Here is a 57,477-nt window from a genome sequence, read left to right as displayed (position 1 = left end):
CCGCCGTGGTACGGGTCGTTCACCGCGTAGGTGTCGCCCGGGCGCATGCTGTCGCCGCGGCGCCGGATCACCTCCTTCACGCTGGTGCCCATCGAGCCCAAGTGCACAGGGATGTGCGGGGCGTTGGCGACGAGGTTGCCGTCGGGGTCGAAGAGGGCGCAGGAGAAGTCCAGGCGCTCTTTGATGTTGACCGACTGGGCGGTGGACTCCAGACGGGCGCCCATCTGTTCTGCGATCGACATGAACAGGTTGTTGAAGACCTCGAGGAGAACGGGATCCGCTTCCGTGCCGAGATCGGAACTCTCCGTAACCGCCACGCGTTCCATGACCAGATGCCCGTCGTCGGTCGTCGCGGCCCGCCAGCCGTCATCGACGACGGTCGTCGCGCCGGCCTCGGTGATGATCGCGGGGCCGGTGACCGTTTCGCCGGGGGGCAGTTCCTCGCGGCGATGGAGGGGGACGTCCCGCCAGGCACCGCCCGTGTGCAGGCTGACGGTCTCCGAAGCGGCGGGGCGGCCTTCGGGGGCGGCTTCGTAGGGAGCGAGGGCGGAGAGATCGGGGGGTTCGGTGAGACCGGTGGCCTCTACGGAGAGGGCTTCCACGACGACCGGGCGGTCGAGGGTGAAGGAGTAGGTGGCGCGATGGCGTTCTTCGAAGGCGTGGGTCATGGTGTCGGGCTCGGTGAGCTCGACGGTGAGTGCTGTGTCAGTGCCGTCATAGCGGAGCTGGGCGCGGCGGGTGACCTGGATGTGGTCCTCGGGCACGTCCTCGTCGAGGAGTTCGGTGCGAGTGGCGCCCTCCAGGTCGTCGGCGGTCTTCAGGACGGCCGGCATCGAGGAGGCTTTCAGGGGCGCCTCCACGGACTGCTCGCGCATGGCCGTCGTATCGGCGAGTCCGATGCCGAGGGCGGACAGGACACCGGCCATGGGCGGGACGAGGACGGTGCGGATGCCCAGCGAGTCGGCGACCATGCACGCGTGCTGGCCGCCGGCGCCGCCGAAGGTGGTCAGCGTGTACCGAGTGACGTCGTGGCCCTTTTGGACCGAGATCCGCTTGACGGCGTTGGCGATGTTGGCCACGGCGATCTGGAGGTAGCCCTCGGCGACCTGTTCCGGGGTGCGGTCGTCGCCCGTCCGCTCGCGGATCTCGCGCGCGAGGGCAGCGAACCGGTCGCGGACCAGCGCGTCGTCGAGCGGCTGGTCTCCGTCGGGGCCGAACACCCCTGGGAAGTGGGCGGATTGGATGCGGCCGAGCGCGACGTTGGCGTCGGTGACGGTGAGCGGGCCGCCACCCCGGTAGCAGGCGGGACCGGGGTCGGCGCCTGCCGAGTCGGGGCCCACGCGGTAGCGGGAGCCGTCGAAGTGGAGCACCGAACCGCCGCCCGCGGCGACGGTGTGGATGTCCAGCATGGGCGCGCGCAGCCGGACCCCGGCGATCTGGGTGGTGAAGACCCGCTCGTACTCGCCCGCGAAGTGCGAGACATCCGTGGACGTGCCGCCCATGTCGAACCCGATGACGCGGTCGAAGCCGGCGAGCTGCGACATACGGGCCATGCCGACGATGCCGCCCGCGGGTCCGGACAGGATGGCGTCCTTGCCGCGGAACTGGCCCGCTTCGGCGAGACCTCCGTTGGACTGCATGAACATCAGCCGCACGCCCTCAAGTTCGTCGGCGACGTGCTGGACATAGCGGCGCAGTCCGGGCGACAGATAGGCGTCGACGACGGCCGTGTCGCCGCGCGGGACGAGCTTCATCAGCGGGCTGACCTCGCTGGAGAGCGAGATCTGCGGGAAGCCGATACGGGCCGCCAGCTCGCCGACGGCTTGTTCGTGGGCGGGGTGCAGGTGGCTGTGCATGCAAACGACGGCGACCGCGCGGATCCCGGAGTCGTACGCCTCCTGGAGAGGTCCTGCGAGGCCGTCCAGGTCGGGGGCGCGCAGGACCGTGCCGTCGGCGGCGATCCGCTCGTCGACCTCGACGACACGCTCGTACAGCAGCTCGGGCAGTTCGATCGCGCGGGCGAAGATACGGGGGCGGTTCTGGTAGGCGATGCGCAGGGCGTCTCGGAAGCCGCGGGTGACGACGAGGACTGTGCGCTCGCCCTTGCGTTCCAGGAGGGCGTTGGTGGCGACGGTGGTGCCCATGCGGACGGCGTCGATGCGCGCGCCCGCGACGTCCTGGCCGTCGCCACCGAGAAGTGCGCGCACGCCCGCGACCGCCGCGTCGGCATATCTGGCCGGGTTCTCGGACAGTAGCTTGTGGGTGAGCAGGCGGCCGTCCGGGCGCCGCGCGACGATGTCCGTGAAGGTGCCGCCTCGGTCGACCCAGAACTGCCAGCCTGTCACGTCTGTTTCCCCGCTTCCGCCCTGCTCAGAGCGCCCGGAGGCCGTTGATCACGTCGCGCAGAATACTCTCGTCCGGCAGTTCGGCAGGCGGTACGGGCCGTGTCACATGGACCATTTCCTCGTCCACGAGGTCCCCGATGAGGACCCGTACCACTCCGATGGGCAGGTCGAGTTCCGCGGCGAGTTCGGCGACCGACTGGGGGGCGTCGCGGCACAGTTCGACGATGTCCACGTGTTCCGGGGACAGCGTCTGGTCCGCTTCGGGGTCGTCGGCATGGTGTTCCGTGACGACCACCGCGATCAGATCGAGGCGGTGCTGGGCCGGACTGGTGGTGCGTCCACGTGTCATGGCGTACGGACGGACCACCGGTCCGGCCTCGTCGTCGAACCAGTGGCGTGTTCCCTGACCGTCTCCGCTCATGTCATCCCACTACCCGCCCGAAGGCAGATCGGTGCGCGGAGCGGCGGCCAGATGTACGCCGACCCGCTTGACCAGGAGCGTCATCTCGTACGCGACCTGCCCGACGTCCGAGTCGGCGTCCGAGAGGACGGCGAGGCAGCTGCCGTCACCGGCGGCCGTGACGAACAGGAAGGCCTCGTCCAGCTCCACGACGGTCTGCCGGACACTGCCCGCCTCGAAGTGGCGGCCGACGCCCTTGGCGAGGCTGTGGAAGCCGGAGGCGACGGCGGCCAGATGCTCGCTGTCTTCCCGGGTGAGGTCCTTGGAGGCCCCGGTGGGAAGGCCGTCGCCGGAGAGCACGATCGCCTTGCGGATGCTGGCGACGCGGTCCACCAGGTCGTCGAGAAGCCAGTTCAGCTCGCCTGACGCCTTACTGGTCGTGGTGGGCCCTGCGGCCTTCGGTGCGGTCATCGACCGTCCCCCTTTGTCGTTCCTGGTGCTGTGCCGTCCTGGGCATCGTCGCCCGCGGCGTTCTCCTCGCGGCCGCGCTGCCAGCCCCGCTGGAGCGAGGCCATCCGGCTGCGTACCTCGTCGGCGTCGCGCTCGGCGAGGTCCGCTCCCGTACCGGTGCGGGCCTGGTCGCGCTCGGTGCGCCGCTCGGGGCCGTCCTTCAACTGCGGGGCCAGATTGGCCTGCCGGACGCGGCGGGGCAGCGGGCCCGCGCCCGATTCCGTCGCTCCCGTCGCGGCGTCGGAGCGCGGGGTGGTCTTGTCCGTGCTCGTGCTCGTCGACGCGGTGGTGCGACGGGTGCGTTGGGGGAGGGCGGGGGCATGTCGAAGGCCGGGCGCCTCAGCGAGGCCGGACGCCTCCCGCCTGCCGGACGTCTCCCGCAGCCCGGCACCCTCGCGCGCACCGGAAGCCTCGCGAAGGCCAGGGGCCTCGGTCCGCTCTCCGCCCCGCCGTGCTGGGGTCTCGCCGCGCTCACCGCGCCGGGCCGGCAGCGGCTTCGCGCCGTCGAGTTCCACCGTGCCGCGTTCCACCGGCTCCAGGCTCTGCACCGGCTCGAGGTCCTTCAGTGACGCGAAGTCCTCGGTGAGCTTCTCGTCCGCCTCGTCGCGCCGCGACCTCGTCTGGGTCACCGGACGGCCGTGCGAGCTGACCAGCTTGGGGGCTCTGCGCCTCGGCAGTGGGACGGCGGCGGCACCCGGAAGGTCGTCGCCGCCGGAGCGGGCGGGCTCGCCGTGGCTGTCCTCGGCCGGCTGGTGCTGCTCGCCCGGGACGCCGGCGATGGAGCGACGCGGCCGGAACAGACCACCGCGCTCGCTGTCCTCGTCGCCGAGGGCGCCCGGGAAACCGGTGAGGGTGTCCAGGTCGACCGGCGCCTCCAGTTCGACCGGACCGTCCAGGATCGAGGCGGGCAGGCCGGGGAGCCGCACCGGCACCTGGGAGAGCGCCGCCTTGCGGCCGTCCTCGGTCACGCCCTCCTTCGTGGGCAGCGCGCGGTCGAGGCGGAAGCCAATACCGTTGGTGTCCGGGACGTCGTCGGTGAGCAGCGCGTCGGGGATGAACACGACCGCGGTGGTGCCGCCGTACGGGGAGGGCTGGAGCGAGACACGGACGTTCTGCCGCTGGGCGAGCCGGCTGACCACGAAGAGGCCGAGCCGGTCGGTGTCGGAGAGTTCGAACTCGGGGGTCTCGGCGAGCCGCAGGTTGGCGTCGAGGAGCGCCTCGGCGGCCATGCCCAGGCCGCGGTCGTGGATTTCCAGGGTGAAGCCGTTGGCGACCCGCTCGCCGAGGACCTGGACGGCCGTGTGCGGGGGTGAGAACACCGTGGCGTTCTCCAGGAGTTCGGCCACGAGGTGGGTGAGGTCGGCAACCGCCGGGCCCGTGACGGCGACGCGTGGCAGCCGCCGTACCTCGATGCGCTCGTAGTCCTCGACCTCGGCGACGGCGGCGCGGACGATGTCCATGAGCTGGACCGGCTTGCGCCACTGCCGGGACGGGGCGGCGCCGGAGAGGATCACCAGGCCCTCGGCGTGACGCCGCATGCGTGTGGTCAGGTGGTCGAGGCGGAACAGGTCGGCGAGTTCGTCGGTGTCCTCGGTCCTGCGTTCCATGGTGTCGAGCAGGGTGAGCTGCTTGTGGAGCAGGACCTGGCTGCGGCGCGCGAGGTTGACGAAGACCTCGGAGACGCCGTCGCGCAGTTCGGACTGCTTGACGGCGGCCTCGACGGCGGCGCGCTGGAGGGTGTTGAGTGCCTGGCCGACCTCGCCGATCTCGTTCTTGTCGTATTCCAGGCGGGGCACTTCGGTCTCGACGTCGACCTGTTCGCCGGCGGAGAGGCGGCGCATGACGCTGGGCAGTCGGACGCCGGACGCCTCGTGCGCCTCCAGGCGCAGTCGGCGCAGATCGCGGATGAGGCTCCGGCCGATGCGTACGGACATGACGAGCGAGACCAGCAGGGCGATGAGCCCGAGGACGCCCGCGATGACCGCCTTGACGATGACGCCCATGGCCACGGGCCGGACGCGGTCCTGATAGCGGTCGCTCGCCTTGTCGTCGAGGTCGCCGAGGTCGTCGAGGACATGCCCGGCCGCACTGTCCCAGCTCTTCGCTGTGACGCCGCGGGGCGAGCCGGCGGCGGAGGTGACGACGGACCGCTCGGCCACGCGCAGGGGCGCCGTGTCGGCGTTCTTCCAATAGCGCTGGAAGCGTTCGCGCTCCGAGGAGGGCAGCAGCGGCAGGCTGATGTCGTAGAGCAGGGTGCGCTGGGCGACGAGATCGGAGACGTCGCGTATCTCCTCGCGGGAGAGCCTTCCGACCACAAGGGCGGAACCGAGCAACGCGTCCTCGCGGGAGAGCAGTTCGCGGGCGCGGGTGACGTTGAGGAGGGCGCGGGCCTGCTTGTCCATCGTCACGCTGTCGACGCCGTCGAGGGAGGCCAGGAGGGCGTAGCAGGGGTCCACGAGAAGGTTGTACTGGTTGAGGGCCTCGGCGCGGGTCACCGTTCCGTCCTCGACGCTGCGGCGAAGCGAGTCGATGCCGCGGACGGCGTCCACGATGGAGGTGAGGCGCCCCGCGGTGCCCTCGCCCATCTCCTCGCGCAGGTCCTCGTCCTTGGCGTTCCTACGAATCTTCGCCACGGCCCGGTCGGTGGCGGTCCTGCTGCGCTTGAGCGCCGCAAGCCCGTCAGAGGCGCGGGGATCGGCCAAATAGACGAGGGTCTGGCGACGTTCCTGCTGGAGGACGCCGACGGTGTCCTCGGTGGGGTAGCCGATCTTCTCCACGATGTCCGACACGTTGAACAGCTGGTTGGCCGCGCGGCCCGTGAGCACGGTCGCGAAGGCCCAGATCGCGGTCAAGGACACCAGCGGCACGAGGAGCAGCGCCACGATCTTCCGGCGGATGGACTTCCCGCGAAAGCGCATGGCCTCCCCCAGCTCGCCCCCGTCAGCCCGGGGGTACACATGTGCGTCAACAAACGGCGTGAGCCTACTACCGACGCACAGGTAACTCGAAGAGCTGTCCGGGCGCAGCCCCCGCGCGATGGGAACGAGACATGGGCAGTTGTCCGTTCATTGGGGGAGATTGCCTCCCCGAATCCGGCACTTGGGGCCGGATCGGATCGGAGCGGTGAACTTGGTCAGTTGGCTGGATTTTTTCGCTCGTTGGGAATCTTCACGGCATGTCGTTCGTCCTTCTGTACGGGAGATGGGGGCGGAATCGGTCACAGGGGCCGCATGCCGCGCTCAGGCGGCGTAAAGCAGCGCAAGCCGGGCAGCCACTGGGGAGCCGGTGTCGCATGACACCAGTGCGAGGGGCCTGCTGGGCGGTGGGGAGTGACGAGTTGATGGGCACGGCGGAGCGGCGCGTGGCGCCTGAGGACGGCGATGCGGCGCACCAGACGGCGCGGTGGGGTCTCGAGGCACTGGATCGCGACATTCCGGCGCACGGGGGCGGGACCACTGAGAGCGCCGCGGCTCAGGAGCAGCCGCACTACCGGCCGTTGTGGATCGAGGAGCCCGCGCGGCGGCGCCGGATGCCCGATCCGGTGCGTACGGCCGCGGTGCGGGCGGTGCTGATCATCGCCGTGACGCTGATCCAGGCGATGGTGGCGTTCCTGTGCACGCTGGCCGGTTCATGGCTGGCGTTCCCGATGGTCCTCAGCAGCGTGGCGAGCACCGTTGTGGCGACGTGGGCCGCGCTCGACGTCTGGGTGACGCGCCAGGTGTGGAACCAGCGCAACGGCGTGGTGTCGGCACCGAGCAGCACCGCCCGGTCCCTGCGGCGCGAGCGACGCAGGACACGACGGCAGGCGCGTGCCGCGGAGCGGGCTCAGGAACGCATACGCCGACAGGGCGGGACGGGGCAGTTGTCGCACCCTTGAGGGAGCCGAGGTCGTCGAGGACCAGGCGGTGCAGCTCGGCCCACACCCCGGCCTTGCCCCACTCGGTGAACCGGCGCTGGGCCGCGGCCATCGGCGCAGGGCGAGCACTGACCTGCGAACTCGAAAGCGGCGGGCCCGAGGGCCCGCCCGTTCGCCGACTTGTGACGGTCAGGCCTTGGCGTACTCCCAGCCGCCGCAGCTGTACGGGGTGCCGTTGGACGTGTCCTGCAGGCAGGCGCGGATCTGCAGGGTGGTGCCCTCCGCGAAGGACAGGTTCCAGTCGTGGGCGACGGCGTAGCCGTAGCCGTTGTAGTACGAGTGGGTGGCGGAGCTCGAGTTGTAGCGCCACTGGGCGGCGGTGCCGTGGCCGTCCTTCTTCATGTCGAGGGCGGTGAGGATCTCGCCGTCCTCGGCGAACTCGGTCTTCGCGCTCGGCGAGGTGATGGCGTTGTAGGCCTCGTAGATGTTGCCGGCGGCCTGTGCCGGGGCGGTACCCAGGACGAGCGCCGACGCGGAGGCCGCGGCTATCCCAAGGACAGTCGTCAGACGACGGTAGGGCGTGCGCAAGGCAGAGTTCCTCTCCTCGGACAACTGGTCGAGCCTGAACTTACATGAGAGGAACGGGAGTTCATCGCCGCATTTCTCCGTGTCCGGCGGTGCGCCAGGAGACGGGAGGGGGCGTTGGAGTCCGTTACAGGTCATCTCAATCGGCCAGGTGGGCCCTCGGCTGTGGTGGGGATCGCTCAGCGGATGGTGTCGGACGAGTTGTGGGGGCTGTTCCGGCGAGAGGCGTCGGCGGCGATCGTGTTCGTCGCGATGTGGCTGCACGTGGCAGCAGCTTCGCCCTGCGTCGTTCGGTCCGTCCAGGACCACGGCCCAGCGCCGGTCCACCGAGTGGAGCAAGGCCGGGGTGTGGGCCGAGCTGCACCGCCTGGTCCTCGACGAACCCGACTCCCGCGGCGACCTGGAATGGTTCTCCGCTGTGCGATCGGCTCGCCCGACACGCGAGCCGACCACGCCCACCTGCGACGATGGTTGGCGGCACGGGGTAACCGGCTGCGACGCCGCTACGAACGCAAGACCGAGCACTTCCTCGCTGTCGCAAGCACCGCCTGCACCCACGCCGCGGAGCCGCATATCGACACAGTCCCGCGCCCCTAGGGGGTTGCGGGCGCCGGGCGTTTGAACATCCGCGTGGCCGTGATCTCGCTGTGCACCGCCTCGTCTCCCTGAGGCTGCTGCGGCAGCCCCGGGCGGAGGTGTTCCTCCACGCTGATGTACTTCAGGCCGGCCCGCAGGTCGGCGTCGTTGCGCAGGCGGATGACCAGCGGGAACTCGGCGAGCGCGGTCGTGTCGAACAGGCCGGTGGTGTAGAGGAGTTGGACGCCGAGCGCGTCCGACACGGCCCGCTGGAGTTCCAGCAGATACGTGGCGTTGGCGCGGCCGATGGGATTGTCCAGGAACAGCGTGCCGGCGTGCCGGTGCTTGTCGCGGCCTCGGTCGTTCGATCGCAGCGCCGCCATCGTGCAGTACAACGCGATGGCCGCCGTGAGCAGCTGACCGCCCGAGAAGACGTCGCCCATCTGCCCGACGGGCACGCGCTCGGCGCGCAGCACCGCGTCCGGCTTGAGGATCTCGACGGCGACGCCTTTGGGCTGAAGGGCGGCGGCAACGCCCCTCAGCAACAGGGACATTCCATCGCGTCGCAGGTCGGAGTTCTTCTTCACCGCCGCGCGCGTCGCCTCGTCGATGACCTCGCCGAGCCGCTCGGTGTGTATGGCCTGGTCGGGCTCCTCGAAGCGGATGCGCAGGAACTCCTGCCCGGACCACTCGCCGAGCCCCTCGGGCAGCCGGGAGAGCCGCTGAGCGGACCGAAGGGTCGCCAGGGCCGACTCGACCAGGCCTCGGAGCCGGTCCACGATCGAGTCCCGGTTCCGTTCCAGCTGTGCCAACTCGTCAGTGAGCACGCGAAGTCGGGGTGCGAAGGCGTCCGCCCACTTCTGGGCATGCTCGGGCAGCGCGGACGCGGGCAGCTCGCGGATCTGCTGCCGGGCCGGGGTGCGCACCTGCTCGTAGCGCGTGGAGTTGGCGTGCCGTACGAGAACGTCGCTCGCCTCGCGTACGGCGGCCTCGGCGGCGGACAGATCGGCGGCACAGCCCCGCAGCGACCGGCGGGCCTCGGCGGCGGACTGCCGGGCCTCCTCCAGGCTGCCGGGGTACGGCTCGGGCTCCTCCTGCTCCTCCTCGGAGGCGTGCTCGCGCAGCAGGTCCCGCAGCATGGCGGCGATCTCATCGAACCCGCTCGCCGCGTCCTCGGCCCCGCGGTGGGCCTCCAACAGCTCGGCGTGTGCCTCCCGGGCCTGCGTCAACGCCTCGGTGCGGGAGGCGAGTTCGGCGGTCGCCGTGCGCAGCAGCGCCTGGGCGTGCTCGGCGTCGCGCGGCTGGAGTTCCTCCGGGAGCTCGGTGTGGGCCTCGCCGTCCTCGGGCGCGTGCCGCTCGGCCTCGCCGCGCAGCCGTCCGAGCTGCTCGCTCGCCGTCGACATACGGGTCTCCAAGAGCTGCACGAGCTCCTCGGCACGCGCGGCGGCAGCCTGCCGGGAGGGCCCGTCGGAGCCGTCCGGCGACTCCAGGAGCTGCGCCGCGCGGGTGCGCACCTTGTTGCTCAGCCGGTCCAGCTCCGCGAGCGCGGCGCTCTCGTCGCTCTCGGCCCGCGCCTGCTCGGCCCGCAGGTCGGCGCCGACGCCGACCTTCTCGTACAGCTGGGACGCGGCCCGGTAGGCCTCACGCAGGGCGGGCAGCGACGACTTCGCCGCGCCTGCCTCGTCCTCCGGTACGTCGTCGGGGGCGCCCGCGATCTCCGCGCGCTCGGCACGCAGCGCACGGGCCGTACGGCGGGCGTCGTCGGCGGCGCGCTGGGCGGCGCGGCGGTCCTCGTCGGCGGCGCGGGCGCGCTCCAGGCAGACCTGGGCGCGGGCCTCCGACTCCGTGGCCTCGTCGGCGAGTTCGCGCAGCTTGACCTGCCAGCCGGCGCGCTCGCGCAGCCGGAAGGCGAGTCCGGCGAGCGCGTCGGCGGCGCGCCGGGCCCGCTGGGCGGCCTCCTGACGCTCATCCCGTACGTGGGCCGCCTCGGCCGCCGCCTCGTCGGCCTCCGCCCGGACGGTACGCGCCTCGGCGAGCTCGGCCTCGGCCTCCTCGGCGAACGCGCGCGCGTCCCTGGCGGCCGCGGCGAGCTCGACGAGCCGCCCCGCGGGGCAGCCGGTCCGCCAGGACGCCAGCCGCGCCGCCAGCTCGCGGTCCTTGCCGAGCCGGGCCGCGAGCGCCCGGATCTCCTCGTCCCGCTGGGTCGCGCGGGCGCGCAGCGCCTGCCGCTCCTCGTCGGCGGCGTGCTCGTCGTGCATGGCCGGGTTCGGCGGTACGAGGAAGACACCGCTGTCTCCCGCGTCGGGGGCCGGAGTCGGGGCGAGCAGCGCGGCGGCCGTACCGACCGCGACGGCGGACCGCGGCAGCAGTGCGGCCTCGCTGAGCGCTTCCCGGGCCCGTGCGTGCGTGTCCGGGTCGGTGATGATCACGCCGTCGACCAGTTCCGGCCTGGCGGCCAGCACGCGCGCGTGGTCGGCGGGGTCGACGGCCTGCGCCAGATAGCGCCAGCCAGGCAGTGCGGGGATCCCGTGCTCGCCGAGGTACTCGACCGTGGCCAGGACATCCGGCCCTGGCGGCAGCAGCCCGCCGTCGCCGAGGGCCCCGAGGATGCGCGCGTCGTCGGCCGCGGCGGTGCGCAGCTCGAAGAGCTGCCGCTCGGCGGAGGCCACACCGTCGTCGAGGAGCTCGCGCAGTTCGTCGGCGTACTGGTCCAACTCCTCTGCGGACAGGGGGGTTTCACGCGAGAGACCTTCGGCCTCGGCGGCACCTTCGTCACGACGGGGCTGCGGGACACCTCCAAGCGAGTGGTTACCCGGCAGGCTCAGCAGCTCCGCCAGCCGCTCCTCCCCCGCCAGCGCCTCCGCCGTGCTCCGCTCGGCGCCGTACGCCCGCTCGGCCGCCGTGGCGGCGTCCGCCGCGCGCGCCGCCGTCAGCTCGGCCCGGGACTCGGCGGACGCCGCCTCGCGGGCATGCTCCGAGGCACGCCGCGACGCTTCCCGGGCGGTGTCCCAGGCCGCGACGGCTGTCTTCTCGGCATCGCTGGCGGCGAGGGCGGCGCGCGCCGGGTCGGCGTCGGGGGCGCTGTCGTCGAGCCAGCCGGCGCGGACCGCCTCGGCGGTCTCCTGCTCGACCTCCGTCAGCCGCTGGCGCAGATGCCCGACCTCACTGCGGGCGCGCTGCGCGGCGGTAGCCGCGGCGGTCGAGTCCGCGTACGCCGCCTCGCCGACCTCCTGGAGCCCGGCGGACCGCTCCTCCTCCTCGTTCGCGAGCGCCTCGGCGCCTTCGGCGGCGCGGTGCAGGGCGCGTACGAGATCCACGGCTGCCTTGGCCCGCGCGGCGAGCGCGGGCGCGGCGTCCCGCTCGGCCTCGCGGATCGCGGCGGCCACGCGCGCGGAGCGGTCGGCGGCGGCGCGGTGCCGCAGCACGGCCTCGGCGGCCTGCCACGCGGAGTGCAGCGTGCGCGCGTCGGCCAGCCCGCGCTTCTGCGCGGCCGCGGACTTCTCCGCCCCGGCGAGCGCCAACGAAGCGTGCCGGTAGGCGAGTTCGGCCGCGATCAGCGCGCTGCGCTCGCGGGCGCCCTCGGCATGCGTGACGGCGTACGCGGCGGCGGTCACGCGCTGCGCGAGCTCACCGGCGCGTACGCGCTCCTGCACAGCCCGCGCGGACAGCCGCCGCGCCAGCGTCCGCGTACGCCGCTCGGCGCCCGCGTGGATGTCACGCGCGCGTGCCCGTGCCTCGGCGGCGTCGACGATCCGGCCGAGCAGGTCCACGGACCCGGCCGTGAAGTCGCGCTCGGCCATGAGTTCGGCGCGCCGTCCCAGCTTGTTGCCGAAGCCGCTGACCAGGTCGGCGAGCCCGTCCGTGTCGCGGGTGTCGGTGACCGCGCGCAGCAGCAGGTCGGTGAAGTCGGAGTCCTTCTTGACGGCGAAGAGACCGGCGGCCTCGCCCTCGTCGGCGTTCATCTCCCGCTGGTAGCGGAAGAGTTCGGGGTCGAGGCCCAGGTCACCGAGGTGCTCGTTCCACCGGTCGTGGATCTCCTCCCAGTGCACTTCGAGGTGTGGGTACGCCTTGCCCGCCTCGGTGAGGGCGTCCCGGAAGCCCTTCATGGTGCGCCGCCGCCCCTGCGCGCCGGAGGCCCCCTCGACGGGCGGGCGCACGGCGGTGGCCTCGGCGACGGGCAGGTTGTCCAGGCTCAGCCCCGGCCCGGGCCGGAACGAGTACCAGGCCTCGGCGAACTTCCTCGGGTCGTTGGAGACCTGCCGTCCCCGCCACTCGCTCACCTTGCCGACCACGACGCACTCACCGGTCAGCGTGTGCTGCCATTCCAGCGCGACATGCCCGCAGTCGTCGGCGAGCAGGAACTTGCGCAGCACACCGGAGCTGGCACCGCCCAGCGTGTTGCGGTGCCCGGGGAGCATCACCGAGAAGATCAGCTTGAGCAGCACCGACTTGCCGCCGCCGTTCTCCAGGAAGAGCACGCCCGCCGGCGCGGGCCGGCGCGGCGGCCCGACGGGCTCCTCCTCGAAGAACTCCGCCTGGGTGGGCGCGGGGTCGGGCACGGGCTCGCCGACACCCCGCAGGTCAAGCACGGTGTCGGCATAGCGCGCACCGGCAGGCCCGATGGAGTAGAGGCGGACCCGGGACAGCTCGTACATGGCGGCGGACTCTCGTCGTAAGTCTTGGGAAGGTCGGGCGGGGTTCAGGAGTGGAAGGGCAGTCCGGCGTCGGCGGCCAGCTCCAGGTCGTCGGTGTCCTCGGCGGGCAGCAGCGTCGCGTTGCCGTCGGTCACCGGGACGATGCCCAGCTCCAGCAGCTCGGCCATGGCCGCACTGCCCGCCATGTCACGGACCTGGAGCTGGTAGCGGGCCGTCGTCCGGTACGTCCCTCCCCCGTCGTCCCCGGTGCGCTGCAGGAACCCGGAGTCGGTGAGGAACGCGACGGCCTTGCCGACGATGCCGGTCGTCGAACCGGCCAGTCTTCGCGCGTCCTTGGTGGCGCCGGTGGAGCTGCGCCGCGCCCAGATCCGCCAGGCCGCCTCCAGGCCGGGCGCGTCCGTCGCCGGGTCGGTGTTCTCACCCTGCTCCTCGGCCCGCTCCTCCAGGCGCCGACAGGCCTGCCGTACGAACGCGTCGACGCCATTGACCGAGACGCGCCCTATGTACCCGTCGTCCGCGAGGTCCTCGGGGCGCGGGAACGCCATGGCGGCGACGGCGAGATGCGCGAGCCCGTGCAGGAACCGGTCGGCCGAATCGGCGGACGCCCGCCGCGCGTAGTCGCCCATGCGCACGGCGAACACCGAGTCCTCGGCGGCGGTCACCGCCATCCCCGCGCGCGGGGACACCTCCAGCACGACCAGCCCGAGCCCCGTGGCCACGGCATCCGCAAGCCGCGCGAAGGGCGGGTCCTCGCGGTACCGCCTCAGCAGCTCCGCGTACTCCTGATCGCGCGCGGGCTGGAGCTTGGGCTGCAGTCCAAACGCAACGAGCCGCGCCGCGTCGGCGGCGTCGGCGGGCGTGACGGCGGCGGTCACCGGCGCGGCGACGGCTTCCGGCTCACTCCACTCGACGTGCTCGGTCACGGTTGGGGCTCCTTGGTCAGAGATACGGAGGAAGGAGCGCCCCTGAACGGGGCGCGGGGCGTGACATCAAGCGGCTCCGCCGCGTGGGCGCGACCAGCCACAGACGGCCCGCAGTCAAACGACGAGCCAGGCATCACGCGGCCTCCGTCCGATCCGCTGCCATTCCCGCCGCATCCAGCAGGGCCATCCCCACAATGAGGTCCGCCCCACCGAACTCCGGATCATCCAGCTCGGTCCCGTCGTCCACGGCGAACAGCAGTTTCGCCTCCCCCTGCCGGTAGGCGGTCCCGACCGGCGGACTGGCCGCGTGCACGGCCAACAGGGCGATCAGATACGGCAGTTCGGGGTCCTGCCGACGTGCCTCGGCCAGCAGCCCGGACAACCGCCGCGGCGCGTCGGCGGGCAGGTCGAGCAGCTCCATGGCGGCAGCGAGCTGCTCCTCGCTGAACCGGCTGTCGTCCGGCGTGGCAATGAGGTCCGGCTCGGGCATCTCCGCCCCGAGGTGCTCCCGCTCCACGGGAGGCGTCAGCAGCAGGTCGACGAGGTCGCCGACCCGTACGGCCACCGGCGTGCGCAGACCGGTCCCGCGCGCGAAGAACGCATCCGTCACGCGCAGCGCCTGCTCCACGGGCAGCGGCAGCACGGGCGCGACGAGATGCCCGTACAGGTCGATCCCCGAGGTCGTCATGGGTGTGGCGAAGGCCTGCCGGTCCTGTTCGGCGCGGAAGAGGGGGCCTGCCTCCAGGAGCCGGGACTGCAGCTGCGTGTGCCTGCGGATGCAGTCCTTGACGATGTCGACGAGCTCGGCGGCTCGGCGCTTCTGCTCGGGGTCCTCGGACTCGTCGCGGGCCTTGCGGATGTTGGTGAGGATCGCGTTCTCGTGGCGGTACCGGTCGGCGACGTGGTCGAGGGCCTCGGCGATCATGTCGGGCACGGCCTGGAGCCAGTCGACGGCGCGGACGTTGCGCCGGGTCGCGTCCAGGGCTTTCCTGAGCGTCTCCGAGTACTGCACGGTGCGGTAGCGGGCCTGCTCGGCGGCGAGTTGGGCGTCGGCGAGCCGACCGCGGCTGATCAGCACCTCCAGCTTGACCTCGGCGGCGATCTGCGCGCTGGTGACGTCGGTGTCGAGGGCGCCGACGAGGACGTTGACCGCTTCGTCGGTCGTACGGAGATAGACGCTCCCTCCGTATCCGGGCACCTCCTCGATCAGCTTGAAGTCGTAGTCACGGCGGACGTAGGAGCCGTCGGGTGCGAAGGTGCCGTATACGGCACGGAAGCCACGGTCGACGCTGCCGACGTTGATCAGGTTCTCCAGGACCCAGCGGGCCACGCGCTCGTGCTCGGCGACGGGCCGCTGCGGGGCCTGGGCGGCGATGCGCGGGATGAGCCTGGCGACTATCTGCTCGTGGTCGGCGCCCGTGTCGAAGTCCATGTTCAGTGTGACGAGGTCGATGGCCGCGAGGGCGACCTCCGCCATCCCGTACACCGTGTACTCACCCGCGAGGTTCGCCTTGCGTACGTCGAGGTCGTGCAGCGGCGCGGTGCAGGCGAGCGCGCGCAGCCGCCGCGCCAGGCCCTCGTCGGCGGCCGGGCCCGGAGCGGGGCGCGGCCCCGCGCTGAGCTGGGGCGGAACGCTGTCCGTCGATGCAGGCGAAGTCACGGTGCACAGACTAGGTCCTCGGTCTGACAACGGTCGAAACGACGCAGAAGCGACCGGCGTCACAGCCGTGGTCCCACCCCTTCCTCCCGCTGCCTCGCCTCGGCGCTCCCTCGTCCTGCTGCGGAGGCGCGGTAGGGTCCCGCCGGGTTTTTCGCCCCCTCCGCCCCTACCCGTCCCGTACTGAGGGGCGGAGCCCCCCCGCCCCCGTATCGCGCTCCGCGCTCGTCCTCGAACGCCGGACGGGCTGGGATCAGCCCCCGCTCAGCCGATCCCCTGCCCGCCGTCGGCCACCCGCCGCCCGTACACCCCGACCAGCCCCTTGAGCGAGTCGTCGAGGTAGCCCGCGAGCAGGTGCTCGGCCCCGTCCCGGTCGCCCGCCTGGAGGGTCTGGAGGATCTCGCGGTTACGCGCGAGATACGGCTCGTGGAGCCGCCGCGGGTCGTCCACCACATGGAAGGCGAGGCGCAGTTCGGCGAAGACGCTGCGCATCAGCTCGTCGGTGCGGGCGCTCCCGGCGAGCGCGACCAGCTCCCGGTGGAAGTGGATGTTGGCGGTGGAGACGCCCTTCCAGTCACCTTCGCGCGCCGCCCGCTGCCCGTCCGCGACGGCCTCGGCGAGGCCGTCCACGGCGTACGGCGGCTCGCCGAGGCCGCGGACCACGGCGCACTCGACGAGACCGCGGGTGCGGTAGATGTCCTCGACGTCCTCGACGGTCAGCACCCGCACGAAGACCCCGCGGTTGAGCTCGTGCACCAGCAGCCGCTCGTGCGTGAGCAGCCGGAACGCCTCGCGCAGGGTGTTGCGCGAGACGCCGAGCGCCCCGCCGATGCTGTCCTCGGACAGCCGTGTCCCGGGCGGGAAGAAGCCCTCCGCGATACGGCTCCTGAGGATGTCCGAGACGCGCTCGGCGGTGCTGGTACGGCCCAGCAGGGCGCGATCGTCGGCCAGTCCCGTCAGCTCTGTCATGCCCGGAATTCAATCGCAGATACAAGAACGAAACAACATAAGTATTGAGGGATCGTTCAACGATCCTCTACCTTGGCGGGCAGGCGCCGACCGCACGACCGCATCGCATCCCTCCGTACCGCTCAGGCGCCCACCGCTTCCACACGGCACGGCTTCCGTTCTCAAGTCCCGCACGGCACGGCTCAGTTCCCCAGCACCCTCCGTCCCTCACTGTGAGGTGCCCATGAGCACGACCCCTCCGTCCCAGGCCCCGACGGCCGACGCCCGGTCCGGCACGGGTGAACCCACCACTCAGGAAGGCGCGTTCGGCTGGCTGAGCGCGCTCGGCCCGCGCGGCCGCCGCGCCTTCGCCGGCGCGTTCGGCGGCTATGCCCTCGACTCCTACGACTACTTCACGCTGCCGCTGAGCATGGTCGCGCTGGCGGCGTACTTCGGCCTGGACAGCGGCCAGACCGGCCTGTTCACCACAGTCACGCTGGTCGTCTCGGCAGTCGGCGGCGCGATCGCCGGTGTGGTCGCCGACCGGTTCGGGCGCGTCAATGCGCTGATGATCACCGTGGCCACCTACGCGGTGTTCACCGTGGCCTGCGGTTTCGCCCCCAACTACGAGACACTGCTGGTTTTCCGAGCCCTCCAGGGCCTCGGATTCGGCGGTGAGTGGGCGGTCGGCGCGATCCTGGTCGCCGAGTACGCGAGCGCGAAGCACCGGGGCCGCACGCTCGGCGCGATCCAGAGCTCGTGGGCGGTCGGCTGGGGGCTCGCCGTGCTCGTCAACACCCTCGTCTTCCAGTTCCTGGACGACGGTCTGGCCTGGCGCGTGATGTTCTGGACCGGCGCGCTGCCCGCGCTGCTCGTCCTCTGGGTGCGGCGCCAGGTGCACGACGCCCCGGAGGCGGCCGAACGCCGCGCGGTCAGCGCCGAGAAGGGCTCGTTCGCGGCGATCTTCAAGCCGGGCAGCGCCGGCGCGCCCGGGCTGCTGCGGACGACGGTCTTCGCGGGCCTGCTCTCCACGGGTGTTCAGGGCGGCTACTACACCCTCGCCACCTGGGTGCCCACGTACCTCAAGACGGAGCGCGGGCTGTCGGTCGTCGGTACCGGCACGTATCTCACGTTCCTGATCTCCGGGGCCTTCATCGGCTACCTCACCGGCGGCTATCTCACCGACAAACTGGGCCGCAAGCGCAACATCCTGCTCTTCGCGATCCTCTCGGCCGCGTGCATCCTCGCGTACGCGAACATCCCCAGCGGCGCCAACACCCTTCTCCTTGTGCTCGGTTTCCCGCTCGGCTTCTGTATGTCGGCCATCTTCAGCGGCTTCGGCTCGTTCCTCAGCGAGCTGTATCCGGCGGCCGTGCGCGGCACGGGGCAGGGCTTCACCTACAACACGGGGCGCGCCGTGGGCGCCGTCTTCCCCACCACCGTCGGCTTCCTGGCCGACAGCTGGGGCGTGGGCGGCGCGCTCGTCTTCGGCGCGATCGGTTACGCCCTCGCCGCGCTGGCCCTGATCGGGCTGCCCGAGACCCGCGGGAAGGAGCTCCTGTGAACGACACCGTCCAGGACCGTCCGTTGAACCTGCTCGACGAGCACGCGCACGCGTGGACCCCCAAGGAGGCGCGCGCCCAGTTCCGTTCGGGTGTATCGGGCCCCACCGCCGGAGTCGCCGCGGGCCACACCCAGGCGAACCTGATCTCGGTGCCGGCCGACTGGGCGTACGACACGCTGCTGTTCTGCCAGCGCAACCCGAAGCCCTGCCCGGTCCTCGACGTCACCGACGCCGGTTCCTGGACCACTCCGCTCGCCGAGGGCGCCGACCTGCGCACCGATCTGCCGCGCTACCGGGTGTGGGAGCACGGCGAGTTGGTCGACGAACCCACGGATGTGGTCGACCACTGGCGTGACGACCTGGTCTCGTTCCTCATCGGGTGCAGCTTCACCTTCGAGTGGGCGCTGGCCGAGGCGGGCGTCCCGATGCGCCATATCGAGCAGGGCCGCAATGTCTCCATGTACGTGACGGGACGCCAGTGCCGTCCGGCCGGGCGGCTGCACGGCCCCATGGTCGTGTCGATGCGCCCGGTCCCGCCCGAGCACCTGGCCGCGGCGATCAGGGAGAGCAGTCTGCTGCCCGCCGTGCACGGCAGCCCGGTGCACTGCGGTGAGCCGTCGGGGCTGGGCATCGAAGACCTCTCATGCCCCGACTTCGGCGATCCGGTGGACGCCGCACCGGACGACATCCCGGTGTTCTGGGCGTGCGGAGTGACACCCCAGGCGGCCGTGATGGCGTCCCGCCCGCCGTTCGCGATCACCCACGCGCCCGGCCAGATGTTCCTCACCGACACCCGCGACGAGCAGTACCGCGTGGTCTGAAGAAGTGGTCTGAAGCACCAGCCGACGTCTGAAGAACCAGCCGACGAAGGAGAATCCGCACCTCATGACCCCGATCGATCTCAACGCCGATCTCGGCGAAGGCTTCGGCCGCTGGCGGCTGACCGACGACGAACAGCTGTTGTCCGTCGTCACCAGCGCCAATGTGGCCTGCGGCTTCCACGCCGGGGACGCGGCCACCATGCGGCGGGTGTGCGAGCTGGCGGCCGAGCGGGGCGTACGGATCGGCGCCCAGGTCTCCTACCGGGACCTGGCGGGGTTCGGGCGGCGCGCGATGGACGTGCCGCCCGACGAACTGGCGGCCGAAGTGGCCTACCAGATCGGCGCCTTGGAGGTCTTCGCGCGCGCGGCGGGCACGCGCGTGTCGTACGTGAAGCCGCACGGCGCGCTCTACAACCGCGTCGTGCACGACGAGGAGCAGGCGGCGGCGGTCGTCGACGGCGTGCTGCTCGCGGACGCCACCCTGCCCGTCCTCGGCCTCCCGTCCTCCCGCATCCTGAAGCTCGCCGAGCGGGCGGGACTGCCCACCGCCACCGAGGCGTTCGCGGACCGCGCGTACACCGAGGAGGGCACCCTGGTGCCGCGCACCCAGGACGGCGCGGTGATCACGGACACCGACACGGTCGTCGAACGCTCGGTGGGCCTGGCCCGCTTCGGCGTGGTGACCTCCCATTCCGGGGAGCGCATCCCGGTGCGCGCCCGCTCCCTGTGCCTGCACGGAGACACACCGGGCGCGGTGGAGCTGGCCCGCCGGGTGCGCGCCCGCCTGGAGTCCGCGGGCGTCCAGGTGGAGGCATTCGCATGAGGGCGCTGCCCGTCGGCGACCGGGCCCTGCTCGTCGAGGTCTCCTCGGGCGACGCCGCCCAAGCCCTGCACGCCGAGCTGCTGCGCCGTCGCGCGGAGGGCTCCCTGTCCGTGCGGGAGATCGTCCCCGCGGCGCGCACGGTCCTGCTGGACGGCCTGGACGACCCCGCGCGCCTGGCGGAGCGGCTCCCCACCTGGGACATCCCGCCGCTGCCCGCGCGCGCGGACGAGGCGATCGAGATCCCTGTACGGTACGACGGTCCCGATCTGGCCGATGTCGCGGCCCTGTGGGGGGTACCCGAGCACGAGGTGCCCGAGATCCACGCGGCGGCCGAATTCCGGGTCGCCTTCTGCGGGTTCGCGCCCGGCTTCGGCTACCTCACGGGGCTGCCGTCACGCTACGACGTCCCCCGCCGGGCGACCCCGCGCACGACGGTTCCGGCGGGTTCCGTGGCGCTGGCCGGCCCGTACACGGGCGTGTACCCCCGCTCTTCGCCGGGCGGCTGGCAGCTGATCGGGACGACGGACGCGGTGTTGTGGGACCACGCGCGCGTGCCGGCCGCGCTGCTGGCTCCGGGCGCCCGGGTCCGCTTCGTACCGGCGGGGCGCTCATGACCGACATGGCCCTCTCCTCACCGCCGAGGCGCTCATGACCGAGCGGGCACGCTTCTCATCGCCGAGGTGCTCATGACCGACCGAGCCCTCTCCGTCGTGCGCTCCGGAGCCCTCACCACCGTCCAGGACCAGGGCCGCCCCGGCCACGCCCACCTCGGCGTACCGCGCTCCGGGGCGCTCGACGCGCCCGCGGCGGCGCTGGCCAACCGGCTCGTCGGCAACGCCTCCGAAGCCGCCGTGCTGGAGACGACGCTCAACGGCTGTGCCCTGCGCCCGCGTTCGGCGGTCACGGTGGCGGTGGCGGGAGCGCCCTGCCCGGTCACGGTGGACGGCCGTCCGGCCGCCTGGGGAGCGCCCGTACACGTGCCCGCCGGAGCGCTCCTGGACGTCGGCCACGCGCGCGCGGGGCTGCGCAGCTATGTGGCCGTCTCCGGTGGAGTGGCCGTGGACCCGGTCCTCGGCAGCCGCTCCACGGACCTCCTCTCGGGCCTCGGCCCCCCGCCGCTCTCGGACGGCATGGTGCTGCCCCTGGGACGCCCGGACGCGCTCCACGCGCGCGTGGACGTCGTCCCGCACGCGGCTCCGCCCGCCGAGCTGGTGCTGCGCGTGACGCCGGGCCCGCGCGACGACTGGTTCACGGCGTCGGCTGTCCGGACCCTGACGACCCGCGCCTACCGGGTGTCGTCCGCGAGCAACCGCATCGGTCTGCGTACGGAAGGGCCCCCACTGGAGAGGGCCGTCTCCGGCGAACTCCCCAGTGAGGGCATGGTTCTGGGCGCCGTCCAGGTACCGCCCGACGGCAGACCGGTCGTGTTTCTCGCCGACCATCCGACCACCGGGGGGTACCCGGTGATCGCCGTCGTCCGCTCCGTGGACCTCCCCGCGGCCGCTCAGGCGGTCCCGGGCACGCCGGTCCGCTTCGTGGCCGTGCGCCGCCGCTGAAGGGCTGTGGGCCCTTGCTGAACTCTCATGCCACGTCCGGCTGTTCGGCTACCGACAGGGCGGCCAGCGCGGACGCGACGGCGTGCGAGGCGCTGAGGTCGAGGCGTGCGCTGGTGCCACGCGCCCGGTGGCGTACCTCGGCGGCGGCGAGGGTGAGCAGCTGCGGCAGCAGGTCCGTGCACCGTCGGGCCACCCATCCCGTCCCGGCGGTGGCCAGCCACCACAGGCTGGCCGACCGCGTGGGCGCGGGAAACTCGGGCTCGGCCGAGGGCGCGGCCCCCGCCGCGATGCCCTCCTGCGTGAGCAGCGCATGGAAGCGCAGGGCGAGTTGCCGGTGCCCACGCTCGCCGGGATGCAACCGGTCCGCGCTCCACATCGCGCGGTCCATCAGCCAGGCGCCCTCCGCCGCGTGCAAGTGCACCGCTTCGTAGCGCTCGGACAGCGCGTGCACGACCGTGTTGACGGCGCGCTGCCGCCGGGCCAGCGGCCTTGCCAGCGCGCCCGGCAGCCCGAGCATCGCACCGGGATCCGGCAGACAGGCGGTCAGCAGGACGGCGTCCTGGTCCCGGAAAGCCGCGTACACCTTGTCGAGCCGGGCGGCCACGGCATGGATGTCGAAGGTGCACCGCAGCGTGTCGTTCACGCCGATCACGACGGACACCACGTCCGGCCGCAGGGCCAGTGCCGCCGGTGTCTGCCGCTCCAGTACGTCGCGCGTCTGGGCCCCGCTCACCGCGAGGTTGACGAACTCGACGGGTTCGTCGAGCCCGCCGGCGAGCAGCGCGGCCCAGCCCCGCCAGCTCTCGCCCACGGGGTCGCCCACGCCTTCCGTGAGCGAGTCCCCGAGGGCCACGAAGCGCAGCGGTCTCATCCGACGCCCTCCTGCAGGCGCGGCCGGACCTGGACCACCGCGTCGTGCGCGGCGAGGAAGCCCTCCACCGCGGCGCCCCAGCCGAAACACTCGGCACGCGCGCGTGCGGCCTCCCTGCGCTCGCGCTCGGGGCGCCCGAGCAGCAGCCGGACCGCGTCCGCGAAGGAGTCCCCGCTGTCCGCCGCGGTGGCCCCGGCGGACCCGACGATCTCCGGCAGGGCGGACAGTGCGCTGGCCACCACGGGCGTACCGCAGGCCATCGCCTCCAGGGCGGCGAGCCCGAACGTCTCGGCGGGCCCGGGGGCCAGACACACGTCGGCGGAGGCCTGCAGCGCACCGAGCACGGCTCGGTCGGAGACGTGCCCGAGGAAGGTGACGGGCAGCCTCCGTTCCCGCGCGCGCTGTTCGAGCCGGACCCGCAGCGGCCCGTCCCCGGCGACGACCAGCACGGCACGCTGTCCGCGCCGCAGCAACGCCTCCAGGGCGTCGAGCGCCGTACCCGGCCGCTTCTCGACGGACAACCGGGAGCACATCACGAGCAACGCCTCGTCCACGCGCGCGTAGCGAGCGCGCAGCCCGGGGTCCCGCAGCGCGGGGTGGCGGCCCACCAGATCGACGCCCAGCGGGGCACGTACGACATTGCGGGCGCCGATGCGGACGAACTCGCGCTCGGCGAACTCCGTGGTGCACACGACCCGCGCATACGTGTGTGCGGTACGGACGTTGAGGGCGTCGGCGGTCCGCCGGGCGATCCCCTCGGGGAGCCCCCAGGTCCGCAGCACGCCGTCGGCGGTCTCGTGGGAGACCATCACGGCGGGCACCCGGGCCCTGCGGGCCCACACTCCGGTCCAGCGCAGGGTGGTCCGGTCGGAGACCTCGAGGCGGTCGGGGGCGAGCGACTCCAGGAGCCGGGCCACCCGCCGCTTGTCCGTGAGCACGCGATAGCCGCCGGTCCCGGGCAGCAGCGGCCCAGGCAGCGTGATCACCCGCCCCTGCTCGGTGTCGCGATCGCTCGCGCGCTCACCGGGGATGATGAGCACCGGCTCGTGGCCGGCCGCCCGGTAGCCGGCGCCCAGCTCCCGCAGTGCGGTGCGCAGGCCGCCGGAGGCGGGGGCGACGAAGTTGGCGAGTCGGACGATGCGCAGGCTCATGCCGCCACCAGCTTCCGCGCCGAGAGCACATCGGCGTAGTGCCCGATGAGCTGGTCTCCGACGGCCGCCCAGGTGCGGCCCTCGACCGTGGCACGCCCCGCGGCGCCGTAGGCGGCCCGCAGCGCGGGGTCGGCGACCAGGGCCCACACCGCGTCGCGTACGGCGGCCGCGTCGCGCGGCGGCACCAGCAGCCCCGTACGCCCGTGGGCGACCAGGTCGAGGGGTCCCCCCGCGGCGGGGGCGACGACGGGCACGCCGCTCGCCATGGCCTCCTGCACGGTCTGGCAGAAGGTCTCGAAGGGGCCGGTGTGCACGAAGACGTCCAAGGAGGCGAAGATCCGGGCGAGTTCGTCGCCCGTACGACGCCCGAGGAAGACCGCGCCGGGAAGGGCACCCTGCAGAGTGGTTTCGCTCGGCCCGTCGCCGACCACGACGACGCGTACGCCGTCCAGTCCGCACGCCCCGGCCAGCAGCTCGACCTGCTTCTCGGGGGCGAGCCTGCCGACGTAGCCGACGATCAGCTCGCCGTTCGGCGCCAGTTCGCGGCGGAGCGCCTCGTCCCGGTGGTCGGGACGGAAGCGGACCGTGTCGACCCCGCGCGGCCACAGCCGTACCCGGGGCACACCGTGTGCCTCCAGGTCGTGCAGGGCCGCGCTGGACGGGGCCAGAGTCCGGTCGGCGGCGGCGTGCACGGAGCGTATGCGCCGCCACGCGGTGGCCTCACCCGCGCTGATGTACGTACGGGCGTATCCGGCGAGGTCGGTCTGGTAGACGGCCACGGCGGGGATGCCGAGCCGGGCGGCGGCCGCCATGCCGCGGACGCCGAGGATGAAGGGGCTGGCCAGGTGGACGATGTCGGCGCGGTGTTCGGTGATCGCCGCGGCGACGCGTCGGCTGGGGAGGGCGACGCGGACCTGGGGGTAGCCCGGGAGCGGTAGGGAGGGGACACGGATGACGGGGCACGGCGCGAGGGCGTCGGGCCCGCTCCCGGCCGCGGTGGCCGGGGCGACGACGAGGGGAGCGTGACCGCGATCGACGAGGTGCCGGGCGGTCTGGAGCGCGCAGTGGGCCACGCCGTTCACATCGGGGGGAAAGGATTCGGTCACGATGACGACACGCATACCCGTGTTGTCGCCGTGCTGGACGTGGCCGCGTCAACGTGGATCTTTGCGAACGATGAACGTCCCATGAGCGTTGCGCTGCACACCCGAGCAGGTCAGCCCCCGTCCATGCGCTCCTGACTCCCGGGTCACCGCACGTTCATACGGCGGGCATGTCGGGCCCGATCCGGCTGCGTACCGCCGTCTGGACTTCGGCCTCTTCGGCCGGATCCGCCGCCAGCCGGCGCAGCTGATCGACCACACGCGCGTCACCGGTCTCGGCGTGCCGTGCGGCGATCTCGCGGGTGGACTCCTCGCAGTCCCACAGGCACTCGACGGCGAAGCCGGCCGGGAAGGATGGGTCGGTGGCCGCCAGGGCGCGGGCGGCGCGCCCGCGCAGATGGGACGAGGCCGTCTCGCGGTAGATGTGCCGAAGGACGGGTGCGGCACAGGCGATGCCGAGCCGTCCAGTGCCGTCGACGAGGGTCCACAGGGTCGGCGCGTCGGGACCTTCGCCCCGTACCGCTTCCCGCAGTGCGCCGAGCACCAGTTCGCTGTCGTGCGCTCCGCCCCGGCAGGCGAGCATCCGTCCGGCGGCGGCGCCCAGGGCGTCGGGCCGGTGCGCCCAACTCCGTGCCCGGTCGACGGCGGCGACACTGCGCATCCGCTCGAAGGCGTCGACGGCGGCCTCGGTGACGGCCGTCGAGCCGTTGGCCACGGCTCGCTCGATCAGCTCGAGGGCGTCCGGATCATTACCGTCGGCGAGATAGCGCAAGGCGGTGCAGCGGGCTCCGTCGCCGCCGCTTCGGGCGGCCTCGACGATCTCGGGCCGGTCCTCGGGACCGGCGACGGCGGTGAGGCAGCGGGCGGCGGGAACATGGAGCGCTGCTCCGCGTTCGATGCCCTGTTGGGCCCAGTCGAAGACGGCCTGGACGCTCCAACCGGGGCGGGGCCCTGAGGGGCGCATCTGCCGCTGCCAGCGGTCGAAGGAGCCGGCTTCCTGGGCGGCACGCACGCGCGTGCCGATGGATGCGCGCGGATCGTCGGCCCACAGCCGCCAGGGCCGCGGTTCGAAGGCGTCGCGCACGGCGGCGGCGAGTTCGGCCTCGCCCTCCGCGTCGGCCGGAAAGCGGGCGAGCACGGGCACGGCCAGGGCGCGCAGACCCGCGTCGTCGTCGCGCAGGGCCAGCTCGTCGAGGGCCCAGGCCCAGTTGCTGCCGGAGGCGGCGTACCTGCGCAGCAGGTCGAGCGCGTCCCGCCTGCCGTACGAGGCGAGGTGCCCGAGGACCGCGAGGGCGAGCCCGGTGCGGGACTCGCATGTGTCGAGGACGTCCTCGGCGGCGAAGAGGTGCCGCTCGATCTCGTCGAGCCCACCGCTCAGATCGAGGTAGAGACGGGCGTAGTAAAGGGAGCGGTTCTCCACCTGCCAGTCGTGGCGGGGGTCCCGCAGCACACAGTGGTTCAGCGCCGCGAGCGCTTCGGCGCGCGGGGCGGTGAGCGCGTGCAGCGTGCCGTCGCCGCGGCCCCTCTGGAGCAGGCCGAGCAGCGTTCCGCTGGGCGCTATGACCGGATCGAACATGGGAAACAGCCTCACATCAAGCGTCGACGCAACCGGGATCCTGCATTACCTGGCCGCGTGACAACACGTCGGAGCGCCCGCCGTTTCCTGCTTGCTGTAGACCATCTTCCTCTGCCTCTCGTCGGTGGCCCATGCGGGCCGCATCACGGCCCGCGCGGTGCGGCAACACCTGCCCAGCCATCGCGTCCGAGAATCACGACGTCATGATGACTCGGCAGTTCTTCCTGCCGCGACCGTATTTCCGGCGGCCCCGTTCCGCCTCCCCCATTTTCTGCGTTTCGCCTGGTCAGGACGTTCGAGTCAGTGTGCGCCGAACAATTCGAGCAGTTCCGTCTTGCCGAACATGCGCGCCGTGTCGATGGCCGAGGGCGTACCGGCGGCCGGATCGGCGCCGCCGTCCAGGAGCACCCGGATCACAGCTTCCTCGCCCTTGAAGACAGCTCCGGCGAGCGGCGTCTGGCCCCGGTCGTTGACCCGGTCCGCCTCGGCGCCGCGCTCCAGCAGGGCGCGTACCGCCTCGGCGTGGCCGTGGTACGCGGCGAGCATCACGAGCGAGTCACCGCGGTCGTTGGTGAGGTTGGCCGGAACGCCCGCGTCCACGTACGCCACGAGCGCCTCGGTCTCGCCGCGGCGCGCCAGATCGAAGATCTTGGTCGCCAGCTCCACGACCTCGGGGTCGGGGGCTTCACTCATCGGCCGGACCGCCTCTCACAACGACTACAACGGGGACTGCGGGAGCTTATGACAGCGAGCGGAGCTGTCACGCCCGGACCTGCACGAGGGCGAGCGGTGCCCCGTACGGGTGAATCGCCAGCGTACTGGCTTCGACGGCACATGACCGGCACCGTCCTCGGCAAAGATCACAGCAGACCCACCGAACGCAACAGACCCGCTCAGTCGGCCCAAGACGGCTCCGCCAACCGGGTGGAATCAACCGAAATTCACCCAGTTGCACCTTTTATCGTATGGATACATCCTGTGATCCTGGAAGAACTCATGGTGACTGTCCCCTCGAACCAGGAGAGCACAAATGATTCTGTCCATCTCAGGCGTCGTCCTGCTCGGCATCGTCGTCTTCCTCTTCTTCCGCAAGGACGGACTCAAGGGCTCGCACGCCTGCACCTCCGCCCTCTTCGGCTTCTATCTCGCGAGCACGGGCATTGCTCCGAGCATCAAGGCCGGCGGGGAGAGCCTGGCGAGCCTCCTTGGCGGGATCAAGTTCTGACGTCCCTCCCCCCACACACGCACCATCAGGAGACAGCAGTGGCTCGGCGCCCTCTCCCCCGCATTCTGAGCAACGGCAGCGCACAGATCGCCCGAAGCCGGGAGCTGGCCCGGACGGCAGCCGACAGCGCCACCGACGTCCTCCACCCGCTGATCACGATCACCCGTGGACTGCGCCGGCTGGCAGGTGCCGGACGGCGCAAGTGGGCCGCCACTCCCAAGGACCGGCGCGGGCCGCTGCTGTTCCTGGTGGCCTCGGTGATCCTGATCGTCGCCCTGGTGCCGTACGGGCCGCTGCTCGCCGTCATCAGCCTGATGGCGGCGGCAGCCTGGACCGGCCGCGACCGCACCCCGTCGGCACCCACGGGCCCCGACGAGGCCCAGACCGGGCGCCTCCAGTCGCTGTACGAGGCCCTGGTCCCGTACTTCTCGGCGGCCGAGGATCCCGATCCCCTCTACGCCCACGGCGGCGACTGGGACAAGGCCTTCTCCTCGTACGCATTCGACGACGACGGACGCGTGTCCCGACTCCTCATCCGCTACCCCGCCTACTTCACGGACGGCGAGGCGGAGTCCCGCGCCCGCATCGAACAGCTCCTGCACGCCAAGTCGGGGCGCGGCCGCGAGTACCACTTCGAGTGGGACGAGGAGGGCAACGAACTCACGGTCACGGTCCTCCCGCCCCTCCCCACCGACATCGCCGCCCAGCGCTTCGTCACCGCCCCCGGCGAGACGGTCCTCGGCTTCACCGACCCGGCCGACGTCCAGCGCACGCTCCCTCTCACCCACGGTGAGGAACAGCGCGACGTTCCCCCCGTCGTCTGGCGCACCGGGATCCGCTCCACGGAGCCGCACCTGCTGATCGCGGGCGACCCGGGCAGCGGCACGACCACACTCATGCGCTCCATCGCCCTGCAGACCCTCCAGTACGGCGATGTCGTCATCGTCGAGGGCGCGGGCACCGGCGAGTACGCGTGCCTGACCGGGCGGGACGGTGTGCTGGCCGTCGAGTGCGGGGTGGCGGGAGCGCTCGCCAGCCTGGAATGGGCGGCGCATGAGACGGAGCGGCGGCTGATCGCCGCGAACCGTGCCCGTCAGGCGGGGCACCCGCCGCCGGACGACATCAAGAAACCGCTGTGGATCCTGCTGGACCGGCCCAGCGCGCTGGGCCACCTGGCCGCCGCCGACGGGCGCAAGGATCCTCAGACCCTCCTCCAAGTCCCCCTCCGCCATGGGCGTGCGGCGGGCGTCACGGTCGTCGTGGCCGAGCACCTCGACAGCCTGGAATTCCTTTGCGATGCGGTGCGTCAGCACACCCGCGCGCGCGTGGTGCTCGGGCCGGCTTCCTCCGCGCAGCTCGAAGCGATCCTGGGCGCGCCCCCGCACACGACCCCTACCCGGGACGTGCCCCCCGGCCGGGGCTATGCCCGCCTCGGCGCCGGTCCCGTCCTTCGTCTCCAGGTTCCGGCCACACCGGACCCGTACGACGACGCGACGAGCGAGACGCATCGGCGGGCGGTCCTCGACCTCCTGCCGGAGCGGACGGCTCCGGCCGATGCGGAGCCGCTGCCCGCGGAGGCGGCGATCGCCGAGGCAGCGGTCGCGGAGAGCTGAGGCCCGCCGCGGAAGGGTTTTTCGCCCCCTCCGCCGCTACCCTCCCCCAAGCTCTCGGCTTCGCTCGAGCAGGGGGACCCCCATCGTCCCTGGGGGCTCCGCCCCCGACCCCCCCCGTATCGCGCTACCGCGCTCGTCCTCAAACGCCGGACGGGCTGAAACTGGGGCGGCGGGGGCGAAAAACCGTCTGTCACGCCACGAACGTGCGGGGCGTCTCGTTCCCCCCGCTCGCCCCCGTCTCCACCAACCGCGCCGCCGCAGCCAACCGCACCGCCGCCTCCTCAGCCACCGCACCCCCCACGGTGAACGGCAGCCGCACATACCCCTCGAAGGCACCATCCACGCCGAATCGAGGACCGGACGGCACCCGCACCCCCACCCGCTCGCCCATCTCAGCGAGCCGCGACCCCGACAGCCCTCCGGTCCGCACCCACAGGGTGAGCCCGCCCTTGGGCACCGAGAACTCCCACCCGGGCAGCTCCCGTCGCACGGCGGCGACGAGGGCGTCGCGGTTCTCCCGGGCCTGGCGGCGCCGGATGTCCACGGCCTGCTCCCAGCCCCCGGTGCTGAGCAGCCAGTTCACGGCCAGCTGCTCCAGCACGGGCGTCCCCAGGTCGGCGTACGCACGCGCGGCGACCAGACTGCGGATGACATCGGGCGCCGCCCGCACCCACCCGATCCTCATCCCGGCCCAGAAGGCCTTGCTCGCCGACCCGACGGTGATGACGGTGGAGCCTGCCGGGTCGAAACCGCACACCGGGCGCGGCATCTCCAAGCCCTCCTCCAGGTACAGCTCGCTCATGGTCTCGTCGACCACCAGCACGGTGCCCGCGGAGCGCGCCGCGTCCACGAGTCCGCGCCGCCGGTCCTCGTCGGCGAGGGCGCCGGTCGGATTGTGGAAGTCGGCGACGACGTACGCGAGACGGGGCGCCGCTTCCCGCAGGACCTGGCGCCAGCGGTCCATGTCCCACCCGGCGAGTCCCTCGGCCATGGCGACGGGCACCAGCCGGGCCCCGGCCTCGCGCATCAGCTGAAGGATGTTGGCGTAGGAGGGCGACTCGACGGCGATGCGCTCGCCGCGACCGGCGAAGAGATGACAGATCGCGTCGATCGCGCCCATCGCCCCGGTGGTCACCATGATCTGCTCGGGCATCGTCGAGATGCCGCGCGCGGTGTAGCGCTCGGCGAGCATCGAGCGCAGCGCGGGCAGCCCGGCGGGATAGTCGCCGTGCGTGTGCGCGTACGGCGGCAGCTCCTCCAGGGCGCCCTGCACCGCGCGGGTGAGCCACGGCTCCGGTGCGGGCGGCGCCGCGGTGCCGAGGTCGATCATGGATCCGAGCGCCTCGGGCGGCAGGGGTTCCAGGCCGCGCGCGGGCAACGGGTTCCCGGCCGGCACGGCGGTCCAGCTGCCCGCTCCACGGCGCGACTCCAGGAACCCCTCGGCCCGCAGCGCCTCGTAGGCCGCGGCGACGGTCGTACGGCTGACGGACAGGGACAGTGCGAGCTCCCGCTCGGCGGGCAGCCGCGCGGCGACCGGCACCCGGCCTTCGAGCACCAGCAGCCGAATGCCGTCGGCGAGCGCGCGATAGGCGGGCGGGCGGCGGGTGCCCGGCCCAGCGGGGCGCTTCTGCTGGGAGTTGAGGAGCCGGGCGAGCTGTGCGGCACCCACCGCCGAAGTCCACTGAGCCATGAATCCCAGTCCACCTTCCCCAAATTGGCCATGGATGGCGTTTCTTCCCAAGCCACAGAGTGTCACGAGTCAGGCCACTACCACCACACGGGGGGCATCTCTTGTCCGCACATTCCGGATCCACGCCCGCAGAATCCCGGCGGATCCCCCGCCGCCTCGTCCAGCTCTACCTCGGCCTGGCCCTGTACGGCGCGAGTTCGGCCCTGCTCGTGGAGTCGGGCCTCGGCCTGGAGCCCTGGAACGTTCTGCACCAGGGTCTCGCCGAGCTGACCGGTCTGACCATCGGCGTAGTCTCGATCATCGTGGGCGCGGCGGTGCTGCTCCTGTGGATCCCGCTGCGCCAGCGCCCCGGCCTCGGCACCGTCTCCAACGTCTTCGTGATCGGCATCGCCATGGACGGCACGCTCGCGCTGGTGCCGGACGCGCACACCTTGACCGTACGGATTCCGCTGCTCGTGGCGGGCATCGTGCTGAACGGCGTGGCGACCGGCCTCTACATCGCGGCCGGCTTCGGCCCGGGCCCGCGCGACGGCCTGATGACAGGCCTGCACCGGCGTACGGGCCGCTCGATCCGCCTGATGCGTACCGTCATCGAACTGACAGTGGTCGCAACCGGCTTCGCGCTCGGCGGCACGGTCGGCATCGGCACGGTGCTGTACGCCGTCGCCATCGGCCCCCTCGCCCAGCTCTTCCTGCCCGTGTTCGCCGTACGCACGGCACCGGGCGGCAGCACCGTCGTTGCCGCCGGTCAACCGGAGCGCGCGATACTGCCCCGGTGAGCACGCGCATACGCCACCCGTACCTCGACCATCCCGGCCCGATCCCCTTCGCACACCGGGGCGGGGCAGCGGACGGTCTGGAGAACACCCTGGCCCAGTTCCGGCGCGCGGTGGAGGCGGGCTACCGCTACATCGAGACGGATGTGCACGCGACGGCCGACGGCAAGCTCGTCGCCTTCCACGACGCGACCCTCGACCGGGTGACGGACGGGGCGGGCCGGATCGCGGACCTTCCCTGGGAAGACGTGCGCCACGCGCGCGTGGCGGGCAAGGAACCGGTCCCCCTCTTCGAAGAGCTGCTCGAAGCTTTCCCCGAGGTGCGCTGGAACGTCGACGTGAAGGCCGAGCCCGCCCTCCGGCCGCTGCTCGATCTGATCGACCGCACCAACGCCTGGGACCGGATCTGCGTCGGCTCCTTCTCCGAGGCGCGCGTCTCCCGCGCCCAGCGTCTGGCCGGGCCGCGCCTGGCGACGTCGTACGGGACACGCGGGGTGCTCAGCCTGCGGTTGCGCTCGTGGGGCATACCGGCCGCCCTGCGCCGCTCGGCGATCGCCGCCCAGGTTCCCGAGTCCCAGTCGGGCGTGCCGGTGGTCGACCCTCGCTTCATACGGGCCGCCCACGCGCGCGGGCTGCAGGTGCACGTGTGGACCGTGAACGAACCGGAACGGATGCACCGGCTCCTGGACCTGGGAGTCGATGGCATCATGACCGATCACATCGACACGCTGCGCAAGGTCCTGGAAGACCGGGGCACCTGGGTCTGAGCCTCCTCGCGCGGTCCGTTCACGGGGAAGCGAGGAGCACGGGTGGGCACTGACACCGTGCGGGCACAGCCGGCCGACGAGGCCGCCGAGCGGCGGCGCGAGCAGCGCGGCTGGTACTTCTACGACTGGGCGTGCTCCGTCTACTCGACGAGCGTGCTCACCGTGTTCCTGGGCCCTTATCTGACGTCGGTCGCCAAGCACGCGGCGGACGCGGACGGTTTCGTCCATCCCCTGGGCATCCCGGTCCGCGCCGGTTCGTTCTTCGCGTACGCAGTCTCCGCCTCCGTCATCCTGTCGATCTTCGTGATGCCGATGGCGGGCGCGGCCGCCGACCGCACGGGCCGCAAGAAGCCGCTGCTCGCGGCCGCCGCCTATCTGGGCGCCGCGGCCACCACGGGCATGTTCTTCCTGAACGGCGACCGCTATCTGCTGGGCGGACTGCTGCTGATCGTCGCCAATGCCTCGGTGGCGGTGTCGATGGTCCTGTACAACTCCTATCTGCCGCAGATCGCCCCGCCCGAGGAGCGCGACGCCGTCTCGTCCCGTGGCTGGGCCTTCGGCTACGCGGCGGGGTCACTCGTCCTCGTCGCGAACCTGATCCTGTTCACGGCCCATGACACCTTCGGTGTCTCCGAATCGACGGCCGTCCGCATCTGTCTGGCCTCGGCGGGCATCTGGTGGGGCGCCTTCACCCTCGTACCGCTCCAGCGGCTGCGCGACCGCCCCGCGGCCTCCGCCGGGACGGCGCCCGTCCACGGATGGCGCCAACTGGCGGCCACCGTGCGGGACATGCGCGGCAAACCGCTCACCCTCGCCTTCCTGCTCGCGTACCTCGTCTACAACGACGGCATCCAGACGGTCATCTCGCAGGCCTCCGTGTACGGGTCGGAGGAGCTGGGCCTGAGCCAGTCGACCCTGATCGTCGCCGTGCTGCTGGTTCAGGTGCTCGCCGTCGGGGGCGCGCTCGGGATGGGGCGGCTGGCACGCACGTACGGCGCGAAGCGCACGATCCTCGGCTCGCTCGTCGCCTGGACCGTGACGCTCGGCGCCGGGTACTTCCTGCCCGCCGGCGCACCCGTCTGGTTCTTCGTCCTCGCCGCCGGCATCGGCCTCGTCCTGGGTGGCAGTCAGGCGCTGTCGCGCTCCCTGTTCTCACATCTCGTGCCGAGCGGCAAAGAGGCCGAGTACTTCTCGGCGTACGAGATGAGCGACCGCGGCATGAGCTGGCTGGGCCCGCTTCTGTTCGGGCTGACCTACCAGCTGACGGGAAGTTATCGGGACGCGATCATCTCGCTCGTGGCCTTCTTCGTCATCGGATTCGTGCTGCTCGCGCGGGTTCCGGTACGGCAGGCTGTGCGCGACGCGGGCAATCCCATACCGGACAGGATTTAGCGCCCGGGGCCAAAGGCCGGTAGTGTACGCGTTTGGCCTGCCAGGCGTACCGTTACTGCGCGTCAAAGATACCGAAACGCTGGGTGACATCTGCTGCCAGATGTGACAAACCGGGCGCTGGTGGGTACAACAAGGGGCGGCTACGACGGCGACGCATGACCCGGAACGGGAATCTTTACCGCCGACCGGACGTTGACCGGATGACGACGACAGCGACACCTGTCCTGTGGGCGACAAGCCCGGGAGGCACGATTCATGAGTGAGCGAGCTCTTCGCGGCACGCGCCTCGTGGTGACCAGCTACGAGACGGACCGCGGCATCGACCTGGCCCCGCGCCAGGCCGTGGAGTACGCATGCGAGAAGGGGCACCGGTTTGAGATGCCCTTCTCGGTCGAGGCGGAGATCCCGCCGGAGTGGGAGTGCAAGGTCTGCGGGGCCCAGGCACTCCTGGTGGACGGCGACGGCCCTGAGGAAAAGAAGGCCAAGCCCGCGCGTACACATTGGGACATGCTGATGGAGCGGCGCACCCGCGAGGAGCTCGAAGAGGTCCTCGAGGAGCGTCTGGCTGTTCTGCGCTCCGGTGCGATGAACATCGCGGTACACCCGCGAGACAGCCGCAAGTCCGCGTAGTCCCTCCGGGGGCTGGGCGGCATACAACGCACGCACGTGACCGCGGGCGCCGTACACCATGTGTACGGTGCTCGCGGTTTCGTGCGTTCAGTGCGGCGACGTGGCGTAGCCCTCCCCGGGGGTAGCACCCCCGGGGAGGGCTGAGAACTAGCGGTTCAGCGGCGGGTACGGGCCCGGATCCGCGGTCGGACCCTGCGGTCCCTCGTCCCTGATGACCTCGCCCTGGACCACCTTGCCGTCGGGGCGGTGGATGCGGGCCTGCTGGAAGGCGTCACCGAAGGTGCCGGGGGCGGCCTCGCGGATCTTGCGGTCGAGGGTGCGCTCCCCGTACCGGCTGAGGGCCTTCTGGACGGGCGGGATCAGCAGGACGAGGCCCACCGCGTCGGAGATGAGGCCGGGGATCATCAGGAGGAGGCCGCCGAGCATCATCAGGCCGTTGCCGTTGCCACCCCCGGTCGTGGGGGCGGCACCGCTCTGCTGCTGTTGCAGCGTCTCGCTGAGGTTGCGGAAGGCCCGGCGGCCGGCCCGCTTGATGACCACGGAGCCGAGGACGAAACCGGCTACCAGCAGCAGGAAGACCGTGAAGCCGCTCGCCGCGCCAGCGACCACGGTCAGCAGCCAGATCTCCAGCACCAGCCATGCGGCGATGCCGAGCGGCAGGAACGTGCGCAGCCGCGAGCGCCGCGGTCGGGCGGGGTACGTGGGAGTCGGAGCGCCAGTCGTCATGCTCCCAGTGTGCCTGGGCACTGCTCAGTACGGGATAAGCGGCTGATCAACCGCGGCTGTGGATCAACACGGCGGCCGCGCACCCGGGACCGGGACGTCAGGAGGACTTGCGGCCCGTGATCCGCGCGACCCGCTCCCCCACGCCCCACGTGGTGACCCGCCACAGGGCCTCCACGAGGATGTCGCGGCTCATCTTGGAGTCGCCGAGTTCCCGCTCGACGAAGGTGATGGGCACCTCGACGACGTGGTAGCCCGCCTTGACGGCGCGGCGGGCCAGGTCGACCTGGAAGCAGTACCCCTGGGAGGCGACCTCGCCGAGGCCGAGGCCTTCGAGGGTCTCGCGGCGGAAGGCGCGGTAGCCGCCGGTGACGTCGCGGATCGGTACGTCGAGCAGCACGCGGGAGTAGAGGCTGCCTCCGCGGGAGATGAACTCGCGGGACTTGGGCCAGTTCACGACCCGCCCGCCCGGCACCCAGCGGGAGCCGAGCACGAGGTCGGCGCCCTTGAGGGCGGTCAGCAGGCGGGGCAGCTCCTCGGGCTGGTGCGAGCCGTCGGCGTCCATCTCGACGAGTACGCCGTAGCCGTGCTCCATGCCCCAGCGGAAGCCCGCGAGGTAGGCGGCGCCGAGGCCTTCCTTGCCCTTGCGGTGCAGCACCTGGACGTGGTCGTCGGCGGCGGCCAGCTCGTCGGCGAGCTTGCCCGTGCCGTCGGGGCTGTTGTCGTCGGCCACCAGGATGTGGGCCTCCGGCACGGCGGCACGTACCCGGCCGACGATCTTCTTGATGTTCTCCGCCTCGTTGTAGGTCGGGATGATCACCAAGGCCGTGCCGAGCGGGCCGAACTGTCTCCCCTGGGCTCCTGCCGCGAGGGTCCCGTCGCCGTCGTTCACTGCTGCCCCTTCGTGTCCGTACGCAGGGGTCCACCATAGTGCGCTCAACCTGCGCTGTTGCGTCGCCGCGTTAGTACAGGTGTGTCGATTCGACAAGAGGCGGGTAAGAGTGGCCGCCCGGGGGCGGAACTCATGGTGCTGCGGATCGGGGCCCGGCGCCCTTCGGGCCGACCAGGGACCCGCTGGCTGCGGATCGACCGAAAGCCGTTGTCTACTGAACGTCCGGGCCCCACCCGGGTCACACCTGCCGACTTGTCGGAACGTTCCCTCGCCTCGTTCGCGCGGGCGCTGGGCCTGGCTCCCAGTGGTGGTGCGCCGGTGCGGCACACCACCCCTGACCCAGCGGCGCTTCGAGGCCGCGCGGAAGTTCCCCGGTCGGACGTCCGGTGGTGGACCCGGCCGAACCTACCGGCCACCCGCGGCCAGCTGTCAACAGCCGTTTGAACTGCGGATTTTCGCTCAAACGCCTGGTCAGCGCGGAGGATGCGCAGGTCGCGCGACGGGGTGGCGGGCGACGATCGCGACCACGCCACCCCCGGACATCACTCGTTAGGCCGCACGAACACCGTCCGTCCGCCGACCACGGTGCGCAGGCAGACGGGCAGGTCGTTGCCGGGGGTCAGATCGGGCAGTCCGGGGGTGCCGGAGCGGGGATCGGTTGACCAGCGCGCGACCCGGTCGTCGGGGGCCTGCACCACGAGCTCGGCGGTGCGCCACACGGCGTAGTCGGCCGGGGCGCCCGGCACCAGGACACCCGCGTCGTCCCGTCCGACCGCCCGCCAGCCGCCACGCGTATGCGCCGTGAACGCGGCGCGTACGGACACCCGGTGCTCGGGCGTGCGGTGGAAGGCGGCGGCGCGGACGGTGCCCCACGGGTCAAGGGGCGTGACCGGGCTGTCGGAGCCGAAGGCGAGCGGCACGCCGGTGCGCAGCAGGGCCGCGTAGGGGTTCAGCGAGCGGGCCCGTTCGGCGCCCAGGCGCTGGGCGTACATGCCCTCCTCGCCGCCCCACAGCGCGTCGAAGGCGGGCTGCACGGAAGCGGTGAGGCCGAGTTCGGCGAAGGCGGCGATGGTCTCGGGGGTGAGCATCTCGGCGTGCTCGACGCGGTGCCGGGCGGCGCGCACGCGGGCGAGGCCGACCTTCTCGGTGGCGACGCGCACGCCCTCGACCACGGAGGTCACCGCGGCGTCCCCGATGGCGTGGAAGCCCGCCTGGAGGCCCTCCTCGGTGCAGGCCACCACATGCGCGGCGATCGCGGCGGTGTCGAGGTAGGCGGTGCCGGTGTGCCCGGCGTCGGCGTACGGCTGGTGCAGGCATGCGGTGTGCGAGCCCAGCGAGCCGTCGACGAAGAGGTCGCCGGCGGCGCCGATCGCGCCCAGGGAGCGGGCCTTCTCGACATCCTGCTCGGCCCAGTAGCCGACCACACGGGGGCCGAGCTCGTCGGCGGCCAGCCGCAGCAACCCGGTGAAGTCGTCCTCGGAGGAGATGTCGGGGCCCGCGCACTCATGCACGGAGCCGATGCCGAGCGAGGCGGCGTGGGCGAGCGCCGCGCGCTGGGCCTCGGTGCGCTGGGCCTCGGTGATGGCGCCGAGGGCGGCGGCGCGGACGGCGTGGTGGGCCTCGCGCGTCAGGGCGCCGTCGGGCGCGTACCCGGCGCGTGCCGTGACCCCGGGGACCAGGTCCAGGAGCGCGGTGGTGACCACGGCGGAGTGCACGTCGATACGGGAGAGGTAGAGGGGCCGGCCACCGGCCGCCTCGTCCAGTTCGGCGCGCGTCGGCGGGCGCCCGCCGGGCCAGCGGGCCGCGTCCCAGCCGTGGCCGAGCAGGACCCGGTCGGCGGGGCGGGTGGTGGCGAAGTCGCGTACGAGGGCGAGGGCCGCGTCCAGGGAGGGTGCGTCGGACAGGTCGAGGCCGGTGAGCGCGAGCCCGGTGGAGGTGGTGTGCACATGTGCGTCGGTGAACGCGGGAGTGACCAGGGCGCCGTCGAGATCCACGACCTCGTCGACGCCGTCCGCGAAGGCGTCGGCCGCGCCCTCGGAGCCGACCCAGGCGACCTGCCCACTCTCGACGACCATCGCTGTCGCGAAGGGGTCGGCAGGGCTGTGGACCTCGCCGCGGCGGAGCAGGACGGTCTTGGCGGGCGGGGCGGTGCGTTCACTCATGACCGACAGTGTCTCGCCCCAACCTGCCGGTGCTGCACCTGGGGCGCGTTTGCGGGGCGCCCGGCACTGTCGGCTGTGCCCGCCCTCCCCCAAGCTCTCGGCTGCGCTCGGGCAAGGCCCCTATCGCCCCAGCGGAACGACTGCCCACAGCAGTCAGGGTCAGATCCTCGGCGGTCGTGCCTCGTACGGCGTGGACAGCACCACCGTCGTACGGGTCGACACGCCCGCCAGGGAGCGCAGCCGGGCGAGGAGCTCCTCCAGTTCGTGCGGGGTCGAGACGCGCACCTTGAGGATGTAGTTCTCATCGCCCGCGACGCTGTGGCAGGCCTCGATCTCGGGGACGCCGGCGAGGCGTTCCGCGATGTCGTCCGGGGCGCTGGGGTCGAACGGCTTCACCGAGATGAAGGCCGTCAGGGGCAGCCCGACGGACTCGGAGTCCACGACCGCGACATAGCCACGGATGACGCCGCGCTGCTCCAGCCGGCGCACCCGCTGGTGCACGGCGGACGTGGACAGGCCCGTGGCCTTGCCCAGGTCGGTGTAACTCATCCGCCCGTCTGCGACGAGCAGCTGCACAATTTGTCGGTCCAGCTCCTCCATGGCGCAAGAACCTACAGGGCCCTTGATCCCCCCGGATACTCAGCGGCGCAGGTCATACCCGGTTTGTGATGTGGCAGAGAGTCGCCTGTGAGCCGTCCGGGGGACAAATCCACCACGCCGGGCACCTGCGGGCGGCATGTGACGAACGACACAGTGCCGCAACCGGGTGCGTGATGTTCTCGTGATTACCGCAGAGACCGGACGGGAAGTGCTTGCTGTGGTCGAGGCCGCAGCGCCTGGTCGGCCCACCCGAGGGGGAGAAACCCATGCAGAGTCTTAAGCGCCCTGGTCGTACCGCGTCCAAGCGGCAGCAGCCCGTTCTCGAGCCCGAGCCGGAGGGCGTCGAACCCGACGCCGCCGACGGCGAGGAGTTCGACGCGTACGACACCTTCGAGATGTACCGGGTCATCTGCCCGGACTGCGCGCAGCCCATCGCGTTGCTGGCGGACGAGGAGGTCTTGCCGGAGCACGCGCTGTGCGCCTCGCCATGGAACCCGTTCGGGCTCACGGTCTGCTCCGGCACGGGCCGCGCGGCGGCCGACGCACGGGCCGCGGACGAGTCCGCGGAGCTCCAAGAGCAGGACACCGCCCTCCTGTTGACGCTCCCTCAGGGCCTCGACTGGCGGACGCAGCCGTTCTCGCACGTCGGCGGCCCGGGCTCGCGCCCGATGCGGGCCCCCGAGATGCGGCGCCAGGCCGCCTGACCGGTCCTCGCGTTCAGCGACCGACGCCCGGTCCATCCCAGTAGCTGCCCTGCACCATGGCTCGCAGGCTGCCGTGGTGCAGGATCAGTGTGTCCGGGTCCGGGGGTACGGCGACCTCGCCGAAGTGCGCCTGGCGGTAGGCGACACGAAGCATCACGATCGCGTGCCGCAGGGCGGCGTACAGCGTGTAGAAGTCCATGTCCCGCGGTGTGTGGCCGGTGAGTTGGGCGTAGCGCCGCTCCACACGGTCGCGGCGCAGGAAGTCGGGCAGTCCGCTCTGACCGAAGCTCACGGTGAGGTCCTGGAAGAAGCGGTGCAGATAGACGGTCCAGCCGAGGTCGACCTCGCGCGGGGCCTGCGCCGCCATCTCCCAGTCGAGGACGGCGGCGGGTTCGAAGCCGTCGTAGATGACGTTGCCGATGCGCGCGTCGCCCCAGCTGAGCACCGCCTCGCCCTCGTCGCGCGGCCACAGTTGGTCGAGCCGGTCGAAGGCGCTCTCGATGAGGGGCGAGCGCGACAGTCCGTCAACCACCCATGTGTAGTAGGCACGTTGGGCGGCGACATGACGGCGCAACGGGCTGCCCTCACCGGGCGTTGCTAGGAAGTCGGCTTCTGTCGAAGGGACTTGGTCGTGCAGCCGCGCGAGGAGTCCGATCGAGGCCGCCTCCAGTCGCTCGCGCTCCTCGTCGCTCGCCGCGTGCAGCCAATTCCCCTCGTACGTATAGGGCATGACGTCCGGGGGCACGCGCCCCTCGATCCTCTCCATGACGAAGAACGGTGCCCCGAGCGGCCCGGGGTCCTCCTCCAGCCACAGCACCCGCGGCACCGGCAGATCGGTGCGCTCGGCGACGAGGCGCATCGTGCGGTACTGACGCGGCATGTCGTAGACGGGGAAGACGGTGTACGCCGCCGGGTCCGCCGCGAGCCTCAACGCACAGGCACGCAGCGGCGGTTCGGGGTGCTCGATCTCGAAGAGCAGGGTCTCGCTGGACATGCCGTTGGACTCGGGGACGGTCACGTTCACCGCCGTGGCGCCGGGCAGGCGCGTGGCGAGCCAGGCCGTCAGCCGGTGTGCCAGCTCCTCGGGATCACGTGTGGTCGTACGGGGGCGCGGTGCCGCGGCCATCTCACACCTCCATTCAGGGCGCGACCGAGATTCAGGGCGCGACCGAGTCGAATCCGGTGAAGCCGCTCGGATCGTGGCGGCCGAACGAGCCGTGCTCGAAGATCCCGTAACCGACCTGCCCGTCGAGCGCGAAGCGGGCGGCGTGGTCGATCACCCCGTACGCGGCGAGGGGGTGCGCGGCCGGGTCGGAGAGGTCGTAGGCGCGCCGGTCGGTCCAGTCCCGGCCGCGCCACGTGCCGTGCTGCCAGTCGTCGGCGGGCGGATAGCCCGCGCCGACCGCGAGCGGCGAGGAGGTCAGCACCTCCACGCCCAGTTCCCTGGGTTTGCGGTCCGCGGGATCCGTGAGGTGGATGACGGCCGAGGTGGGGTGCCGGGTGCCGGAGCGATAGGTGATGTCGGCCTGTGGCCAGCCGAGTTGGCGGTCGCGTTCCCCCTGGCGTACGAGCGTCGCGTCGTTGAGGGTGCGGTATCCGTCGGCGTCCTCCTGGATGATGACCATCAGGAACCGGTCGTCGAAGCGGACCGGGCACCAGAGCCAGTGGAACCCCTCGGTCGGGTGGTCGTCCGCGAGCCGGCCGCCCTCCTCCCCCGGGATCGGGCGCACACCCCAGCTGCGGTCGCGGGTGCCGGTCCAGCCGTCCGCCGAGACCGGTATCTCGTCACCGTCGACGCGGATGATCCCTTCGACGCCGCCCGCCTGTACGAAGCGGCGTCCTTCCAGGGTGAGCCGGCCGCCGCGGCGCTGGATGTGGTGCGGTTCCCAGAGGGCCGGGAAGTCGGCGGTCCAGGTGATGTCGTACGACAGGGACGCGTCGCCCGACTGGAGGCGCAGGCGGCGCAGCGGCTCCTCGACGGTGATCCGCAGCGGTCCCACGGCGAGGTTCATCCGGTCGTCGCCGAGCGCGTCCGACGCCCGTACGGCATGCAGGCGGTCACCGAGGCGCAGGGTGGTGTACGCGTCGATCACTCCGGCGTTCGGATAGACGCCGAGGCCCAGGATCAGCAGTGCCCGGCCCTGGTGGTCGAGGACGTGGAAGATGCACCGGTCGTAGGCGTTGCGGTCGCCGGTCGTGACATGCTTCATGGACAGGGGCACCTGGTGTACGGGGTACTCGTCGAGGGCAACGGGGCGGTCGTCGGGCACGGCGGGCCTCCCAGGGCGCACGGCAGCTGACGTCACCCGGAGGGGTGCGGCCCCCGGCGGCGCAGTTGACGGTACGTCAGATAGTCGCCGGGGACCAGATACCGCGCCTCGGACGGAGCCCCCCGTACGGGCCCATCACGAACTCACGCCCGAATGGGCGGGCGGGTGACCTGCCCGCCCGCCCGCGCGTTGCCCTGGTATGACCCCCTCACCTTCCGCGACCGCGCGTCGGCGCTGGATCCTCGTTCCCGCTCCGGCGGAATCGGTTCAGCAGGGGCCTGTGCCGGCCCAGGATCCGCCTATCTACCGTGCCCTGATGCGCACCTGGGCCGATCGCGGACGTACGCTGCCGGGGCGCCACGACCCGGAGTGGGCCCGACTGGCGGCGCCGTCGCTCATTTACGGGTACGGACAGTTCGCCGCGAGCTGGGACCCGCGGAGCGAGGGGCGGTTCAGCGCGAGTCGGGACCCGCGAGGTGACGAGCGATGACCATCCGCTGGATCTGATTGGTGCCCTCGACGATCTGGAGGACCTTGGCCTCGCGCATGAAGCGCTCGACCGGGAAGTCGGCGGTGTAGCCGTACCCGCCGAGCACCTGGACGGCGTCCGTGGTGACCTTCATCGCGGTGTCCGTGCACAGCAGCTTGGCCATGGCGGCCTGCTTGGAGAAGGGCCGGCCCGCGTCGCGCAGCCGTGCCGCGGCCAGGTAGAGCGCCCGGCCCGCCTCGATCTGCGTGGCCATGTCCGCGAGCATGAAGCGCAGTCCCTGGAAGTCCGAGATCGGCCGCCCGAACTGCTGTCGGCCGCTGGCGTACGCCACTGCCTCGTCGAGGGCCGCCTGGGCGACGCCGATGGCGCAGGCCGCGATGCCGAGCCGCCCGGAGTCGAGCGCGGACAGGGCGATCGCGAAGCCCTGGCCCTCGTCGCCGATGCGCCGGTCGTCGGAGATCCGCACCCCGTCGAAGTGGACCTGGGCGGTGGGCGAGCCCTTCATGCCCATCTTCTTCTCGGGCTGCGCGGCGCTCAGCCCCTCGGCATCGCCGGGCACCAGGAAGGCCGTGATGCCGCGCGGGCCCTCGCCGCCGCTGCGCGCGAGCACGGTGTAGAAGTCGGCGATGCCGCCGTGCGTGATCCAGGCCTTCGTGCCGGTGATCACCCAGTCGTCGCCCTCCCGCACGGCCTTGGTCCGCAGCGAGGCGGCGTCCGAACCGGAGGACGGCTCGGAGAGGCAGTACGCGCCGAGGAGGCCGCCGCCGAGCATCGCGGGCAGGTGCTCGACCTGCTGTTCCTTGGTGCCGTAGTTCGCGAGGGCGTGGCAGGCGAGGGAGTGCACGCTCACGCCGAGGCCGACGGTGAGGCGGGCCGCGGCGAGCTCTTCGAGGACCTGGAGGTAGACCTCGTACGGCTGGTCTCCGCCTCCGTGCTCGGAGTCGTACGGCAGCCCGAGCAGCCCCGACTCGGACAGCAGCCTGAAGACGTCGCGCGGGAAGTGACCGGCGTCCTCCTCCTCGGCCGCCTTCGGGGCGATCTCACGCTGCGCGATGTCGCGGACGAGCGAGATCAGATCCCGGGCCTCGTCCGTGGGCAGTTGACGGTCCACCGGCTGCGGGGCGCGGTCGGGCATGGCGACGCTCTCCTCCCTCTCGGGCACTGGCGGACGGGCCCGTCGTGGGGGTCGCTCCGCCGGGTCTCACTTGGCCGAGCCGATACTCCCGGTCCGGGTTACGGAACCTGCTGATCAGCGGCTCTGGCGCTGTGAGTATGCCCGATCGGAGGCACCGCGTCACCAGTTAACGACCGCTTACTAAAAGAAAGGGAAATTGGTCCGAACCATTGACGCACTGGTCTAGTCCTCCTAGGGTTCCCCTCACGCCTATCGCGTTCATGCCAATCGGCGCGCGTTCCCCTCTCCCCACGAGGAGACACCCGATGATCAGACCGCACCGCCCCCGCGCCTCCTTCCGGGCGCTCCTGTCCGCCGCCTGTTGCGCCGTCCTCGGCGCAGGACTCCTGGCCGGCGCCGGCACGGCGACCGCCACCACGGACACCGGCACCACGAAGTCCGGCACGCCCCACACCGCCGCGGCCGGTTCCAAGGTCGTCGGCTACTTCACCGAATGGGGCGTCTACGACCGGAACTACCACGTCAAGAACATCGAGACCTCCGGCTCGGCCGCCAAGCTGACCCACATCAACTACGCCTTCGGCAATGTCACCGGCGGCAAGTGCGCCATGGGCGACGCGTACGCGGCGACCGACAAGGCGTACACGGCCGGCCAGTCCGTGGACGGTGTCGCCGACACCTGGGACCAGCCGCTGCGCGGCAACTTCAACCAGCTGCGCAAGCTGAAGAAGAAGCACCCGGGCCTCAAGGTCCTCTGGTCCTTCGGCGGTTGGACCTGGTCGAGCGGATTCGGCGAGGCCGCCAGGAACCCGGCCGCGTTCGCCCAGTCCTGCTACGACCTGGTCGAGAACTCCAAGTGGGCGGACGTCTTCGACGGCATCGACATCGACTGGGAGTACCCCAACGCCTGCGGCAACACCTGTGACACCAGCGGCAAGGCGGCGTTCAAGAACCTGATGGCGGCGCTGCGGGCGAAGTTCGGCGGCGGCAACCTGGTCACCGCGGCGATCACCGCGGATGCCACCGCCGGCGGCAAGATCGACGCGGCGGACTACGCGGGAGCAGCCCCGTACGTCAACTGGTACAACCCGATGACGTACGACTTCTTCGGCGCCTGGGACGCCACGGGACCGACGGCCCCGCACTCGCCGCTGAACTCCTACACCGGTATCCCGAAGGCCGGTTACCACACCTCCGCGACGATCGCGAAGCTCAAGGGTCTCGGCATCCCGGCCTCGAAGCTGCTGCTCGGCATCGGCTTCTACGGGCGCGGCTGGACCGGGGTCACCCAGGCGGCGCCGGGCGGCACGGCGACCGGCCCGGCGGCAGGCACGTACGAGCAGGGCATCGACGACTACAAGGTGCTCAAGACGAAGTGCCCGGCGACCGGCACGGTCGGCGGCACCGCATACGCCAAGTGCGGGAACAACTGGTGGAGTTACGACACTCCGTCCACCATCGCGCGCAAGATGAACTACAAGAACGCGCAGGGACTCGGCGGCACCTTCTTCTGGGAGCTGAGCGGCGACACCTCGAACGGCGAGCTGATCAAGTCGATCCACTAGCTCTGTCGATGAGCTGATCGGGTCGATCAACGAGCCCTTTTGATACGGGACTTGGGGCGGGGGTCGGAGGACCCCCGCCCCTCGTTCATGCGTCGCGGCGGGCGTCCGGCGGGGCCAGGTAGGAGGGGTCGAGCTCCTCTACAGCGCGCAGGGCGCCGCCCAGCATCTTCACCAGCAGCTCGCGCATGGTGTCGCGCGGCAGCGTCTGGTGGCCGATCCAGTCGAGGGTGGCGCCCTCCACGCTGTAGAGCCAGCCGAGCAGCGCCATCCGGGGCAGCGGCGCGATCTTGCGCCTGCCGTACGCGCCTTCGGCGATGGTCTCGACGATGGCCTCGCGCACGCCCTCCCGTATGGCCTGCACTTCGGTGTCGAAACCGACTCCGCCGGTGATGATCGTGCGGTACGCGGCCTGATGGTGCTCGGCGTAGCGCAGATAGCCGTCGATGGTGCGGTGCACCCGCTCCACCGGGGGCAGTTCGAGGCCGCCGGCCGCCCGGGAGATCAGGTCCGCGACCGAGTCCTCGACGATGGCGAGGTAATAGCCGCGCTTGGACTTGAAGTAGTAGTAGATCAGCCCTTTGGCAACGTGTGCCTGCCGTGCGATGTCGTCCATCGACAGCGCGTCGTACGACGTGTCGGCGAACAACTTCCGTCCGATGGCGATGAGTTCGGCGCGGCGCGCCAGTGAGCGGTCGGTGCCGCGCGCCCGTGGGCGGTCGACGCCGCGCTGTTGACTATGATTCAATTTCGGCCCTGGTCTCCAACTGCCAGCGGGACACCGGCAGTATGGCAGAGAGACGCCACCTGCTTGTTCGACTCCGATCGACTGCTTCGACCGGCAGGGCGACGCCTTCTGGAGGACCGTCTTCCGACAGCTCAGCTCACAGCGGAAGCGCTCAATTCACAGCGGGGGACCTCAGAAACTCACAGCAGGCCGAGCTGCGTGACGAGCATGGCCAGGACCACGACGAAGGTCCAGCCCGCGATGTGCTCAAGGATCTTGGGGCCGTCGTCCTTGGGGCCTCCGGTGCGGGCACGGAGACGGGTGGCGGTGGCGGAGGTCGCGGTCATGGCATCTCGCTGACGTAGTGGTGCGGTGGATCCCCCCACCTCCCGTCGGCTCCCCACCGACCCGACCACCTTGCCACCGAAGTGGGTTTCAGCGGTAGAGACCTCGGTCACGCCCAAGGGGTCGAACATTTCGACGCGCCTCGAACGCCTCGGGATTCCACAACGATGCGAGGGGACTGTGCGTCTCATCACACGACAGTGGTCAGTCAACCGAAAGGTCCCTGATGAGCACGTTCCGGACGCCTCGCCGCAGAGCTCGCCCGGCCCTGGCGGCGGCGATCACCGTGGCGGCCGCCTTAACGGGTCCGGTCTCGCAAGCCGCTTCCTCCACATCACCACAAGCCGCGGCCGGCGCCCCGTCCCTGGGTGCGGCAGGCCTCGGCGACCCGATCTTCCCGCTCGACGGCAACGGCGGATACACGGTCGGCCGCTACCTCCTCGACTTCGACTGGCAGGCGCCGAAGACGCCCTTCGAGGCCACCGCGACGATCAAGGCGACCGCCACCCAGGCCCTGTCCCGCTTCGACCTGGACTTCGCCGGGAACACCCTGCACACGGTGACCGTCAACGGGAAGACGGCCGCCGCCGAACGCGACGGCGACGAGCTGGTGATCACCCCGGCCAAGCCCCTCGCCCAGGGCAAGGACTTCACCGTCAAGGTCACCTACACCGCCGACCCGACCCAGCTACGCCACCGCGACGACGCCATCGAGGACTACGGCTGGATCCCCACGCCCGACGGCACGGTGCTCTACCCGCAGCCCAACGGCGCCAAGATGATCTTCCCGTCCAACGACCACCCGAGCCGGCGCGCGCCGATCACCTTCCGCATCACCACGCCGCCGGGCCTCACAGCCGTCGCCAACGGCGAGCTCACCGACCGCACCGAGCAGGCCGACGGGCGCGTGAGGTGGACGTACGACTCCGAACAGCCGCTGGCGACGCAGCTCGCACAGCTGGCGATCGGCAGGTTCACCTTTGTCGACGGCACCGGCCCGCACGGGCTGCCGATCCGCGACGTGGTCCCGGACGACCTGGTCGCGCCGACCGAGCAGTACCGCAAGCTCACCGCCGACCACATCGCCTGGCTGGAGGAGCGGCTCGGCCCGTACCCCTTCAACCGGTACGGCGTCCTCGTCGGCGACACCGACCTGGGCGTGGCCCTGGAGACGCAGACGCTCTCCCTGATCCCCAAGGCCGATCTGCTCGGCGACCAGGTCAGCGCCGAGCGGAACCTGGTGCACGAGCTGACCCACCAGTGGACCGGTGACAGCGTCGGCATCAAGAGCTGGTCCGACCTGTGGCTGAGCGAGGGCCACGCCCGTTTCTACGAGCGGCTGTACTCGCAGGCGCACGGGGGCGTGAGCTTCGAGGACACCATGAAGACGGCGTACGCGAACCACGACCAGTGGCGCCACGACTACGGCGCCCCGGCCGAGCCCACCGAGCCCAACCTCTTCAAGCGCATGCGCTACGACGGCTCGGCGCTCGTCCTGTACGCGCTGCGCGAGAAGGTCGGCCAGGAGACGTTCGGGAAGATCGAGCGCGCCTGGGTCACCAAGTACCGCGGAAAGATCGCTGGCACGCAGGACTACATCGACCTGGCGTCGAAGGTCGCGGGCGAGGACCTCGACGGCTTCCTGCATCCGTGGCTGTACGGCGCGGCGACCCCGCCGATGCCGAACCACCCGGACTGGGTGGTCAATCCGGTCCAGAGCTGAGTACGCGGGGGCGGCCCCTCACCGTGTGGGGGCCGCCCCTCGGCTCATCGGATGCCCACCGCCGCGAGTGCCTTGCACTGCCGCGCCGAGGGCTGCGCCGGGAAGTACAGATAACAGACGCCGCCGGTACCGGAGACGACCTTCCCGGAGGCGTTGTACCGCTTCGTACGGAGCCAAATATTTTCCCATTCGCGCCGCTTGTAGACGCGGCGCACCGCGTCGTCGCTGGGCGACGCCGGGTCATTGGCGATCACATCGCCGTCAGCGGTGAAGCCGATGACGGTCATGAGGTGGCCGGAGGTACCGTAACCCGCCCCCGTCAGCTCGGACTTGAGGAACGACTGGGACGTTATGGCCGGGATACCGGCGGCGATCAGCGTCTCCAGATCGGTGAGCGAGCCGAGGCGGGTCACCACGCCCTGGAGGTCCTTGTACGTGGCCGCGTAGGCGGAGTTGAAGGGCCAGTTGCCGCAGCCGGCGTACTGGTAGTCGTACGTGAAGCGGGCCGCGTGGCACACCTGCGGGTCGGCGTAGTCCGGGTTGACCCAGGCCAGTTGCTCCGCGGTCGGCTTGCGGCCCCAGTACTCGATGATCATCTGCGAGGAGGTGGGGCTGCACCAGGCCTCGCCGCCGTTGTCGTACTCGGGGTACTGGCCCGCGTGGATCTCCTGCGAGTAGCGCGGGACGCTCAGTTCCTGGGCGAGGCCGGGCGTGGACGCGGGGACGGTGAAGCGGTCGGGGATGTCGGAGCCCATCGCACCGAGTCGCCACACCGTGGGGGTGATCCTGGTGCCCGGGGTGCGGTAGAGGGTCAGCCGCAGCCGGTACGAGACCAGGCGCAGACCCGAGGCGGCGTCGTCGATGGAGAAGGTGTCCGTCCAGATGCTGCTCTTGCCGTCGCTCTGGTCGTCCACGGAGGTCCGCTTGATGTCCTGGTCGCCGGCCGCCCAACGGCCCATCACATACCAGGGAGTGTCCGTGCCGTCGGAGTACGTGCCCGTCAGCTCGACCTGGAGCCAGGTGCCCGCCGGGGTGTGCGCGTTCCAGGAGGCGATGGCCTCGGTGGAGGGGACGGCGAGCTTGTGGACCGGGGAGGTCCAGGTGGCGTACTCCCAGGTGGCGGTCTTGCCGGTGTGCGGGTCCGTGTAATCGGTGGTGCCGGCCGGGGCGGCGATCACGATGCCGGGACGGATACCCGGCACGGCCCGCGTACCCTTGGCGGCACCGCTACGCCAGTCGGTGTACGAGGTCCAGGCGCGGTTGTCCACGAGACTGCCCGGCGCCTGCGTGGCGGCCCTCGTGGCGCGGGCCGGTGCGGCGGCGGCCGACGGGCCCGCGGCTCCCACCGCTGCCGCGGCGACCGCGGCGGCCAGGACGGTTCTGCGGGACGGCTGTTCGGCTCTGCTCATGGGTGGAAGACCCCCAGGTGTCCGGAACGGGCGGGCCCAATGCACGGCTCTGCGCAAACTGTGGTGCGCCAACTATGGACGCCTGACGCCGACTTCTGCCAGCACTTCGGCCCGCGTCGCACCCACCAATATTGGTCGGGACCACTGGCATGACCTGGGACGCCTCGGCCCCGGCGGACGGCAGTGCCATCACCGGGGCCGAGGCGGGGTGAGTCAGATGAGGTCCATCGCCGCGACCTCGTCGGGCCGTCCGTAGCTGACCGGTCCCTGGAAGCGGCGGCGCGCGGTGGCGAACCACCAGACCGTGGCGACGATCAGCACCACGGCCAGGGCGATCGACGCGTAGTTGAACGTGTCGCCGGTGATCGGTGAGACCTGCGGCAGCATGAACAGCACGCTGCTGGCGAGGATCCAGATCACGGCAACCCAGCCGACAGCCTTGCTCCAGCGCCCCAGGTGCCACGGGCCGGGCTGGAACTCGTCGCCGAGCCGCAGCCGCAGGAAGATCGGCACGGCGTAGGCGAGGAAGAGCCCGACGACGTTGACACTGACGATGGCGGTGAAGGCCGTGTGCGACCACCAGCCGGGCACGACCAGTGCCAGCGAGCAGGCAACCGCCAGCCACACGGCCTTGACGGGCGTACGGGTGCGCGGCGAGACCGAGTGCCACCAGCGGGAGCCCGGCATCGCGCCGTCCCGGGAGAAGGCGAAGATCTGCCGGGTGTTGCTGGTGAGGTTGGCCAGGCCGCAGAAGAGCATGGCCCCGATCACGATCAACAGGATGGCTTTTGCCGTGCCCATGCCAAGCCCATCGATGAGAATCTGCACCGGCGGCGCAGACGAGCTCGCCACCTGGTCATAATCATGAATGCTGTACACAAGGGCGAGCATGAGGATCAGTCCGGTGATCGCCGAATAGCCGATCGCCCGCGTGATCCCCTTGGGCGCGTTGACCGTGGCCCGCACCGTTTCCTCGGACATGTGGAAGCTGCCGTCGAAGCCCGTGAAGGTCCAACTGGTGACCAGCAGGCCGAGCATCCCTCCGTAAAGGCCGTTCGTGAAACCGGTGTTGTTCACGAAATGCGTGACGAACGAGGCCGACTGGTGATCGTCGGGCATCACGATCAGTGTGCTCACGATCACCAACAGCCCGATCAGCAGCCACCACACGGAGATCCGGTTGAGCAGGGCGACCAGCTGCACGGTGTAGGTATTGGCCAGACCCTGGAGCACGATGATCAGCGCCGTGATCAGGACCGTCTGCTGGGCCGTCGGCTCGTACGACTGCCACTGCAGGGCGATGAAGGCCTGGATGAAGGTGGCGGCCGCGTACCCGGTGGCGGCCGTACCACCCACCTGACCCACGAAATTCAGCCAGCCCGTGTACCAGGACCAGGCACCCTTGTGGCGCTTGGCGAGCTTTCCGGCGGAGAAATAGAGCGCCCCACTGGTCGGATACGCGGAGGCGACCTCCGCCATGGCGGCGCCGATGAACAGCACCATGACGGAGACGCCGATCCAGCCGAAGACGAGAATGCGCGGACCACCGGCATTCATGCCGAATCCGAAGGATGAGAAAATTCCCGAGATGATGTTGATAATGGTGAAGGAGATCGCGAAATTGTCGAACGCCTGGAATCGGCGCGTGAGCTTTCGCGGATATCCCATCGCATGAAGTGTCGCGTCGTCGTCGAGCGCGGCGGAATCCTCGCCGCCGCGACCTCTCGCGCGGGGGGCCGATATCCGTTCTGACACAACTGACCTTTCTCTGGGGGGTTGGCCGGAAGGCTTGGGGGGCGACCGCACGCGGGGTCAGGCGGCTCCCGGCACGGGCAGGCCGCAGGAGCGGCGGGCGCGGGAGAGCTGCTCCTCGGGGTCGCCGAACACGCTCCAGGGCATACGGCAGGCGTACGGCCCCATGGCCATGAAGACCGCGCGCGCCTCGAACTCGCGCTGGGCCATGAACAGGGCGTGCGCCAGATACGCCAGGTCGAGCACCGGAGTGAACCGGTAACCCGGCACCTGCGGAAGCCAGTTCTGGTAGATCGCGAGCGCCGTGGAGCGCCACTGGGGCTGCTCCCAGGTGCGGTCGACGAGGAGCTGCGAGGGGTTGTAGCTCTCCACCAGGGCCACCAGTGGAAGCAGCCGCAGCGGCGAGGAGGCCGGGGCGCGCTGGCTCAGGAAGGCGGCGACGTCCCAGGCGGCGTTCACCGAACCGCCGTACCGGGTGAAGAAGAACGCCAGGAAGCGGTGGTGGCCCTCACGGTTCCAGGGGTCGAGGCGGAGGATGTGCGAGAACAGCTGCCAGGGTCCGGGCGGCTGTGTGAGCAGGCCGTGCGGGGCGGGGTCGCGCAGGTCGTGCAGCCGGGCCATGGCCAGTTTGGCGACCCAGGGCGTGGGATCGGCGGGGGCCATCGTCGCGGCCCGGTCGCACGCGGTCAGCGCGATGCGCTCCAGGGCCTCGGCCCGGTCGTCCTTGGCGTCGGCCGCGCGCAGCGCCCGCAGCACCGCCACGCGCGCCCACAACAGCGCGGCCTCGGGGTCCGGCTCCTCGGCCAGCCAGCGTTCGGCGAGGTCGGAGTCGGCGGCCTCGGAAGCCAGGACCAGGGAGCGGTGGGCCCGTAAACCGAAGTCCCCGCGCGTCTCCGCCAGGGCTTCATGGGCGCTCAGATAGCGGCCGGCCCGGACATCCACGCAGACGCCGGCGAGTCTGCGGTCGTCGGCTGCCGGATGCCACACATACTGCCCCTCGAATAACCCCGCGGCCATCTTCCCCTGTCCATCCCCGTATGACGCTTCGCAGTCGCGCACCAGGCACCCTACTCAGCATCAAGGGGAACCGGAACGGCGTTTCCGAAATACCTGGTTCCATGTCGCCCACGGCATATGGAAGGGGCGAAAGCAGTTCTTGAGGATTGTTCAATCACTAGTTCAATACGACACTATTCGGCACCCATGGATCCGCTGTGAACGCCACCCGCATAGAATGTTCCTCAGGAATATGCCGACATCTCACCGCACCCCGGGAAGCCCCATTCACGACCTCGCCTCACACCTGCGCCGACTGCCGCCCTCCTGCGGCCCCGTCCGCCTGATCGGCGTCGACGGGCACGCGGGCTCCGGAAAGACCACATTCGCCGGGCAGTTGGCGGCGGCACTGGACGACGCGCCCGTGCTGCACCTCGACGACATCGCGACGCACGAGGAACTCTTCGCCTGGACGGAGCGGCTGCTGCGCCAGGTGGTCGAGCCGCTGCGCCGCGGCGAGACGGCGCGCTACACCCCCTACGACTGGATCGCCCGGAGCTTCGGGCCCGCGCATGAGCTGCCACCCGCACCCGTGATCCTCCTGGAGGGCGTCGGCGCGGGCCGCCGCACACTGCGCCCGTTCCTCGCGCGACTGCTGTGGATGGAGTTGCCGCACGACGAGGCCTGGACGCGTGGGCAGCTGCGGGACGGGGAGGCGCAGCGCGAGTTCTGGGCCGGATGGGTCAGCGCGGAGCACCAACACTTCGCCAAGGACCCCTCAAGACCTTTCGCCGACCTTCTGGTGCGACAGAGTCCTGAGGGGTACGAGGTGCTGCCGGGGCCTATTGAGACCCCAGGACCGGACCCGGCCGTCACTCACGGTGACGGACCATCCGCAATGTGCTGAACTCGTGAAGACCCTTGCATGAGAAGTTCTCGTAGTGCTTCAACTCGGCTTGACCGGGGGGCCGTACAGGACTTACGTTCTCAATATGCGGTTTCTCGAAGCCGCCCGCAGTCGCGAAGCCCCCGGTTGTTCCCCCGTGATCGGGGGCTTCGTTCTGCCCACACCCCCCTTTCCGGGCGCTGCGCGCCGTGATTCGCTCACCCTCGGTCACCGTGCGAAGTGCGCCCCATCTGCTCCCACCTCGTGGAACGGGGTGTGCGGCACCCTTCGGCCCACCCATGTACCGCAGGTACGATGCCTCTCGGTGCGACCTTCGGACGGCTGCTCTGCGCACCGGTGCAACTCCCGTCCGCGGCACAGCGGTTCGACGAGAGCTGCCGACGGGCACCGGCCCGGCGGCGAGGGGGTGCCTGATCCAACAGACATCCCCTGACCATCGGGGGCACGGTTTGTGGGGGACGTGATGGACTTCGGCACGCAGGGCCCCGAGGCCCCGGCCGACCTCGCCTGGTTGCGAGGTGTGGACGCCTACACGATGGGCGCCTATCCGCAGGCGGAGGAGGAGTTCCGCACCGCGGTCCGGATGGACCCGGGCATGGCGGACGGCTGGCTCGGACTGCACGCGCTGCGCATCGACACGACGACCGCGCTGCTGCGGATGTTCCGGCACCGGGACCGCTTCGGCGAACAGCGCGCCCGGCACCGGCGCACCCTCAACTCCTGGTACTGGCTGGGCTGGTGGGTGCAGCCGGTGCTGGAGAGCCCGCGCGACCTGCTCCTCGCACACGCCTCGCACTGGCTGGACGGTCGCCATGTCCCCGAGCTGGACCGGGCGCTCGCGGGTCTGCCGCCCGTCGACGCGGACCCCCAGGTGCGGTTCCTGCACGCGTGCCGCGCCTATCTGGTCAAGGACTGGGAGCAGCTGGTCCGGCACACCGATCCGCTGATCGACGATCCCATGCTGGGCATAGAGGCCGGGCTCTTCGGCGGGATGGCCCGGGTCCGCCTGGAGATGTACGGCCAGGCGGAGCCGCTGCTCTCCTCCGCGCTGATGCGCTGTCGCAGCGAGCAGCCGCAGCGCAAGGAGCTGCGCTACTGGCTGGCGCGGGCGCACGAGGGCACCGGCCGCTCCGCCGCGGCACTGCCGCTGTACCGGGCGGTGCACCGGGTCGACCCCTCCTTCATGGACACCTCGGCACGGCTCGCGGCGATCTCCGAGGGCGACGGGTACGACGATGCCGCCGCCGACCTCGCGGCGATCACGCTCGCCGGGGTCGGGCAGGACGTGATGGAGGGCCCGGACGGGGTGGATCCGCTGTTCGGCGCCGAGGGGCGGGACCTGAAGCTCTCGGAGCCCGACCTCTCGGTGCCGGGGGCGCTGCCTCCCGAGACCGACGCGGTGCGCGAGAAGGCCGTGGTGCCGGTGCAGCCGCTGCCCGCCGGGCCGACCGACCCCGCCTTACTCGAAGAGGCGCTCGCCGAGCTGGAGCGCATGGTGGGCCTGGAGCCCGTGAAGCGCCAAGTCAAGGCGCTGTCGGCCCAGTTGAACATGGCGAGGCTGCGTGCCGGGCAGGGTCTCCCGGTCCAGCCGCCGAAGCGGCACTTCGTCTTCTCCGGCCCCTCCGGCACCGGCAAGACCACCGTGGCCCGCATCCTCGGCCGGGTCTTCTACGCGCTCGGGCTGCTCGGCGGCGACCATCTGGTGGAGGCGCAGCGGGCGGACCTGGTCGGCGAATACCTCGGCCAGACGGCCGTCAAGGCCAACGAGCTGATCGACTCGGCGATCGGTGGCGTCCTCTTCGTGGACGAGGCGTATGCGCTCTCCAACTCCGGATACGGCAAGGGCGACGCATACGGCGACGAGGCCCTGCAGGTGCTCCTGAAGCGGGCCGAGGACAACCGCGACCACCTCGTCGTCATCCTCGCCGGCTACCCCGAGGGCATGGACCGCCTCCTGGCCGCCAACCCCGGCCTCTCCTCCCGCTTCACCACCCGGGTCGACTTCCCCTCCTACCGTCCCCTCGAACTCACCTCCATCGGCGAGGTCCTCGCCGCCGAGAACGGCGACATCTGGGACGAGGAGGCGTTGGACGAGCTGCGCTCGATCGCCGGCCACGTCGTCGACCAGGGCTGGATCGACGAACTCGGCAACGGCCGCTTCCTGCGCACGCTGTACGAGAAGAGCTGCGCGTACCGCGACCTCCGTCTCTCGGGCTACCCGGGCAGCCTGTCCCGCGACGACTTGTCCACCCTGCGACTGCCGGACCTGATGCAGGCGTACGGGGAGGTCCTGTCCGGACGGGGCCCCCAGGATCCGTCGCCCATGTGACGCTCAGGCGTTCTCTCGCCCCCTCCGCCCCTACCCTCCCCCAAGCTCTCGGCTTCGCTCGAGCAGGGGGGAGGGTAGGGGCGGAGGGGGCGAGAAAACCCACCCGCCCGCACGCCCGGCCCCCGGGCGGAGGTGCGGGTCAGCTTGCCAGGGCCTCCTCGGGTGCCGCGCTTGCGCGGGGTTCCGAGACGCGGAGGGGTGGAGTTTCACGGTGCGCCGGGTCGCGTACCTCGCCGACGAGGAGTTCGAGGACGTCCTCGAGGGCCACAAGGCCGAGCACCTTGCCGGAGGCGTCGGCGACCTGTGCGAGATGCGTCGCGGCGCGGCGCATCACCGTGAGCGCGTCGTCCAGGGGCAGTTCGGACCGCAGGGTGGTCATGGGCCGCCAGATCTGCTGCGGAACCGCACGGTCGGAGTCTTCGAGGTCGAGTACGTCCTTCACGTGCAGATAGCAGCCCATGAAGGCACCGTTCTCGGCGACCACCGGAAAACGGGAGTACCCGGTGCGCGCGGTGAGCGCGACGACCTGGCCCGGGGTGACCGAGGGACCGACCGTCACCAGGGAGTCGCGGTCCAGGAAGACGTCCGTGACCGGGCGGGACCCCAGTTCGAGGGCGTCCTCCAGACGCTCCTGCTCCTCCGGATCCAACAGGCCGGCCTGGCCCGAGTCCTCGACCAGTCGGTTGAGCTGCTCGCTGGTGAAGACGGCCTCGACCTCGTCCTTGGGTTCGACACGGAAGAGCCGGAGGATGACGCGGGCGCAGGCACCCAGCCCCAGCGTCACCGGCTTGCACAGGCGCGCGAAGGCGACCAGTCCAGGGCTCAGCCACAGAGCCGTCTTCTCCGGTGCCGCCATCGCCAGGTTCTTCGGCACCATCTCGCCGATGACGAGGTGGAGGAAGACGACGAAGGCGAGCGCGATGACGTACCCGAGGGGGTGGATGAGGCCCTCCGGCAGGTGGATCGCCTCGAAGACCGGTTCCAGAAGGTGGGCCACGGTGGGCTCGGCCACCGCACCGAGCGTCAACGAACAGACGGTGATGCCGAATTGAGCCGCGGCCATCATCTGCGGCAGCCGCTCCAGGCCGTACAGGACCTGCCGCGCCCGCGCGGTCCCCAGCGGTTCGATCTGACTGCGCCGCACGGAGACGAGCGCGAACTCGGCACCGACGAAGAAGCCGTTGGCCAGCACCAGCAGCGCGGCGAACAGAAGTTGGAGCACGCTCATCGGACGGCCTCCACCGCGGGGGCCGCGTCCGCGGTCCTGACCAGCCGGACCCGCTCGGCGCGGTAGTGCCCGACCTGGCGCACCGACAACCGCCAGCCCGGGAGTTCGGCCTTGTCGCCGGGGGCCGGGATACGGCCGAGGAGATCGGCGACGAGTCCGGCCACGGTCTCGTACGGGCCCTCGGGCACGTCGAGACCTATGCGCTGCAGGACGTCGACCCGGCAGCTGCCGTCGGCGTCCCACGCGGGCCGCCCGTCCTCGGGCGGCGCGGCGGCGAGTTCGGGGAGGTCATGGCCGTCGTGCTCGTCGCGGACCTCGCCGACGAGCTCCTCGACGATGTCCTCCAGAGTGACGACGCCCGCCGTACCGCCGTACTCGTCGACGACGACGGCGATCGGCTGTTCGCTGCGCAACTGTTCGAGAAGGGGCTGCACGGGCAGCGTCTCCGGGACGAGCAGCGGGGCCTGGGCGATCCGGCCGACGGGGGTGCGCAGCCGGTCCTGCGAGGGGATCGCGAGGGCGTCCTTGAGGTGCACCATGCCGACGATTTCGTCGATCCGCTCCCGGTAGACGGGGAAGCGCGACAGGCCGGTGGCGCGTGTGAGGTTCACGACGTCCTCGGCGGTCGCCGAGGACTGCAGCGCGCTGACCTTCACCCGCGGGGTCATGACGTGCTGCGCGGTCAGGTCGGCGAGCGAGAGGGTCCGTACGAAGAGATCCGCGGTGTCCTGCTCCAGCGCGCCGGCCTGCGCCGAGTGCCGGGCCAGGGAGACGAGTTCCCCGGGGGTGCGGGCGGAGGCCAGCTCCTCGGCGGGTTCGACGCCCAGGGCCCGTACGAGCCGGTTGGCGACCGTGTTGAGCGCGGCGATCACGGGCCGGAACAGCCGCGAGAAGACGTGCTGCGGGCCCGCGACGAAGCGGGCGACCTGCAGGGGCTTGGACACCGCCCAGTTCTTGGGCACGAGTTCGCCGATGACCATCTGCACGGCCGAGGCGAGCAGCATGCCGACCACCACGGCGACGCCGGGCACGGCGCCCTCGGGCAGACCGATCGCGCTGAACGGGCCGTGCAGCAGCTCGGCGAGCGCCGGTTCGGCGAGCATGCCGACGACGAGCGAGGTGATGGTGATGCCGAGCTGGGTGCCGGAGAGCTGGAAGGACAGTTCCTTGAGCGAGTTCACGACGGTACGGGCCCGTCGGTCGCCGTCGGCCGCGGCCTTCTCGGCGTCGGGGCGCTCGACCGTGACGAGGCCGAACTCCGCCGCGACGAAGAAGCCGTTGGCGAGAATCAGCAGGAACGCTGCCCCAAGGAGCAACAGGGGGATGGTCATGCCGCCGCCTCGATATGTCGGGAGGGGGCGGCGCAGGTACTACAGGACGATCCGTCCATCGCTGGAGGGAGTCACTCCTCGGGTAGCAGGGGGCCTCTGAGGACCGGGGGGCACATCAGAGGCGGAGGCGCAACGAAACGCCTCCGCCAACAGATTAATCAAGACATGGGCCCGCAGGG

Annotated in this window: 46 protein-coding genes (1 of these 46 only partly in view); 17 read left to right on the top strand and 29 right to left on the bottom strand. The window is 71.4% G+C overall.

What is annotated here, in order from left to right; all coding sequences use genetic code 11:
• The 4 genes in view from ACFY0T_RS15035 to ACFY0T_RS15020 are tightly spaced (at most 25 nt apart) and all read right to left on the bottom strand, a layout consistent with a single transcriptional unit that may run on beyond the window.
• Window positions 1–2,345 carry the 5' portion of a hydantoinase B/oxoprolinase family protein gene (locus ACFY0T_RS15035; protein WP_388869328.1) on the bottom strand. Its footprint begins 1,309 nt before the window's first position, so 2,345 of the gene's 3,654 nt are visible here — the first part of the coding sequence; its start codon is at window positions 2,343–2,345; its stop codon lies beyond the left edge, outside the window.
• A gap of 25 nt (window positions 2,346–2,370) precedes the next feature.
• Window positions 2,371–2,766, bottom strand: a complete 396-nt coding sequence (locus ACFY0T_RS15030; protein ID WP_388869326.1) for a DUF742 domain-containing protein — start codon at window positions 2,764–2,766, stop codon at window positions 2,371–2,373.
• A 9-nt stretch (window positions 2,767–2,775) separates the two neighbouring features.
• A complete protein-coding gene (locus tag ACFY0T_RS15025) occupies window positions 2,776–3,216 on the bottom strand; it encodes a roadblock/LC7 domain-containing protein (protein WP_388869323.1) in 441 nt (146 codons plus the stop codon).
• Window positions 3,213–6,173, bottom strand: a complete 2,961-nt coding sequence (locus ACFY0T_RS15020) for a nitrate- and nitrite sensing domain-containing protein (RefSeq protein ID WP_388869321.1) — start codon at window positions 6,171–6,173, stop codon at window positions 3,213–3,215. Before ACFY0T_RS15020 ends, ACFY0T_RS15025 begins: the two co-directional genes overlap by 4 nt.
• A 422-nt stretch (window positions 6,174–6,595) precedes the next feature.
• Between ACFY0T_RS15020 and ACFY0T_RS15015 the strand changes: the two genes are divergently transcribed.
• Entirely contained in the window at window positions 6,596–7,132 is a 537-nt protein-coding gene (locus ACFY0T_RS15015) for a hypothetical protein (RefSeq protein ID WP_388869423.1), read from the top strand.
• Window positions 7,133–7,300: 168 nt separating this feature from the next.
• On the opposite strand, the gene ACFY0T_RS15010 is transcribed toward ACFY0T_RS15015, so the two are convergent.
• The 5 genes from ACFY0T_RS15010 to ACFY0T_RS14990 form a co-directional block, all read right to left on the bottom strand.
• The gene (locus ACFY0T_RS15010) at window positions 7,301–7,699 is read right to left on the bottom strand and encodes a hypothetical protein (RefSeq protein WP_388869319.1); all 399 of its coding nucleotides are present in this window, start codon (window positions 7,697–7,699) and stop codon (window positions 7,301–7,303) included.
• A 590-nt stretch (window positions 7,700–8,289) separates the two neighbouring features.
• Window positions 8,290–12,927 (bottom strand): hypothetical protein, encoded by a 4,638-nt coding sequence (locus tag ACFY0T_RS15005; RefSeq protein ID WP_388869316.1) that lies wholly within the window; start codon window positions 12,925–12,927, stop codon window positions 8,290–8,292.
• Between the two features lie 44 nt (window positions 12,928–12,971).
• Complete coding sequence (locus ACFY0T_RS15000) at window positions 12,972–13,850, bottom strand: hypothetical protein (protein ID WP_388869313.1); 879 nt, start codon at window positions 13,848–13,850, stop codon at window positions 12,972–12,974.
• A gap of 133 nt (window positions 13,851–13,983) precedes the next feature.
• Complete coding sequence (locus ACFY0T_RS14995) at window positions 13,984–15,510, bottom strand: hypothetical protein (protein WP_388869311.1); 1,527 nt, start codon at window positions 15,508–15,510, stop codon at window positions 13,984–13,986.
• Window positions 15,511–15,771: 261 nt separating this feature from the next.
• Window positions 15,772–16,476 (bottom strand): GntR family transcriptional regulator, encoded by a 705-nt coding sequence (locus ACFY0T_RS14990; RefSeq protein ID WP_388869309.1) that lies wholly within the window; start codon window positions 16,474–16,476, stop codon window positions 15,772–15,774.
• A 223-nt stretch (window positions 16,477–16,699) separates the two neighbouring features.
• Between ACFY0T_RS14990 and ACFY0T_RS14985 the strand changes: the two genes are divergently transcribed.
• From ACFY0T_RS14985 to ACFY0T_RS14965, 5 genes are all read left to right on the top strand, one after another.
• On the top strand, window positions 16,700–18,019 hold the full coding sequence (locus ACFY0T_RS14985; protein WP_388869306.1) for an MFS transporter: 1,320 nt from the start codon (window positions 16,700–16,702) through the stop codon (window positions 18,017–18,019).
• Window positions 18,016–18,840 (top strand): putative hydro-lyase, encoded by an 825-nt coding sequence (locus ACFY0T_RS14980; RefSeq protein WP_388869303.1) that lies wholly within the window; start codon window positions 18,016–18,018, stop codon window positions 18,838–18,840. The genes ACFY0T_RS14985 and ACFY0T_RS14980 overlap by 4 nt, the downstream gene beginning before the upstream one ends.
• Window positions 18,841–18,904: 64 nt before the next feature.
• Window positions 18,905–19,663 (top strand): LamB/YcsF family protein, encoded by a 759-nt coding sequence (locus ACFY0T_RS14975; protein WP_388869301.1) that lies wholly within the window; start codon window positions 18,905–18,907, stop codon window positions 19,661–19,663.
• The gene (pxpB, locus tag ACFY0T_RS14970; protein ID WP_388869298.1) at window positions 19,660–20,277 is read left to right on the top strand and encodes a 5-oxoprolinase subunit PxpB; all 618 of its coding nucleotides are present in this window, start codon (window positions 19,660–19,662) and stop codon (window positions 20,275–20,277) included. The genes ACFY0T_RS14975 and pxpB overlap by 4 nt, the downstream gene beginning before the upstream one ends.
• A gap of 72 nt (window positions 20,278–20,349) precedes the next feature.
• Window positions 20,350–21,219, top strand: a complete 870-nt coding sequence (locus ACFY0T_RS14965; protein ID WP_388869295.1) for a biotin-dependent carboxyltransferase family protein — start codon at window positions 20,350–20,352, stop codon at window positions 21,217–21,219.
• A 25-nt stretch (window positions 21,220–21,244) separates the two neighbouring features.
• Here the strand turns inward: ACFY0T_RS14965 and ACFY0T_RS14960 are convergent, their stop codons facing one another.
• The 5 genes from ACFY0T_RS14960 to ACFY0T_RS14940 all read right to left on the bottom strand — a co-directional run bounded on the left by ACFY0T_RS14960 (window position 21,245) and on the right by ACFY0T_RS14940 (window position 26,613).
• Window positions 21,245–22,090, bottom strand: a complete 846-nt coding sequence (locus ACFY0T_RS14960) for an SGNH/GDSL hydrolase family protein (RefSeq protein WP_388869292.1) — start codon at window positions 22,088–22,090, stop codon at window positions 21,245–21,247.
• Window positions 22,087–23,241, bottom strand: a complete 1,155-nt coding sequence (locus ACFY0T_RS14955) for a glycosyltransferase (protein WP_388869289.1) — start codon at window positions 23,239–23,241, stop codon at window positions 22,087–22,089. The genes ACFY0T_RS14960 and ACFY0T_RS14955 overlap by 4 nt, the downstream gene beginning before the upstream one ends.
• On the bottom strand, window positions 23,238–24,362 hold the full coding sequence (locus ACFY0T_RS14950) for a glycosyltransferase family 4 protein (RefSeq protein ID WP_388869286.1): 1,125 nt from the start codon (window positions 24,360–24,362) through the stop codon (window positions 23,238–23,240). The genes ACFY0T_RS14955 and ACFY0T_RS14950 overlap by 4 nt, the downstream gene beginning before the upstream one ends.
• Window positions 24,363–24,501: 139 nt before the next feature.
• On the bottom strand, window positions 24,502–25,920 hold the full coding sequence (locus ACFY0T_RS14945) for a HEAT repeat domain-containing protein (protein WP_388869284.1): 1,419 nt from the start codon (window positions 25,918–25,920) through the stop codon (window positions 24,502–24,504).
• Window positions 25,921–26,220: 300 nt separating this feature from the next.
• A complete protein-coding gene (locus tag ACFY0T_RS14940) occupies window positions 26,221–26,613 on the bottom strand; it encodes an ankyrin repeat domain-containing protein (RefSeq protein ID WP_388869281.1) in 393 nt (130 codons plus the stop codon).
• A 337-nt stretch (window positions 26,614–26,950) separates the two neighbouring features.
• Between ACFY0T_RS14940 and ACFY0T_RS14935 the strand changes: the two genes are divergently transcribed.
• Together ACFY0T_RS14935 and ACFY0T_RS14930 are read left to right on the top strand one after the other, a co-directional pair.
• Entirely contained in the window at window positions 26,951–27,145 is a 195-nt protein-coding gene (locus tag ACFY0T_RS14935) for a hypothetical protein (RefSeq protein WP_388869278.1), read from the top strand.
• Between the two features lie 38 nt (window positions 27,146–27,183).
• Complete coding sequence (locus ACFY0T_RS14930; RefSeq protein ID WP_388869275.1) at window positions 27,184–28,758, top strand: ABC transporter ATP-binding protein; 1,575 nt, start codon at window positions 27,184–27,186, stop codon at window positions 28,756–28,758.
• A 190-nt stretch (window positions 28,759–28,948) separates the two neighbouring features.
• On the opposite strand, the gene ACFY0T_RS14925 is transcribed toward ACFY0T_RS14930, so the two are convergent.
• On the bottom strand, window positions 28,949–30,448 hold the full coding sequence (locus ACFY0T_RS14925; RefSeq protein ID WP_388869272.1) for a PLP-dependent aminotransferase family protein: 1,500 nt from the start codon (window positions 30,446–30,448) through the stop codon (window positions 28,949–28,951).
• Window positions 30,449–30,549: 101 nt separating this feature from the next.
• Here ACFY0T_RS14925 and ACFY0T_RS14920 point away from each other — a divergent pair, with 101 nt between their 5' ends.
• The 4 genes from ACFY0T_RS14920 (at window position 30,550) to ACFY0T_RS14905 (ending at window position 34,013) form a co-directional block, all read left to right on the top strand.
• Window positions 30,550–31,227 (top strand): YitT family protein, encoded by a 678-nt coding sequence (locus ACFY0T_RS14920; RefSeq protein ID WP_388869269.1) that lies wholly within the window; start codon window positions 30,550–30,552, stop codon window positions 31,225–31,227.
• Entirely contained in the window at window positions 31,224–31,991 is a 768-nt protein-coding gene (locus tag ACFY0T_RS14915; protein WP_388869266.1) for a glycerophosphodiester phosphodiesterase, read from the top strand. The genes ACFY0T_RS14920 and ACFY0T_RS14915 overlap by 4 nt, the downstream gene beginning before the upstream one ends.
• A gap of 42 nt (window positions 31,992–32,033) precedes the next feature.
• A complete protein-coding gene (locus ACFY0T_RS14910; protein ID WP_388869263.1) occupies window positions 32,034–33,383 on the top strand; it encodes an MFS transporter in 1,350 nt (449 codons plus the stop codon).
• 255 nt (window positions 33,384–33,638) lie between these two features.
• On the top strand, window positions 33,639–34,013 hold the full coding sequence (locus ACFY0T_RS14905) for an RNA polymerase-binding protein RbpA (protein ID WP_003977404.1): 375 nt from the start codon (window positions 33,639–33,641) through the stop codon (window positions 34,011–34,013).
• A 147-nt stretch (window positions 34,014–34,160) separates the two neighbouring features.
• On the opposite strand, the gene fxsA is transcribed toward ACFY0T_RS14905, so the two are convergent.
• The 4 genes from fxsA to ACFY0T_RS14885 form a co-directional block, all read right to left on the bottom strand.
• A complete protein-coding gene (gene fxsA, locus ACFY0T_RS14900) occupies window positions 34,161–34,739 on the bottom strand; it encodes an FxsA family membrane protein (RefSeq protein ID WP_388869260.1) in 579 nt (192 codons plus the stop codon).
• A gap of 97 nt (window positions 34,740–34,836) precedes the next feature.
• Entirely contained in the window at window positions 34,837–35,628 is a 792-nt protein-coding gene (locus ACFY0T_RS14895) for a polyprenol monophosphomannose synthase (RefSeq protein WP_388869257.1), read from the bottom strand.
• Between the two features lie 542 nt (window positions 35,629–36,170).
• Window positions 36,171–37,790, bottom strand: a complete 1,620-nt coding sequence (locus ACFY0T_RS14890; RefSeq protein ID WP_388869255.1) for an amidohydrolase — start codon at window positions 37,788–37,790, stop codon at window positions 36,171–36,173.
• Window positions 37,791–37,949: 159 nt separating this feature from the next.
• Window positions 37,950–38,390, bottom strand: coding sequence for an Lrp/AsnC family transcriptional regulator (locus tag ACFY0T_RS14885; protein ID WP_388869252.1), 441 nt, complete (start codon window positions 38,388–38,390; stop codon window positions 37,950–37,952).
• A gap of 266 nt (window positions 38,391–38,656) precedes the next feature.
• On the opposite strand from ACFY0T_RS14885, the gene ACFY0T_RS14880 reads away from it, so the two are divergent.
• The gene (locus tag ACFY0T_RS14880) at window positions 38,657–39,094 is read left to right on the top strand and encodes a hypothetical protein (protein WP_388869249.1); all 438 of its coding nucleotides are present in this window, start codon (window positions 38,657–38,659) and stop codon (window positions 39,092–39,094) included.
• Between the two features lie 13 nt (window positions 39,095–39,107).
• Here the strand turns inward: ACFY0T_RS14880 and ACFY0T_RS14875 are convergent, their stop codons facing one another.
• The 3 genes from ACFY0T_RS14875 to ACFY0T_RS14865 form a co-directional block, all read right to left on the bottom strand.
• Window positions 39,108–40,220: a phosphotransferase family protein gene (locus tag ACFY0T_RS14875; RefSeq protein ID WP_388869246.1), complete on the bottom strand. Its 1,113-nt coding sequence runs from the start codon at window positions 40,218–40,220 to the stop codon at window positions 39,108–39,110.
• Window positions 40,221–40,251: 31 nt separating this feature from the next.
• Window positions 40,252–41,364, bottom strand: a complete 1,113-nt coding sequence (locus ACFY0T_RS14870; protein ID WP_388869244.1) for a hypothetical protein — start codon at window positions 41,362–41,364, stop codon at window positions 40,252–40,254.
• Window positions 41,365–41,816: 452 nt separating this feature from the next.
• Window positions 41,817–42,989 carry an acyl-CoA dehydrogenase family protein gene (locus tag ACFY0T_RS14865; RefSeq protein ID WP_388869241.1) on the bottom strand — a complete coding sequence of 391 codons (1,173 nt, stop codon included), beginning with the start codon at window positions 42,987–42,989 and terminating at the stop codon, window positions 41,817–41,819.
• 305 nt (window positions 42,990–43,294) lie between these two features.
• Between ACFY0T_RS14865 and ACFY0T_RS14860 the strand changes: the two genes are divergently transcribed.
• Window positions 43,295–44,554 carry a glycoside hydrolase family 18 protein gene (locus tag ACFY0T_RS14860; RefSeq protein WP_388869238.1) on the top strand — a complete coding sequence of 420 codons (1,260 nt, stop codon included), beginning with the start codon at window positions 43,295–43,297 and terminating at the stop codon, window positions 44,552–44,554.
• 85 nt (window positions 44,555–44,639) lie between these two features.
• On the opposite strand, the gene ACFY0T_RS14855 is transcribed toward ACFY0T_RS14860, so the two are convergent.
• The gene (locus ACFY0T_RS14855; protein ID WP_388869235.1) at window positions 44,640–45,299 is read right to left on the bottom strand and encodes a TetR/AcrR family transcriptional regulator; all 660 of its coding nucleotides are present in this window, start codon (window positions 45,297–45,299) and stop codon (window positions 44,640–44,642) included.
• Between the two features lie 179 nt (window positions 45,300–45,478).
• The gene (locus ACFY0T_RS14850; RefSeq protein WP_388869232.1) at window positions 45,479–45,625 is read right to left on the bottom strand and encodes an SCO1431 family membrane protein; all 147 of its coding nucleotides are present in this window, start codon (window positions 45,623–45,625) and stop codon (window positions 45,479–45,481) included.
• Between the two features lie 224 nt (window positions 45,626–45,849).
• Between ACFY0T_RS14850 and ACFY0T_RS14845 the strand changes: the two genes are divergently transcribed.
• Window positions 45,850–47,346, top strand: coding sequence for a M1 family metallopeptidase (locus ACFY0T_RS14845; RefSeq protein ID WP_388869229.1), 1,497 nt, complete (start codon window positions 45,850–45,852; stop codon window positions 47,344–47,346).
• Between the two features lie 44 nt (window positions 47,347–47,390).
• Here ACFY0T_RS14845 and ACFY0T_RS14840 read toward each other — a convergent pair whose 3' ends face one another.
• The 3 genes from ACFY0T_RS14840 to ACFY0T_RS14830 all read right to left on the bottom strand — a co-directional run bounded on the left by ACFY0T_RS14840 (window position 47,391) and on the right by ACFY0T_RS14830 (window position 51,524).
• Entirely contained in the window at window positions 47,391–48,755 is a 1,365-nt protein-coding gene (locus ACFY0T_RS14840; protein ID WP_388869225.1) for a peptidase C39 family protein, read from the bottom strand.
• Window positions 48,756–48,968: 213 nt separating this feature from the next.
• Window positions 48,969–50,510, bottom strand: a complete 1,542-nt coding sequence (locus ACFY0T_RS14835) for an amino acid permease (RefSeq protein WP_388869420.1) — start codon at window positions 50,508–50,510, stop codon at window positions 48,969–48,971.
• Window positions 50,511–50,567: 57 nt separating this feature from the next.
• Window positions 50,568–51,524: a hypothetical protein gene (locus ACFY0T_RS14830; RefSeq protein ID WP_388869221.1), complete on the bottom strand. Its 957-nt coding sequence runs from the start codon at window positions 51,522–51,524 to the stop codon at window positions 50,568–50,570.
• Window positions 51,525–51,756: 232 nt separating this feature from the next.
• Here ACFY0T_RS14830 and ACFY0T_RS14825 point away from each other — a divergent pair, with 232 nt between their 5' ends.
• Complete coding sequence (locus ACFY0T_RS14825) at window positions 51,757–52,410, top strand: uridine kinase (RefSeq protein ID WP_388869218.1); 654 nt, start codon at window positions 51,757–51,759, stop codon at window positions 52,408–52,410.
• A 463-nt stretch (window positions 52,411–52,873) separates the two neighbouring features.
• Complete coding sequence (locus ACFY0T_RS14820; RefSeq protein ID WP_388869216.1) at window positions 52,874–54,739, top strand: AAA family ATPase; 1,866 nt, start codon at window positions 52,874–52,876, stop codon at window positions 54,737–54,739.
• 139 nt (window positions 54,740–54,878) lie between these two features.
• On the opposite strand, the gene ACFY0T_RS14815 is transcribed toward ACFY0T_RS14820, so the two are convergent.
• Both ACFY0T_RS14815 and ACFY0T_RS14810 read right to left on the bottom strand, forming a co-directional pair.
• Window positions 54,879–55,967, bottom strand: coding sequence for a hemolysin family protein (locus ACFY0T_RS14815; RefSeq protein ID WP_388869214.1), 1,089 nt, complete (start codon window positions 55,965–55,967; stop codon window positions 54,879–54,881).
• Entirely contained in the window at window positions 55,964–57,298 is a 1,335-nt protein-coding gene (locus tag ACFY0T_RS14810; RefSeq protein WP_388869211.1) for a hemolysin family protein, read from the bottom strand. The genes ACFY0T_RS14815 and ACFY0T_RS14810 overlap by 4 nt, the downstream gene beginning before the upstream one ends.
• Window positions 57,299–57,477: the final 179 nt, after the last annotated feature.

This window comes from Streptomyces sp. NPDC001530, assembly GCF_042894545.1.
Taxonomy (GTDB): Bacteria; Actinomycetota; Actinomycetes; order Streptomycetales; family Streptomycetaceae; genus Streptomyces.
The sequence above is the reverse complement of the archived record's forward strand: the minus strand, read 5'-3'. Positions and strand labels throughout refer to the sequence as shown.

Excerpts from the sequence above, each read along its gene's own strand:
- ACFY0T_RS14825 (WP_388869218.1), top strand. The coding sequence starts at position 51,757 with ATGCCGACATCTCACCGCACCCCGGGAAGCCCCATTCACGACCTCGCC.
- ACFY0T_RS15015 (WP_388869423.1), top strand. The coding sequence starts at position 6,596 with ATGGGCACGGCGGAGCGGCGCGTGGCGCCTGAGGACGGCGATGCGGCG.
- ACFY0T_RS14950 (WP_388869286.1), bottom strand. The coding sequence starts at position 24,362 with ATGCGTGTCGTCATCGTGACCGAATCCTTTCCCCCCGATGTGAACGGC.
- ACFY0T_RS14860 (WP_388869238.1), top strand. The coding sequence starts at position 43,295 with ATGATCAGACCGCACCGCCCCCGCGCCTCCTTCCGGGCGCTCCTGTCC.
- ACFY0T_RS14880 (WP_388869249.1), top strand. The coding sequence starts at position 38,657 with ATGCAGAGTCTTAAGCGCCCTGGTCGTACCGCGTCCAAGCGGCAGCAG.
- ACFY0T_RS14960 (WP_388869292.1), bottom strand. The coding sequence starts at position 22,090 with ATGAGACCGCTGCGCTTCGTGGCCCTCGGGGACTCGCTCACGGAAGGC.
- ACFY0T_RS14935 (WP_388869278.1), top strand. The coding sequence starts at position 26,951 with ATGATTCTGTCCATCTCAGGCGTCGTCCTGCTCGGCATCGTCGTCTTC.
- ACFY0T_RS14810 (WP_388869211.1), bottom strand. The coding sequence starts at position 57,298 with ATGACCATCCCCCTGTTGCTCCTTGGGGCAGCGTTCCTGCTGATTCTC.
- ACFY0T_RS15030 (WP_388869326.1), bottom strand. The coding sequence starts at position 2,766 with ATGAGCGGAGACGGTCAGGGAACACGCCACTGGTTCGACGACGAGGCC.
- ACFY0T_RS14820 (WP_388869216.1), top strand. The coding sequence starts at position 52,874 with ATGGACTTCGGCACGCAGGGCCCCGAGGCCCCGGCCGACCTCGCCTGG.
- ACFY0T_RS14890 (WP_388869255.1), bottom strand. The coding sequence starts at position 37,790 with ATGAGTGAACGCACCGCCCCGCCCGCCAAGACCGTCCTGCTCCGCCGC.
- ACFY0T_RS14955 (WP_388869289.1), bottom strand. The coding sequence starts at position 23,241 with ATGAGCCTGCGCATCGTCCGACTCGCCAACTTCGTCGCCCCCGCCTCC.
- ACFY0T_RS14940 (WP_388869281.1), bottom strand. The coding sequence starts at position 26,613 with ATGAGTGAAGCCCCCGACCCCGAGGTCGTGGAGCTGGCGACCAAGATC.
- ACFY0T_RS14840 (WP_388869225.1), bottom strand. The coding sequence starts at position 48,755 with ATGAGCAGAGCCGAACAGCCGTCCCGCAGAACCGTCCTGGCCGCCGCG.
- ACFY0T_RS14990 (WP_388869309.1), bottom strand. The coding sequence starts at position 16,476 with ATGACAGAGCTGACGGGACTGGCCGACGATCGCGCCCTGCTGGGCCGT.
- ACFY0T_RS14885 (WP_388869252.1), bottom strand. The coding sequence starts at position 38,390 with ATGGAGGAGCTGGACCGACAAATTGTGCAGCTGCTCGTCGCAGACGGG.
- ACFY0T_RS14875 (WP_388869246.1), bottom strand. The coding sequence starts at position 40,220 with ATGGCCGCGGCACCGCGCCCCCGTACGACCACACGTGATCCCGAGGAG.
- ACFY0T_RS14965 (WP_388869295.1), top strand. The coding sequence starts at position 20,350 with ATGACCGACCGAGCCCTCTCCGTCGTGCGCTCCGGAGCCCTCACCACC.
- ACFY0T_RS14830 (WP_388869221.1), bottom strand. The coding sequence starts at position 51,524 with ATGGCCGCGGGGTTATTCGAGGGGCAGTATGTGTGGCATCCGGCAGCC.
- ACFY0T_RS14850 (WP_388869232.1), bottom strand. The coding sequence starts at position 45,625 with ATGACCGCGACCTCCGCCACCGCCACCCGTCTCCGTGCCCGCACCGGA.
- ACFY0T_RS14945 (WP_388869284.1), bottom strand. The coding sequence starts at position 25,920 with ATGTTCGATCCGGTCATAGCGCCCAGCGGAACGCTGCTCGGCCTGCTC.
- ACFY0T_RS15005 (WP_388869316.1), bottom strand. The coding sequence starts at position 12,927 with ATGTACGAGCTGTCCCGGGTCCGCCTCTACTCCATCGGGCCTGCCGGT.
- ACFY0T_RS14925 (WP_388869272.1), bottom strand. The coding sequence starts at position 30,448 with ATGGCTCAGTGGACTTCGGCGGTGGGTGCCGCACAGCTCGCCCGGCTC.
- pxpB (WP_388869298.1), top strand. The coding sequence starts at position 19,660 with ATGAGGGCGCTGCCCGTCGGCGACCGGGCCCTGCTCGTCGAGGTCTCC.
- ACFY0T_RS14905 (WP_003977404.1), top strand. The coding sequence starts at position 33,639 with ATGAGTGAGCGAGCTCTTCGCGGCACGCGCCTCGTGGTGACCAGCTAC.
- ACFY0T_RS15020 (WP_388869321.1), bottom strand. The coding sequence starts at position 6,173 with ATGCGCTTTCGCGGGAAGTCCATCCGCCGGAAGATCGTGGCGCTGCTC.
- ACFY0T_RS14865 (WP_388869241.1), bottom strand. The coding sequence starts at position 42,989 with ATGCCCGACCGCGCCCCGCAGCCGGTGGACCGTCAACTGCCCACGGAC.
- ACFY0T_RS14815 (WP_388869214.1), bottom strand. The coding sequence starts at position 55,967 with ATGAGCGTGCTCCAACTTCTGTTCGCCGCGCTGCTGGTGCTGGCCAAC.
- ACFY0T_RS14845 (WP_388869229.1), top strand. The coding sequence starts at position 45,850 with ATGAGCACGTTCCGGACGCCTCGCCGCAGAGCTCGCCCGGCCCTGGCG.
- fxsA (WP_388869260.1), bottom strand. The coding sequence starts at position 34,739 with ATGACGACTGGCGCTCCGACTCCCACGTACCCCGCCCGACCGCGGCGC.
- ACFY0T_RS14985 (WP_388869306.1), top strand. The coding sequence starts at position 16,700 with ATGAGCACGACCCCTCCGTCCCAGGCCCCGACGGCCGACGCCCGGTCC.
- ACFY0T_RS15025 (WP_388869323.1), bottom strand. The coding sequence starts at position 3,216 with ATGACCGCACCGAAGGCCGCAGGGCCCACCACGACCAGTAAGGCGTCA.
- ACFY0T_RS14975 (WP_388869301.1), top strand. The coding sequence starts at position 18,905 with ATGACCCCGATCGATCTCAACGCCGATCTCGGCGAAGGCTTCGGCCGC.